General features: G+C 31.4%; 57 protein-coding genes (2 of these 57 only partly in view). 50 read left to right on the top strand and 7 right to left on the bottom strand.

Annotated elements, in window-relative coordinates:
* Positions 1–71, top strand: the 3' portion of a protein-coding gene (locus BDW25_RS02485) for a hypothetical protein (protein WP_133944757.1). It extends 598 nt beyond the left edge of the window; only the last 71 of its 669 coding nucleotides appear in the window; its start codon lies beyond the left edge, outside the window; the stop codon is at positions 69–71.
* A 698-nt stretch (positions 72–769) separates the two neighbouring features.
* Here the strand turns inward: BDW25_RS02485 and BDW25_RS02480 are convergent.
* The 5 genes from BDW25_RS02480 to BDW25_RS02460 form a co-directional block, all read right to left on the bottom strand.
* Positions 770–1,816 (bottom strand): tyrosine-type recombinase/integrase, encoded by a 1,047-nt coding sequence (locus BDW25_RS02480; RefSeq protein ID WP_133944755.1) that lies wholly within the window; start codon positions 1,814–1,816, stop codon positions 770–772.
* Between the two features lie 60 nt (positions 1,817–1,876).
* On the bottom strand, positions 1,877–2,593 hold the full coding sequence (locus BDW25_RS02475) for a hypothetical protein (RefSeq protein ID WP_002449991.1): 717 nt from the start codon (positions 2,591–2,593) through the stop codon (positions 1,877–1,879).
* A 58-nt stretch (positions 2,594–2,651) separates the two neighbouring features.
* On the bottom strand, positions 2,652–3,053 hold the full coding sequence (locus tag BDW25_RS02470; RefSeq protein ID WP_002449993.1) for a sporulation protein: 402 nt from the start codon (positions 3,051–3,053) through the stop codon (positions 2,652–2,654).
* Between the two features lie 136 nt (positions 3,054–3,189).
* Complete coding sequence (locus tag BDW25_RS02465; RefSeq protein WP_002449998.1) at positions 3,190–3,741, bottom strand: Ltp family lipoprotein; 552 nt, start codon at positions 3,739–3,741, stop codon at positions 3,190–3,192.
* A 250-nt stretch (positions 3,742–3,991) separates the two neighbouring features.
* Positions 3,992–4,984 carry a thermonuclease family protein gene (locus BDW25_RS02460; RefSeq protein ID WP_133944753.1) on the bottom strand — a complete coding sequence of 331 codons (993 nt, stop codon included), beginning with the start codon at positions 4,982–4,984 and terminating at the stop codon, positions 3,992–3,994.
* A gap of 665 nt (positions 4,985–5,649) precedes the next feature.
* On the opposite strand from BDW25_RS02460, the gene BDW25_RS02455 reads away from it, so the two are divergent.
* The 38 genes from BDW25_RS02455 to BDW25_RS02270 all read left to right on the top strand — a co-directional run bounded on the left by BDW25_RS02455 (position 5,650) and on the right by BDW25_RS02270 (position 42,895).
* Positions 5,650–5,784, top strand: a complete 135-nt coding sequence (locus tag BDW25_RS02455) for a beta-class phenol-soluble modulin (protein ID WP_002449997.1) — start codon at positions 5,650–5,652, stop codon at positions 5,782–5,784.
* Between the two features lie 40 nt (positions 5,785–5,824).
* Complete coding sequence (locus BDW25_RS02450) at positions 5,825–5,959, top strand: beta-class phenol-soluble modulin (RefSeq protein ID WP_002488705.1); 135 nt, start codon at positions 5,825–5,827, stop codon at positions 5,957–5,959.
* A gap of 42 nt (positions 5,960–6,001) precedes the next feature.
* The gene (locus BDW25_RS02445; protein ID WP_002488682.1) at positions 6,002–6,136 is read left to right on the top strand and encodes a beta-class phenol-soluble modulin; all 135 of its coding nucleotides are present in this window, start codon (positions 6,002–6,004) and stop codon (positions 6,134–6,136) included.
* A 34-nt stretch (positions 6,137–6,170) separates the two neighbouring features.
* Positions 6,171–6,305, top strand: a complete 135-nt coding sequence (locus tag BDW25_RS02440) for a beta-class phenol-soluble modulin (RefSeq protein WP_002488705.1) — start codon at positions 6,171–6,173, stop codon at positions 6,303–6,305.
* 42 nt (positions 6,306–6,347) lie between these two features.
* Entirely contained in the window at positions 6,348–6,482 is a 135-nt protein-coding gene (locus tag BDW25_RS02435; RefSeq protein ID WP_002488710.1) for a beta-class phenol-soluble modulin, read from the top strand.
* A 125-nt stretch (positions 6,483–6,607) separates the two neighbouring features.
* Complete coding sequence (locus BDW25_RS02430; RefSeq protein ID WP_002448764.1) at positions 6,608–7,297, top strand: YjjG family noncanonical pyrimidine nucleotidase; 690 nt, start codon at positions 6,608–6,610, stop codon at positions 7,295–7,297.
* 374 nt (positions 7,298–7,671) lie between these two features.
* Positions 7,672–9,285: a bacillithiol biosynthesis cysteine-adding enzyme BshC gene (gene bshC, locus BDW25_RS02425; protein ID WP_002448845.1), complete on the top strand. Its 1,614-nt coding sequence runs from the start codon at positions 7,672–7,674 to the stop codon at positions 9,283–9,285.
* Positions 9,286–9,427: 142 nt separating this feature from the next.
* Positions 9,428–9,859 (top strand): division/cell wall cluster transcriptional repressor MraZ, encoded by a 432-nt coding sequence (mraZ, locus tag BDW25_RS02420; protein WP_002455463.1) that lies wholly within the window; start codon positions 9,428–9,430, stop codon positions 9,857–9,859.
* A gap of 14 nt (positions 9,860–9,873) precedes the next feature.
* Positions 9,874–10,809: a 16S rRNA (cytosine(1402)-N(4))-methyltransferase RsmH gene (gene rsmH / locus BDW25_RS02415; RefSeq protein WP_002448750.1), complete on the top strand. Its 936-nt coding sequence runs from the start codon at positions 9,874–9,876 to the stop codon at positions 10,807–10,809.
* Between the two features lie 13 nt (positions 10,810–10,822).
* Positions 10,823–11,224, top strand: coding sequence for a cell division protein FtsL (gene ftsL, locus BDW25_RS02410; RefSeq protein ID WP_002448811.1), 402 nt, complete (start codon positions 10,823–10,825; stop codon positions 11,222–11,224).
* Complete coding sequence (locus tag BDW25_RS02405; protein WP_002448727.1) at positions 11,205–13,451, top strand: penicillin-binding protein; 2,247 nt, start codon at positions 11,205–11,207, stop codon at positions 13,449–13,451. Before ftsL ends, BDW25_RS02405 begins: the two co-directional genes overlap by 20 nt.
* 174 nt (positions 13,452–13,625) lie before the next feature.
* The gene (gene mraY, locus BDW25_RS02400; protein WP_002448868.1) at positions 13,626–14,591 is read left to right on the top strand and encodes a phospho-N-acetylmuramoyl-pentapeptide-transferase; all 966 of its coding nucleotides are present in this window, start codon (positions 13,626–13,628) and stop codon (positions 14,589–14,591) included.
* 1 nt (position 14,592) lies between these two features.
* Positions 14,593–15,939 carry a UDP-N-acetylmuramoyl-L-alanine--D-glutamate ligase gene (gene murD, locus BDW25_RS02395; protein ID WP_002448780.1) on the top strand — a complete coding sequence of 449 codons (1,347 nt, stop codon included), beginning with the start codon at positions 14,593–14,595 and terminating at the stop codon, positions 15,937–15,939.
* Positions 15,940–15,957: 18 nt separating this feature from the next.
* Positions 15,958–17,103 carry a cell division protein FtsQ/DivIB gene (locus tag BDW25_RS02390; protein WP_002455461.1) on the top strand — a complete coding sequence of 382 codons (1,146 nt, stop codon included), beginning with the start codon at positions 15,958–15,960 and terminating at the stop codon, positions 17,101–17,103.
* 103 nt (positions 17,104–17,206) lie between these two features.
* Positions 17,207–18,640 carry a cell division protein FtsA gene (gene ftsA / locus BDW25_RS02385; protein ID WP_002448732.1) on the top strand — a complete coding sequence of 478 codons (1,434 nt, stop codon included), beginning with the start codon at positions 17,207–17,209 and terminating at the stop codon, positions 18,638–18,640.
* Between the two features lie 29 nt (positions 18,641–18,669).
* Positions 18,670–19,848 (top strand): cell division protein FtsZ, encoded by a 1,179-nt coding sequence (gene ftsZ / locus BDW25_RS02380; protein WP_002448818.1) that lies wholly within the window; start codon positions 18,670–18,672, stop codon positions 19,846–19,848.
* Between the two features lie 190 nt (positions 19,849–20,038).
* Complete coding sequence (pgeF, locus tag BDW25_RS02375; RefSeq protein ID WP_002448754.1) at positions 20,039–20,833, top strand: peptidoglycan editing factor PgeF; 795 nt, start codon at positions 20,039–20,041, stop codon at positions 20,831–20,833.
* A gap of 62 nt (positions 20,834–20,895) precedes the next feature.
* Complete coding sequence (locus tag BDW25_RS02370) at positions 20,896–21,570, top strand: YggS family pyridoxal phosphate-dependent enzyme (protein ID WP_002455459.1); 675 nt, start codon at positions 20,896–20,898, stop codon at positions 21,568–21,570.
* Positions 21,571–21,575: 5 nt separating this feature from the next.
* Entirely contained in the window at positions 21,576–22,166 is a 591-nt protein-coding gene (locus BDW25_RS02365) for a cell division protein SepF (protein ID WP_133944751.1), read from the top strand.
* Positions 22,167–22,188: 22 nt separating this feature from the next.
* The gene (locus BDW25_RS02360) at positions 22,189–22,485 is read left to right on the top strand and encodes a YggT family protein (protein ID WP_002448805.1); all 297 of its coding nucleotides are present in this window, start codon (positions 22,189–22,191) and stop codon (positions 22,483–22,485) included.
* A 75-nt stretch (positions 22,486–22,560) separates the two neighbouring features.
* Positions 22,561–23,334: a YlmH family RNA-binding protein gene (locus tag BDW25_RS02355; RefSeq protein ID WP_049418215.1), complete on the top strand. Its 774-nt coding sequence runs from the start codon at positions 22,561–22,563 to the stop codon at positions 23,332–23,334.
* 63 nt (positions 23,335–23,397) lie between these two features.
* Positions 23,398–24,078, top strand: a complete 681-nt coding sequence (locus BDW25_RS02350; RefSeq protein ID WP_002448772.1) for a DivIVA domain-containing protein — start codon at positions 23,398–23,400, stop codon at positions 24,076–24,078.
* A gap of 219 nt (positions 24,079–24,297) precedes the next feature.
* Positions 24,298–27,048, top strand: a complete 2,751-nt coding sequence (gene ileS / locus BDW25_RS02345; protein ID WP_133944749.1) for an isoleucine--tRNA ligase — start codon at positions 24,298–24,300, stop codon at positions 27,046–27,048.
* A 203-nt stretch (positions 27,049–27,251) separates the two neighbouring features.
* Positions 27,252–28,769, top strand: coding sequence for an NAD-dependent epimerase/dehydratase family protein (locus BDW25_RS02340; protein WP_064206887.1), 1,518 nt, complete (start codon positions 27,252–27,254; stop codon positions 28,767–28,769).
* Positions 28,770–28,960: 191 nt separating this feature from the next.
* Entirely contained in the window at positions 28,961–29,755 is a 795-nt protein-coding gene (locus BDW25_RS02335; RefSeq protein ID WP_133944747.1) for a VOC family protein, read from the top strand.
* Between the two features lie 4 nt (positions 29,756–29,759).
* Entirely contained in the window at positions 29,760–30,236 is a 477-nt protein-coding gene (locus BDW25_RS02330; protein WP_133944744.1) for a CHAP domain-containing protein, read from the top strand.
* An 84-nt stretch (positions 30,237–30,320) separates the two neighbouring features.
* Positions 30,321–30,797, top strand: coding sequence for a signal peptidase II (gene lspA, locus BDW25_RS02325; protein WP_002448847.1), 477 nt, complete (start codon positions 30,321–30,323; stop codon positions 30,795–30,797).
* Positions 30,798–30,808: 11 nt separating this feature from the next.
* Entirely contained in the window at positions 30,809–31,726 is a 918-nt protein-coding gene (locus BDW25_RS02320; protein WP_002448828.1) for an RluA family pseudouridine synthase, read from the top strand.
* A gap of 267 nt (positions 31,727–31,993) precedes the next feature.
* Entirely contained in the window at positions 31,994–32,521 is a 528-nt protein-coding gene (gene pyrR, locus BDW25_RS02315) for a bifunctional pyr operon transcriptional regulator/uracil phosphoribosyltransferase PyrR (protein ID WP_002455451.1), read from the top strand.
* A gap of 224 nt (positions 32,522–32,745) precedes the next feature.
* A complete protein-coding gene (locus BDW25_RS02310; RefSeq protein ID WP_002448743.1) occupies positions 32,746–34,059 on the top strand; it encodes a uracil-xanthine permease family protein in 1,314 nt (437 codons plus the stop codon).
* A 25-nt stretch (positions 34,060–34,084) separates the two neighbouring features.
* Complete coding sequence (locus tag BDW25_RS02305) at positions 34,085–34,978, top strand: aspartate carbamoyltransferase catalytic subunit (RefSeq protein WP_071859466.1); 894 nt, start codon at positions 34,085–34,087, stop codon at positions 34,976–34,978.
* A gap of 2 nt (positions 34,979–34,980) precedes the next feature.
* The gene (locus BDW25_RS02300; RefSeq protein WP_071859465.1) at positions 34,981–36,255 is read left to right on the top strand and encodes a dihydroorotase; all 1,275 of its coding nucleotides are present in this window, start codon (positions 34,981–34,983) and stop codon (positions 36,253–36,255) included.
* Between the two features lies 1 nt (position 36,256).
* Positions 36,257–37,363: a carbamoyl phosphate synthase small subunit gene (locus BDW25_RS02295; RefSeq protein WP_002455448.1), complete on the top strand. Its 1,107-nt coding sequence runs from the start codon at positions 36,257–36,259 to the stop codon at positions 37,361–37,363.
* A complete protein-coding gene (gene carB, locus BDW25_RS02290) occupies positions 37,356–40,529 on the top strand; it encodes a carbamoyl-phosphate synthase large subunit (RefSeq protein WP_002488664.1) in 3,174 nt (1,057 codons plus the stop codon). Before BDW25_RS02295 ends, carB begins: the two co-directional genes overlap by 8 nt.
* A 100-nt stretch (positions 40,530–40,629) precedes the next feature.
* On the top strand, positions 40,630–41,322 hold the full coding sequence (pyrF, locus tag BDW25_RS02285) for an orotidine-5'-phosphate decarboxylase (protein WP_002448794.1): 693 nt from the start codon (positions 40,630–40,632) through the stop codon (positions 41,320–41,322).
* A 1-nt stretch (position 41,323) separates the two neighbouring features.
* On the top strand, positions 41,324–41,932 hold the full coding sequence (gene pyrE, locus BDW25_RS02280) for an orotate phosphoribosyltransferase (protein WP_002448722.1): 609 nt from the start codon (positions 41,324–41,326) through the stop codon (positions 41,930–41,932).
* Positions 41,933–41,946: 14 nt separating this feature from the next.
* The gene (locus BDW25_RS02275; RefSeq protein WP_002455445.1) at positions 41,947–42,171 is read left to right on the top strand and encodes a hypothetical protein; all 225 of its coding nucleotides are present in this window, start codon (positions 41,947–41,949) and stop codon (positions 42,169–42,171) included.
* Positions 42,172–42,490: 319 nt separating this feature from the next.
* Entirely contained in the window at positions 42,491–42,895 is a 405-nt protein-coding gene (locus BDW25_RS02270) for a VOC family protein (RefSeq protein WP_002448810.1), read from the top strand.
* 61 nt (positions 42,896–42,956) lie between these two features.
* Here the strand turns inward: BDW25_RS02270 and BDW25_RS02265 are convergent, their stop codons facing one another.
* Complete coding sequence (locus BDW25_RS02265; RefSeq protein WP_133944742.1) at positions 42,957–44,660, bottom strand: Rqc2 family fibronectin-binding protein; 1,704 nt, start codon at positions 44,658–44,660, stop codon at positions 42,957–42,959.
* A 159-nt stretch (positions 44,661–44,819) separates the two neighbouring features.
* On the opposite strand from BDW25_RS02265, the gene gmk reads away from it, so the two are divergent.
* The 4 genes from gmk to priA all read left to right on the top strand — a co-directional run bounded on the left by gmk (position 44,820) and on the right by priA (position 49,529).
* Positions 44,820–45,443: a guanylate kinase gene (gmk, locus tag BDW25_RS02260; RefSeq protein ID WP_002448723.1), complete on the top strand. Its 624-nt coding sequence runs from the start codon at positions 44,820–44,822 to the stop codon at positions 45,441–45,443.
* Complete coding sequence (gene rpoZ, locus BDW25_RS02255) at positions 45,443–45,655, top strand: DNA-directed RNA polymerase subunit omega (RefSeq protein ID WP_002448867.1); 213 nt, start codon at positions 45,443–45,445, stop codon at positions 45,653–45,655. The genes gmk and rpoZ overlap by 1 nt, the downstream gene beginning before the upstream one ends.
* Positions 45,656–45,912: 257 nt before the next feature.
* Entirely contained in the window at positions 45,913–47,121 is a 1,209-nt protein-coding gene (gene coaBC / locus BDW25_RS02250) for a bifunctional phosphopantothenoylcysteine decarboxylase/phosphopantothenate--cysteine ligase CoaBC (protein WP_002448784.1), read from the top strand.
* A complete protein-coding gene (priA, locus tag BDW25_RS02245) occupies positions 47,121–49,529 on the top strand; it encodes a primosomal protein N' (protein WP_002448816.1) in 2,409 nt (802 codons plus the stop codon). The genes coaBC and priA overlap by 1 nt, the downstream gene beginning before the upstream one ends.
* Positions 49,530–49,588: 59 nt before the next feature.
* On the opposite strand, the gene BDW25_RS02240 is transcribed toward priA, so the two are convergent.
* A complete protein-coding gene (locus BDW25_RS02240) occupies positions 49,589–49,792 on the bottom strand; it encodes a TM2 domain-containing protein (protein WP_002448731.1) in 204 nt (67 codons plus the stop codon).
* A 175-nt stretch (positions 49,793–49,967) separates the two neighbouring features.
* On the opposite strand from BDW25_RS02240, the gene BDW25_RS02235 reads away from it, so the two are divergent.
* The 7 genes from BDW25_RS02235 to rsgA form a co-directional block, all read left to right on the top strand.
* Positions 49,968–50,456 (top strand): peptide deformylase, encoded by a 489-nt coding sequence (locus BDW25_RS02235; RefSeq protein ID WP_002448820.1) that lies wholly within the window; start codon positions 49,968–49,970, stop codon positions 50,454–50,456.
* Positions 50,449–51,381: a methionyl-tRNA formyltransferase gene (gene fmt / locus BDW25_RS02230; RefSeq protein WP_002455442.1), complete on the top strand. Its 933-nt coding sequence runs from the start codon at positions 50,449–50,451 to the stop codon at positions 51,379–51,381. Before BDW25_RS02235 ends, fmt begins: the two co-directional genes overlap by 8 nt.
* On the top strand, positions 51,378–52,685 hold the full coding sequence (rsmB, locus tag BDW25_RS02225) for a 16S rRNA (cytosine(967)-C(5))-methyltransferase RsmB (RefSeq protein WP_002448831.1): 1,308 nt from the start codon (positions 51,378–51,380) through the stop codon (positions 52,683–52,685). The genes fmt and rsmB overlap by 4 nt, the downstream gene beginning before the upstream one ends.
* Before the next feature lies 1 nt (position 52,686).
* Entirely contained in the window at positions 52,687–53,781 is a 1,095-nt protein-coding gene (rlmN, locus tag BDW25_RS02220) for a dual-specificity RNA methyltransferase RlmN (RefSeq protein WP_002448746.1), read from the top strand.
* Positions 53,782–53,786: 5 nt separating this feature from the next.
* Entirely contained in the window at positions 53,787–54,530 is a 744-nt protein-coding gene (locus tag BDW25_RS02215) for a Stp1/IreP family PP2C-type Ser/Thr phosphatase (protein WP_002448792.1), read from the top strand.
* Positions 54,527–56,551 (top strand): Stk1 family PASTA domain-containing Ser/Thr kinase, encoded by a 2,025-nt coding sequence (gene pknB / locus BDW25_RS02210; protein WP_065581236.1) that lies wholly within the window; start codon positions 54,527–54,529, stop codon positions 56,549–56,551. The genes BDW25_RS02215 and pknB overlap by 4 nt, the downstream gene beginning before the upstream one ends.
* Before the next feature lie 297 nt (positions 56,552–56,848).
* On the top strand, positions 56,849–57,671 hold the 5' portion of the coding sequence (rsgA, locus tag BDW25_RS02205; RefSeq protein ID WP_002448849.1) for a ribosome small subunit-dependent GTPase A. 53 nt of this gene lie beyond the right edge of the window; only the first 823 of its 876 coding nucleotides appear in the window; it begins with the start codon at positions 56,849–56,851; its stop codon lies off the right edge, out of view.

Raw genomic sequence — 57,671 nt, 5'->3', positions numbered from 1 at the left:
AAAAAATTGAAGACATAATTAAAGGTATTCCTAAATATGATGAAACTGATTTAGAAAAAGAGTTAGAATAATATATTTTTAAGAATACAATATGCGAGCACTTTAAATATTTATTTAAAACATTACTCATAAGTGGCATTTTTATATACTTTAAGACGCTGAGAAAGGCTCTGTGTTGCAGCGAGAATTGAAAAGAGGGATAACTATATCACAAAATGTTTAGTATAGTGACTGTATATAACTAAAATATTCAAATACAGAAAAAATATTTAAAAATTAAAAATGATGAAGATTTTTGACTAACATCAGATATAAATCAGTTAATCCAAGACAAAATATACATAACAAACTTTTGTTGGCGTGTACGTATTAAAAATGACAAATATATTGATACTGAAGAAGTTAAATATTCATATCCACATTCTGAAAGAGTAACAACTGTTAAAGTAGATAACCTACATGATTTAAAAATTTCTGACGGTGCAAATTATGTATTGATTGGTAAATCAACTGTGGTAATTAAGGGCAATGAAATTCAGTATGTACAAATTTTTGAAGTGTAATGAAAATATATAATCTTATTTGGGGAAAATTTGGGGAAAATAATTTGAAATTGTATTAAAAGCTATGAAAAGGAATTAGGTAAAAATACTGATATTATAGGTTTTTAAAAGATTATCAAATGCTATAAAAGGTTAATAATTCCCTCCCAGGACGCTATAACCCGTTGATATATCAACGTTTACAGCGAGCAAGTGTCAGATAAGTGTCAAGAAAATATTTCTCTGACCTTTTGGCCTTGCTCTTTTTTATGTTCATCAAGAAGATGTGTATAAACATCTAACGTGATAGCAATACTTGCGTGACCTAATCTTTTGCTAATGTATTCAATTGGAATACCTTTACTAATTAAGTAACTTGCATGTGTATGTCTTAATGAATAAGGTGTGACATCTTCATTGATGTTATATTTCTTTTTAGCTTTATTAAACACTTTAGAAATTGCTGCATGAGATAAGCTAAATAATTTATTATCAATTCTGTGTGGATGTGTCTCTATTGCTTTGTATATATGCTTTAAATCATTTTTAGAAACTTCGACAAATCTATCAGCATTTTCTGTTTTAGTTCCTGTCAAGTGAATTAGGCCTTTAGTTATTAGTAAGTCATCATAGGTCATTCTGTTTACTTCTGAAAATCTAGCACCTGTAATCAACAGTATATATAACATAATCGTACTTTTATCTGTTCTTAATTTAAAATGCTCTCTTAACTCTTCATACTGTTTAATCGTTAAAAATTTTACATCTTCTTTTTTAGCTTGTTTTGTTCCTTTTGCTTTAACGTTATATGTTGGATCTTTTTTGATATAACCATCATACACTGCATCTTTAATACCACTAGATAAATAAAGATTAACTTTTCTAACTGTTTCTGAAGTTCTACCCTGTGCGTAATTAGATATAAATTTTTGATACTCACTTCGAGTGATATCTTTAATTTTAATATCTTCACCGAAATGCTTTAAAAATAAATCAAGCGAGTGTTCATACCAATATTGCTGTTTTGATGATAATTCATATTTTCCGTTCAACTTGAGCCATTCTTTATAATAATCTTTAAACAATCTATTACTATCTACTTGTTTACCATCTTCTAAATCTCTAATAAGTTGTTGTGCAGCATTCGTCGCTTCTGCTTTTGTTTTAAATCCTGATTTACGTTTCTTACCTGACTTAAAAGAAGGGTGCTTTACATCATATTGCCATGATGTAGAAGTCTTATTTTTTCGTTTTGTTACTGTAAATGAAGCCATTTTTATCACTTCTCCTTAAAAAAATAATAAGGGTAGGCGAACTACCCTGAAAATATTAAGTTAATGTGCATCAGCATATGCTTGTGCTTCAGCCATTTCTGCATCTGTGAAATCTCTAGGTGATTTACCCGTTTCCTCTTTAATTTGCATAAGTGAACGTGGATATGATGAATCTGATGATTGAACATCATTCGTGTAATCTGTATCATCAGTATCTTCATCAGGTTCAAAGTCTTCTTCATATGGTCGATCATATACTGATTTTTCTTGACCACTCTCAACTCTTAAAGAACTTTCATAAGCTGCACTAGCAGGCCCTTCCATAACGTTACCTTGAGGAATGACACCATTAGCTACTGCATTGTTATAAGCTTGGATTTTAGCTGTTTCACTATAATTTCCGTAGATAACTGACTCAAGAGTACCTCTATCTTTAATGTTTGTTACATCAACATTTTGTGTGTTTTGAGATTTTTCACTTGATGAGTTATATTGGATATTTTGTTCATTATCACTTTGATTATTTTGTTTCTCGTTATTCTTTTCTTCTACGTTTGAAGTATTTTGTTCTTCAGTAGAGTTATCTTCATTTTCTTGAGATTTCTTTTCTTCTTTAGACTTTTTATCCTCTTTGGATTTATTTTCTTTTTTATCTTCTGATTTCTTTTCAGTTTTACTTTCCGACTTAGTATCAGAATTTTCGTTAGATGTGTCATCATTACCACATGCGCCAAGAATTAAAGCACTGCCAAAAATTAAAGCTAAGAATTTTTTCATTATATATCTCCCCTTTGGTTTATTTTTAATAATAAGATTTTATAAAAACATGAATTTCTTATTTGAAAACAATTTTATCTTCATCATAAGCATCAACTGAATAACCTACATATGCATGTGTTTTTAATATTAAATGTTTTGGTTCACTTTTAAATTCATATTCATAAATATTAAATTTGAATTCTTCTGTTATTGTGTGGTGTTCTTTTAATTCAACATTTGTGTGTAGTGTAAATGTTTGTAATTCATTTTCTAAAACAGGAAATTGACTCTTTTTATCAGGATTTTCATATCTTTCTACTAAAGTTAATGAAATTTTGTTAATAGTTTGAGCAGAATTACCACCCTCTATTCTTACAATTCCTTCCAAAGTATCATTACTATGAATACTTCTATTTTTTACTAAAGTTTCAACCTTCACAGAGTTTATTCCAATAGAAGCAAGAAGATTTTCAAACATAGAACCAAATCCTTTCTGATTAAATATTTTAATTAAACAATTACCATAACACTAATCAATTCTGTGCAACTTATAAACCCTTAATGGCTCAAATGTGATAGAGTAAAACAAAAGGGTACCAAGTACCCTCATCATTCTACTTATCTAAGTTGTCTACTGCATATTGCGCTTCTTCTTCTGTGAATTTATCGCCAGAATTTGAAATTAATTGATCGTAAATTGCATCTTTAGACATATTCATATCTTCTTGATAAGATTTTGCACTTTCTAATGCATTTTTCTTATAATCAGCTTTCAAGTGGTCAACCGCATATTGTGCATCTTCTTCTGAGAATTGGTCTCCAGCACTAGAAGTTAATTGTTCATAAATTCCTTGTTTAGACATATGCATTCCGTCCGCATAATTTTTAGCTGAATTTAATGCTGCTGTCTGTTCTTTGGAAGCATTTTTGTCTTCTTTAACTTCTGAATTACCATCATTCATTTGTTTATCTACTTCGTTGACAAAGGCTCCAGTACATGATGTAAGACCAATGATTAATAGGATTAATAAAACTAAACAACCACCGCAACCCCAAAGCCAACCTTTTTTACGTTTTTTCTTTTTCTCTTCTTCTTGTTGTTTTTGATATTCTTGAAACTGTCTAAATTGTCTTTCTTCTTGTTCATTATTAAATTTTTCTTCCATGACTTATCTCCTATATGTAGATTAGGCTTTTATATTAATTTGTATTCTAAGGTGCATCGTCCACTTATTTATAGCACCACCACCTTTAATATGTAATATTCATATATCTTTATATTCAAATACTCGGAATGACTAAAATTGAATAACATAATTAGCGTAACTAGTTTCAATAACCAAATTTATATACACTACAATTTCCTATAATGATTATTTTATGTTGAGAATTATCTTACTAAAAAATATAGAAAGATTAATTAACTTCACATGCGTAATTATCCCCATCTCTATCAAATTTTGATGTATAGGCAGGGTGATTTGAAGGAACGCCATTAGGGTGAACTTTTCTTAATGCAGTGCAATTAGGGAAAGTTTCAACGTTGCTAGTTGATTGTTCAGTATCGTTAGATTGACTATCATTTGATAAAGAGTTATCGACTTGATTTTCGATAGCGTTGTTTTCATTGTTGTTTGATGTATTCATTTCTTTATTATCCTCATTATTCTCTTTAAATGCTGAATCTAGGCTCCATATACCCATTTTTTCAGCTTTTGCTTGTTCTTGAGATGATTCTAGAGTTTCTAAATATCTTGTATTTGGTGGATAAACATAAGCGACTTTTGCTAAACCTTCTTTGACTAAAATATTATTTAGCATTTCCCCGTCAACATATATATATGCTAATTTTCGATTATATTTATCTTCTTTTTGACCAATGTCAAACTCTATTTCTATATTTTTAGCATTATTTAATAATTCAGCTGTTCTATCAGATGCTTCTTGACCAAATGGTTGCTTACCAACTCTTGGATGTTTAGTTTCAGGTGTATCTATAAGTAAAAATCTATATGTCTCGGTTTTACCTTTATAGATAAACTTAGCAGTATCACCATCAACAGTAGAACTTAATTTTACTGGTATCTTATTCGTTGTACCTATGTCGGATTCATCATTATCTTTATCTTTTTCTTCAGATTTTTTAATACTATTATTTTGTGATACAGATTGTTCATTCTCATTATATTTTTTCTTACTTTCTTTTGAAGTATTATTTTTATTTGTATCTTCAGTTTTTTTAGACTTATTTTTTTCTTCACTTATTTTATCTGTATTATCGTTGTTATTATCATCTGAAAATATAGCAGAACAGCCACCAATCAATAATAAAATTAAAAAGATGATACCAAAACAGCCTAGGCAGCTTAAACAGCCATTAGTTTCTTTTTTATTTTGATTTACTTCCATTATGAGTACTCCTCAATTAGTTAAATTATTAAAATGACATTACTATTAAGTTATGTGTTTTAGTATTCATTAAACACTATTATTAGGAATAAAAGTGTTTAATTATAGATTTTGAATATCAGAAGGTAGATATTTATTTGTTGAATAAGTAAATAAATGATCATGTTAAAATGGTAAATAAAATATATAAGTTAAATTAATTATATTTAACATTTAAAAAAGAATATATAAATATACGTTTTAACTTTTATTGTTTGCTTTTTCCTAATTCAATTGATGCATCCTCATATTCATATTTTACGTAATAATTACTTTTAACATCACCACCTTATCACCATTTAATTAAATTATTAGAATAAATATAATAAAAATATATACTTTTGTATTATATCATATATTTATATATTAAATATTTTTAAATATTTTATTTTGATAACCTAAAAAACTTTGACGAGATAGACATATTTGAATTCCTAACTGTAAATATAAATTTTTAAATTGCACAGTTTTGATGATTTAAGCATAAGTTACGGAAAATGTCACAAGTATCTAAAGAAACCCTTTATAGTAAAGATAACAAAACGATAGTTAAACAAAACAAAGCAAGCAATACAGTAACCTATCGTTTTAGAATTTTACCAATTAATTTCTAAGGAGTGTATGAAATGGAAGGTTTATTTAACGCAATTAAAGATACAGTAACTGCAGGTATTAATGGTGATTGGACAAAATTAGGTACAAGTATTGTTAGTATCGTAGAAAACGGTGTAGGTTTAGTGAGTAAATATTTAGGTTTCTAATTTAAAGATAATTATAAATAGTACAAAGGAGATAACAAACATGGATAAATTATTCGACGCAATCAAAAATACAGTAGACGCAGGAATTAACCAAGATTGGACAAAATTAGGTACAAGCATTGTTGACATCGTATCAAGTGGCGTAAGCATTCTAGGTAAATACTTAGGATTCTAATGTAATAATATTTAAAAATAAAAACAGAATGGAGAAATTCAAATGACTAAATTAGTAGAAGCAATTAAAAATACAGTAGACGCAGCACAAAACCAAGATTGGACAAAATTAGGTACAAGCATTGTTGACATCGTATCAAGTGGTGTAGGTATCTTAAGTAAAGTATTCGGATTTTAATTAATTATTAATTACGTATAAAGGAGTTATTAATATGGATAAATTATTCGACGCAATCAAAAATACAGTAGACGCAGGAATTAACCAAGACTGGACAAAATTAGGTACAAGCATTGTTGACATCGTATCAAGTGGCGTAAGCATTCTAGGTAAATACTTAGGATTCTAACGTAATAATATTTAAAAATAAAAACAGAATGGGGAAATTCAAATGACTAAATTAGCAGAAGCAATTGCAAATACTGTAACAGCAGCACAAAATCAAGACTGGACAAAATTAGGTACAAGTATTGTTGACATTGTATCAAGTGGTGCAAGTGTATTAGGTAAAGTATTTGGTTTCTAATACTTAATAGCAAGTATTCAACACTTAAGGATTAATCCTTAAGTGTTTTTATTTTTTAGCATTATTTAATGAATCATGATAAATCTGCTAAAATAATATACATACTATAATTTAGGAGTATAAAAATGAAATACGATACTATTTTACTTGATTTTGATGATACAATTGTGGACTTTTTTGATGCAGAAGATCGAGCATTTCATCAAATGGCACATCATTTCGGTCATTATCCAACTGAAGAAGATTTTCAATATTTTAAGAAAGTAAATCAAAATCATTGGGAAGCATTTCAAAAAAATGAACTATCTAAAGAAGAAGTATTAACACATCGTTTTATTAATTATTTTAAAGAGTATGGTATAGACGTAGATGGTAAAAAAGCCGATGTTTTATTTAGAGACGAACTAGCTAAAGCACCATTAAAATTCTTCAACTCTACTTTAGAAACAATTGATCGATTAAGCCAAGAATGTGAATTGTTTATTGTGACTAATGGTGTTACAGATACCCAAAAACGTCGTATTGCTCAATTAGAGTTTAAAGACATCTTATCTGGAGTATATATATCAGAAGAAACAGGATATCAAAAACCTATGAGTGAATTTTTTGATTATATCTTTGAGAGAATTGGTGAAGAAAAAAGAAAGACTTCAATAATAGTAGGAGATTCTCTTACATCAGATATACTAGGTGGAAAAAATGCCGGTATTACAACATGTTGGTTTAATTATCGTAATAAAGAAAATAACAGTGATATTGTACCAGATTATGAAATACAATCTTTATATGAATTGGTTAATTTAGTTGAAGAATAATTAATAAGAGACCTGAGCTAAATGGCTCAGGCTTATTTATGCAAATAGCGTTTATAGCTTAATTGTTTAGAGATCATACAAATATATTGACTCCTTATGCAAGTCTTCATTATCAATTTCTCTAAATGCCTCAAATAATTCAACAGTTTTTTAATTTTATTTCAAGATGTTGAACTTTAGTCATGTTCTCATCATCATTTAAATTCTTTATATATATTGTATCGTCATTAATATACGATTTTCATTTAATAACATATTAATTACTTATAATCTGATAAAATGGATGTGAATTTCAATAGTTAAGCCGTAAAATTGTCATCTAGGGATATAATCTTTATACTGAATAAGTAATGTTATATTGAAGGAGTAAGGGAATGAACTGTAAAGTAACTAATTTTCAAGAAAAAGATTCATTTATTACTAAATTAGAAAACAGTGATGAAACATTATTGAAATTTTATCAATATAATCCAGTCAAACCATCTAGTTTTGATCAAAGAATGGATCGTCCTAATAATGGTAGAGAGCAGCAACTTGCTCAAGTGATTAAATCATATATGTCAGATTTGAATATAACAGAAATTCAACAGACTCATCTTACTGCACTCAGTGAAGGAGCTAAAGTGGTAATTGGTGGCCAGCAAGCTGGTCTTTTTGGTGGACCTTTATATACGTTTCATAAAATTCTTTCAATTGTTAATTTAAGTCGTGAATTAACTGAAACATATCAACAAACTGTTGTACCTGTTTTTTGGATTGCAGGTGAAGATCATGACTTTGAAGAAGTAAATCATACGTATGCTTATAATGCAAAAGATGCTCATTTACATAAAGTAAAATATCATACAATGACACCGCCTGAAACAAGCGTTTCTCGCTATATTCTAGAAAAGGAACAGATGATTGAAGCACTTAATCAATTTTTTAAAGAATTAAAAGAAACGAAACATACTAACGCACTTTATCAAGTATGTTTAGAGATTATAGAAAAGTACAATAATTGGACTGATATTTTTAAAGGGTTACTTCAAGAAGTATTTAAAGATTACGGTGTACTATTTATTGATGCTCAATATGAAAAAATTCGTGAATTGGAGAAGCCATTATTAAAAAATATTATTCAAAAACATAATGAAATTAACCAAGCGTTTAGAAAAACACAAAAATTAACTACACAATCAGGTTTAAACAAAATGATTGAAACAGATACCAATGTCCATCTGTTCCTTCATGAAGATAGTATGCGTCAACTAATTACTAAAAAAGATGATGTGTTCAAATTGAGTAAATCAGATATTACATATAATAAAGATGAATTGTTAAAATTAGTTGAAAAAGAACCAACTCGTTTTTCTAATAATGTTGTAACTAGACCAGTAATGGAAGAATGGCTATTTAATACGGTAGCTTTTATTGGAGGACCAAGTGAAATTAAATACTGGGCTGAATTGAATGAAGTATTTAAAATTTTAGATGTTGAAATGCCTATTGTTTTACCAAGAATGAAAATCACTTATTTACCAATTAGAATAGAAAAACTAATTAATCAGTATAAGTTAAATGCTAAAAATGTTATTATGAATGGTATAGAAACGGATAGAGAAAAATTCGTTCGTAGCAAAGCCTCAGATACATTTATTAAAAAAGTAGAATCTTTAAAAGAGAATCATGCCAAAATATACGAATCACTTCGTAAAGAGGTTAATGATAATCATGATAATATCAATTTAGTAAAGAAAAATTATGACATTCATAATAAACAATTTGAATATTTATTAAATCGCTATTTACTTAACATTGAAAGAGATAACGATATAAGTATGAAACATTTTAGAGAGATTGAACATGTATTGCATCCAATGGGTGGCCTACAAGAAAGAATTTGGAATCCACTTCAAATGATGAATGAATTTGGGATAGATGTGTTTAGTCCCTCCACTTATCCTCCACTTAAATATACATTTAACCAAATAGTTATAAAACCTTAATTTATGAGGAAAAGACCCATATTATTTTAATAGATAATATGGGTCTTTTTATGTCAAATTAAAGAATTTTAAGATATTTTACATAATTAGTGGAGGATAGTGGTGAGATGTGGTAAATTATTAATAAGGTGAGGTGGTAATAATGTTCATGGGAGAATACGAGCATCAATTAGATGCTAAAGGACGTATGATAATTCCATCTAAGTTTAGATATGACTTAAATGAACGTTTTATTATCACACGAGGCCTTGATAAATGTTTGTTTGGCTACACGCTTGAAGAATGGCAACAGATAGAAGAGAAAATGAAAACCTTACCTATGACAAAAAAAGACGCACGTAAGTTTATGCGTATGTTCTTCTCTGGAGCTATCGAAGTAGAGCTAGATAAGCAAGGGCGTATTAACATTCCTCAAAATTTGAGGAAATACGCAAATTTAACAAAAGAATGTACGGTAATAGGTGTCTCAAATCGTATAGAGATTTGGGATAGAGAAACTTGGAATGAATTTTACGAAGAATCAGAAGAAAGTTTTGAAGATATTGCCGAAGATTTGATAGATTTTGATTTTTAATGGAGGAATTTATAGTGTTTCATCATGTAAGCGTTATGCTAAAAGAAACAATAGATGAATTAGACATCAAAGAGGATGGCATATATGTAGATTGTACGCTTGGTGGAGCCGGTCATGCACTCTATTTATTAAATCAATTAAACGATGACGGTAGGTTGATTGCAATCGATCAAGATACTACTGCCTTAGAAAATGCTAAAGAAGTACTAAGAGATCACTTACACAAGGTCACGTTTGTACATAATAACTTTAGAGAATTAACTGATATTTTGAAAAATTTAGGAATTGAAAAAGTAGATGGTATTTACTACGACTTAGGTGTTTCAAGTCCACAGCTTGATATACCTGAAAGAGGATTTAGTTATCATCATGATGCAAAGTTAGATATGCGTATGGATCAAACGCAAGAATTAACTGCATATGATGTTGTTAATGATTGGCCTTATGAGGCATTGGTTAAAATCTTTTATCGTTATGGAGAAGAAAAATTTTCTAAACAAATAGCGAGAAGAATAGAAGCACATCGTGAACAACAACCTATTGAAACAACATTAGAGCTTGTAGACATTATTAAAGAAGGTATTCCAGCTAAAGCTCGAAGAAAAGGTGGTCATCCTGCTAAACGCATTTTCCAAGCGATAAGAATAGCAGTGAACGATGAACTATCTGCGTTTGAAGATTCAATTGAACAAGCCATTGAGCATGTTAAAGTAAAAGGTAGGATTTCAGTCATTACTTTCCATTCTCTGGAAGATAGATTGTGCAAGCAAATTTTCCAAGAATACGAAAAAGGACCTGATGTGCCTAGAGGGTTACCAATTATTCCTGAAGCTTATACACCTAAGTTAAAACGAGTAAATCGTAAACCAATTACTGCTACAGAAGAGGATTTAGACGAAAATAATAGAGCACGTAGTGCAAAATTACGTGTTGCTGAAATATTAAAATAAGGAGTAATTGAGGATGGCTGTAGAAAAAATTTACGAACCATATGAACACATTCAGCACACTAGCATACCGAAAGAACAACCAAAGACACAAACTGAGACGAAAACAGTAACTAAAAAGGTTGTTGTTCAACTTACGCGATTTGAGAAATTTTTATACATAACGCTTGTCACAGCAATTGCTGTTCTAGCAATCTATATGCTATCTTTAAAAATGGATGCGTACGATACAAATGATAAAATTGCCGAGCTAGATCAAAAGATTGAACAACAATCTAATGAAAATAATGCAATTCAATCTGAAATTAAGAAAAATTCTTCTTATGAGCGCATTTACGATCAGGCTAAAAAACAAGGTATGAGCCTAAAGAACGATAATGTAAAGGTAGTGCGTACTAATGGCGAAGCGAAAAATTAAAATTAGAAAAAATAAATTAGGAGCAGTCCTCCTTGTTGGATTATTCGGACTGCTCTTTTTTGTATTGGTTTTAAGATATTCATATATCATGATAACTGGACATTCAGATGGACAAAATTTAGTGATGCGCGCTAATGAAAAATATCTCGTAAAAACGCAAGAACAGCCTGAAAGAGGGAAAATATACGATAGAAACGGTAAAATTTTAGCCGAAGATGTTCAACGATATAAATTAGTTGCTATTATTGATAAAAATGCTGGAGAAGTTGGTGATACACCAAGGTATGTTAAAGATAAAAAGAAAACAGCAAAACAATTATCAAAAATTATTGATATGAAACCTGATGAAATTGAAAAACGTCTTAATCAAAAGAAAGCCTTTCAAGTTGAATTTGGACAGAAAGGGACAAATTTAACATATCAAGATAAAGTTAAACTCGATAAAATGGACTTACCAGGAATCACCTTATATCCAGAAACTGAACGATTCTATCCTAACGGTAATTTTGCTTCTCATTTAATTGGTATGGCTCAAAAAAATCCTGATACTGGGGAATTAAATGGTGCATTAGGTGTAGAAAAGATTTTTAATAGTTATCTAAATGGACAGAAAGGCTCGCTATCTTATATACATGACATTTGGGGTTATATTGCACCAAACAGTAAAAATGAAAAAGCGCCAAAACGTGGTGATGATGTTCATTTAACCATTGATTCAAATATACAAGTATTTGTCGAAGAGGCTCTTGATGATATGGTGAAACGATATGAACCAAAAGATTTATTTGCAGTGGTTATGGATGCTAAAACAGGAGAAATTCTTGCATATAGTCAACGTCCAACATTCAACCCCGAAACGGGTAAAGACTTTGGAAAAAAATGGGCTAATGATTTATATCAAAATGCATATGAGCCTGGGTCAACATTTAAATCATATGGATTAGCAGCCGCCATTCAAGAAGGTAAATTTAATCCTAAAGAAAAATATGAATCTGGTCATCGTGATATTATGGGTTCAAGAATTTCTGACTGGAATAAAACCGGTTGGGGAGAAATACCAATGTCATTAGGTTTCACATATTCATCTAATACATTGATGATGCATCTTCAAGATTTAGTTGGTGCTGATAAAATGAAATCTTGGTACGAGCGCTTTGGTTTTGGTAAATCTACAAATGGTATGTTTGACGGAGAATTAAAAGGAAATATTGCTTGGTCAAATGAATTACAACAAAAAACATCAGCATTCGGTCAATCGACCACAGTGACGCCTGTACAAATGATACAAGCACAATCAGCTTTCTTTAATAAAGGAAATATGTTAAAACCTTGGTTTGTTCAAAGTATAGATAATCCAATTTCAAAGAAAACATTCTATAAAGGTGAAAAGAATATAGTTGGAAAACCTATTACTTCAGAAACTGCGGATAAAGTTGAAACAGAATTAGATAAAGTAGTAAATAGTGATAAAAGTCATGCTTCCAATTATCGTATTGATGGTTATGATATTGAAGGGAAAACAGGTACTGCTCAGGTCGTTAATGAAAATGGTAGTGGATACGTTAAAGGAGCAAATCCCTACTTTGTAAGCTTTATGGGAGATGCGCCAAAAAAACATCCAAGAGTTATTGTTTATGCCGGTATGAGTCTTGCTCAGAAAAATGATCAAGAAGCATATGAATTAGGGGTAAGTAAAGCTTTTAAACCTATCATGGAAAATACACTTAAGTATTTAAATGTAGGCTCTAAAAAAGATGAGACTCAATCAGCACAGTATAGTAAAGTGCCAAATGTTGTAGGGCAATCAAGTCAAAAAGCACAAGATAGTCTTAAAGGAAAAGATTTACAACCTGTCATTATTGGTAATGGTAATACAATAAAAGCTCAATCTACTAGAGCTAATACAAAATTATTACCGAATAGTAAAGTGTTAGCAGTGACAGATGGCGATATTACTATGCCAAATATGAAAGGTTGGACAACAGACGATGTCCTAGCCTTCCAAGAATTAACTGGAATCAATGTTACGACTAAAGGCAGTGGATACGTAACAAATCAATCTGTAGCGAGTGGGTCAACACTCAAAAGTAATAAGAAAATTGAAATAGAATTATCTACTGATGATCCTAATGATAATACATCTTTAACTGATTCGAGTGGATCTGATTCAAATAACACTTCAGATAATTCAACTGATACAACGTCTAATGATAAAAACGATTCATAAGAACAAATGACGTCATTTTAAATGATTATAAATAAGGTGTCATATATTATGGATACCTTATTTATAATCTCAATTTCTTACATAATATATATAAAATTAGTTTGAAAATTGATAAGATTATAAAGGAAATAAAGTGAAAAACGAATAAATTTAAAATACATAAAGGAGATTACCATGCTTTTTATATTTGCGATTATCGCATTACTTATCACATTTATTTTAGTTCCTGTACTTATACCGACACTTAAACGAATGAAATTTGGTCAAAGTATCCGCGAAGAAGGTCCTCAAAGCCATATGAAAAAAACGGGTACACCAACCATGGGTGGTTTAACGTTTTTAATTAGTATTATTATTACATCTATGATTGCTATATTTTTCACAGATCATTCTAATCCCATTATTCTATTACTCTTTGTCACAATAGGATTTGGACTCATTGGCTTTATTGATGATTACATTATTGTAGTTAAAAAAAATAACCAAGGACTTACAAGTAAGCAGAAATTTTTAGCTCAAATTGCAATAGCAATTATATTTTTCATTCTAAGTGATGTTTTTCATTTAATAGAATTTTCAACAAGTATAAATATTCCATTTACTAATTTTGGAATTCCATTGTCGTTTGCGTACGTTATTTTTATTGTTTTTTGGCAAGTTGGGTTTTCAAACGCAGTTAATTTAACTGATGGATTGGATGGATTAGCAACTGGCTTATCAATTATTGGATTCACTATGTATGCAATTATGAGTTTCATGTTAAATGCCCCTGCAATTGGTACTTTTTGTATTATTATGATTTTTGCATTACTCGGTTTCTTACCGTATAACTTAAATCCAGCCAAAGTATTTATGGGAGATACAGGAAGCTTAGCATTAGGAGGTATTTTTGCTACAATTTCAATCATGTTAAACCAAGAATTTTCATTACTTTTTATAGGTTTAGTATTTGTTATCGAAACATTATCAGTAATGTTGCAAGTATCATCTTATAAATTAACTAAAAAAAGAATCTTTAAAATGACACCAATTCATCACCATTTTGAACTTAGCGGATGGAGTGAATGGAAAGTTGTTTCAGTATTTTGGCTTGTGGGGTTAATTTCAGGATTAATTGGATTATGGATAGGAGTGCATTAGAATGCTAAATTATACAGGATTAGAGAATAAAGATGTTCTTGTAGTTGGATTAGCAAAAAGTGGTTATGAAGCTGCTAAGTTATTAGTTAAATTAGGTGCAAATGTAACTGTAAATGATGGGAAAGATTTATCTAAAGATCCCCATGCAAAAGACTTAGAAACATTAGGGGTGAAAATTGTTGATGGTGGTCATCCATTATCATTACTTGATAGCAACCCAATTATTGTTAAAAACCCAGGTATACCTTATACAGTTTCAATTATTGATGAAGCATATCAACGAGGTCTTAAAATTTTAACTGAAGTAGAATTAAGTTATTTAATTTCTGAAGCTCCAATTATCGCCGTAACTGGTACAAATGGTAAAACAACAACAACTTCTCTCATTGGAGATATGTTTAAAAAAAGTAGATTAACTGGAAGACTTTCAGGAAATATTGGGTATGTTGCTTCTAAAGTAGCTCAAGAAACGTCACCTGATGAATATCTAATCACTGAATTATCTTCATTCCAATTACTTGGCATTGAACATTACAGACCTCACATTGCCATCATTACAAATATCTATTCTGCTCATTTAGATTATCATGAGTCATTAGAAAATTATCAAAATGCGAAGCGACGTATTTACAAAAATCAAACAGAAGATGATTATTTGATTTGTAATTATCATCAACGTCATTTAATTGAAACTGAAAATTTAAAAGCTAAAACATTATATTTTTCTACTCAACAAGAAGTAGATGGCATCTATATTAAAGATAATTATATCGTTTATAATAATGTTAACCTTATTAATATTGATGACTTAGTTTTACCGGGAGAACATAACTTAGAAAATATTTTAGCTGCTGTTTTAGCTGCAATACTTGCAGGCGTGCCAATTAAGGCTATCGTAGATAGTTTAACAACATTCTCAGGTATTGAACATCGATTACAATATATTGGAACGAATCGAACAAATAAATACTATAATGACTCTAAAGCAACCAATACATTAGCAACACAGTTTGCTTTAAATTCATTTAAACAACCTATTATCTGGTTATGTGGTGGTTTAGATCGAGGTAATGGATTTGATGAATTAATTCCTTACATGAAACATGTTAGAGTAATGGTAGTTTTCGGTGAAACTCAAGATAAATTCGCTAAATTAGGTAATAGTCAAGGTAAAGAAGTAATCAAAGCAGTTGATATAGAAGATGCAGTAAAAAAAGTTCAAGATGTCATTGAACCTAATGATGTTGTTTTACTTTCACCAGCATGTGCAAGTTGGGATCAATATAAAACATTTGAAGAACGTGGCGAAAGATTTATTGAAAGTTTCCGTGCATACCTACCATCTTAATTAAAGGATGTGAAGTAATTGGATGATACAAGGGGCAATAGAAATAAAAAGATTCGTTCTATCAAGCGTTCATTTGATAAAGACAAAACTGAATTAGAAAATGATAAAAATAAAAAAATTAAAGATGATGTTAAATCAAAAGATAGACTCCAAAAAGAAAAGAATCTTTCAAATGATAGAAGGTCAAATAAATCTTTAAATTCTTCGAAAAATAAAGGTGAAAATTTAAAGAAAGAAGTAAAAACAAGGTTAAGAGAAAAACGCAATAAATTTCAAAATGATAAATATAGTCACTTAACGGTAGCTGAAAAACGAGAACAACAAAAGATAGATAAAAGAAAGCGACAAAAACGTATTCAATATATTATTGTTACTACTTTAATACTTTTAATTATATTATTTCTACTATATATGTTTACACCATTAAGTAGAATTTCTCATGTTAATATTAGTGGTAATCATAATGTAAGTGATAGTCAAGTTGAAAAAGAATTAAATATCAAAAAAGGATCACGCATTTATACTTTTAGTAAAAGCAAAGCTATCAATAATTTAAAGAAAAATTCATTAATCAAAGATGTTCAGATTAATAAACAGTTGCCTAATACTTTAAATGTTAAAATTATTGAAAATAATTTAGTAGGTATTGTAAAAGATAAAAATAAATATGTGCCAATAATTGAAGGAAATAAAAAATTAGACAATTATAATGGTGATATTGCGAATAGTGCACCTGTGTTAGAAGATTTTAAAGGTGACAATTTAAATAGTATCACGAAAGCATTATCTAAAATGTCTAATGAAACGAGAGATATGATTTCAGAAATAAAATATGCACCTTTACAGAATCAACAAAATCGAGTCCTTTTATATATGAAAGATGGCATGCAAGTAGTAGGAGACATCAATACTCTAGCTAACAAAATCGAGTATTATCCTCAAATGTCTCAATCTCTTGCAAAAGATAGTTCAGGTCAATTAAAAACACAAGGATATATTGATTTATCTGTAGGAGCATCATTTATTCCATATAATGAAAATAGCAGTATTAATTCTAAGTCCGATCAAAATGTTCGTCAAAAAACACAGCAAGAAACAGAAGCAAAAAATGAATTACAAAGTGCATTAAATAAAATAAGCGAACAATCGGATACAAATAATTAAAAAATTTCGATAATAATATGTGTTTATAGTTCACAAGCTAAACGACGTATTGTAAACTAAATATAGTGTATTTTAATAGTATTTTGTCAGGAGGTGCCTATCTATGGAGGAACATTACTATGTAAGCATAGATATTGGTTCATCAAGTGTTAAAACAATAGTAGGCGAAAAATTTCACAATGGTATTAATGTGATAGGTACAGGGCAAACCTACACTAGCGGTATTAAGAATGGATTGATTGATGATTTTGATATTGCGAAACAAGCAATTAAAGATACAATTAAAAAAGCTTCTATCGCATCAGGTGTGGATATAAAAGAAGTTTTCTTAAAATTACCTATCATTGGTACTGAAGTGTACGATGAAGAAAACGAAATTGATTTTTACGAAGATACAGAAATTAGTGGATCACATATTGAAACAGTATTGGAAGGTATACGTCAAAAAAATGATGTACCTGATACAGAAGTTATTGATGTGTTTCCGATTAGATTCATTGTAGATGGAGATAACGAGGTTTCGGATCCTAAAGAACTCATTGCAAGACACTCGTTAAAAGTAGAAGCAGGTGTTATTGCAATTCACAAGTCAATTCTAATTAATATGATTAAATGTGTAGAATCTTGTGGAGTAGATGTATTGGACGTCTATTCAGATGCTTATAACTATGGCTCTATTTTATCTGCAACTGAAAAAGAATTAGGTGCATGTGTAATTGATATTGGTGAAGATCTCACTCAAATCGCCTTTTATGAACGCGGTGAACTTGTAGATGCCGATTCAATTGAATTAGCTGGACGTGATATTACAGATGATATCGCAGAAGAATTAAACACTACATATGAAACAGCTGAAAAAATTAAACATCAATATGGACATGCTTATACACAATCAGCGTCTGATCAAGACGTTTTCAGTGTTGATCAGGTAGATAGTGACGAATTAGTAGAGTATACTCAAAAAGATTTAAGTGCAGTTATTGAAAGAACAGTGCAAGATATCTTTGATGAAGTATTTGATGTGTTGGTAGATTTAGGATTAACTAAAGTAAATGGTGGATTCATTGTTACAGGTGGTTCTTCAAACTTATTGGGCGTTAAAGAATTACTAAGTACAATGGTTAATGAAAAAATAAGAATCCATACACCTTCTCAAATGGGAATTAGAAAACCTGAATTTACTTCAGCGATTTCTACAATATCTAGTAGTATCACATTTGATGAATTATTAGATTATGTTACAATAAATTATCAAGATAATGATGAATTTGAAGAAGAAGTCATTGAAAATGACGAACACAATCATACTTCAAAATCAGGTGGCTTTGACTGGTTTAAACGTAAATCTAATAAAAACGAAGACCCTGACGAAAATCATCAGCCAGAAGTACGTGAAAAAGCGGAGAAACATGATGATTATGAAACGTATGACGAAAACAACCATCAAGATGGAACACATCATTATGATGATGAACATGAAAAATCTGATAAAGAAGAAAGCAAATTTAAAAAGCTTATGAAATCTCTATTTGAATAATTGGCCATTAAGACTAGGAGGAAAAATAAATGTTAGAATTTGAACAAGGATTTAATCATTTGGCGACATTAAAAGTTATCGGTGTAGGTGGCGGCGGTAACAACGCTGTTAACCGCATGATTGATCATGGAATGAACAATGTTGAATTTATTGCTATTAACACTGATGGGCAAGCTTTAAACTTATCTAAAGCAGAATCTAAAATACAAATCGGTGAAAAATTAACACGTGGTTTAGGTGCAGGTGCAAATCCAGAAATTGGAAAAAAAGCTGCTGAAGAATCACGTGAACAAATTGAAGATGCTATTCAAGGCGCTGATATGGTATTCGTTACTGCTGGTATGGGCGGCGGTACTGGTACAGGTGCTGCACCAGTAGTTGCTAAAATTGCTAAAGAAATGGGAGCATTAACAGTGGGTGTTGTAACTCGTCCATTTGGCTTTGAAGGACGTAAACGTTCTACACAAGCAGCAGCAGGTGTTGAAGCTATGAAAGCGGCAGTTGATACATTAATCGTTATCCCTAACGATCGTTTATTAGATATTGTTGATAAATCAACTCCTATGATGGAAGCATTTAAAGAAGCAGATAATGTTTTACGTCAAGGTGTTCAAGGTATCTCTGATTTAATCGCTGTATCAGGTGAAGTGAACTTAGACTTTGCTGACGTTAAGACAATTATGTCTAACCAAGGTTCTGCATTAATGGGTATTGGTGTATCTTCAGGCGAAAATAGAGCAGTGGAAGCTGCTAAAAAAGCTATTTCATCTCCATTACTTGAAACATCAATTGTTGGTGCTCAAGGTGTGTTAATGAACATTACAGGTGGCGAATCTTTATCTTTATTCGAAGCTCAAGAAGCAGCTGATATTGTACAAGATGCAGCAGATGAAGATGTAAATATGATTTTCGGTACTGTAATTAATCCAGAATTACAAGATGAAATTGTTGTAACAGTAATCGCAACTGGATTTGAAGACAAACCAACATCTCAAGGACGTAAAGCGTCAAGTACTGGTTTTGGTTCAAGTGCAACTTCTAGTCCATCAACTCAAAGTGCACCAAAAGAAGACTCATTCACACATAGTACATCTAATTCACGTCCTTCTGATGGTCTAAGCGAAAGAAGTCATACTACTAAAGATGATGATATTCCTAGCTTTATTCGTAATAGAGAAGAAAGACGTTCTAGAAGAACTAGACGCTAATATTAAAGCATAAATATAAAATAAGGAGCAGTGATTTCTGAGGAGAATGCTGCTCTTTTTATTTTGTTTAATTTAAAAAGAAATATGTTATATAATACATTTATATACATCTTTTAATCGAAATGCAGATAAAATATAAAACAATAGTCTAGATATGATTATTCTTAAAAGTGAGGGTGGTTTTCACAACGTGGAAAAATTTATAAAACAGCCACATTATTTGAGTTATACATCACAATATGATCAGTTAACACTTGGTTTTACTACACGTGAAGATGGAAAAAGTCCATATCCAAGAGATGCATTTAATATGGCACGTTATATTGATGATGAACCTAGTCATGTGACGCATCATCAAGAGATATTAGCTAATGCTATCAACTTTCCTACACAACAATGGGTTTTTCCTATTCAAACACACGAAAATAATATCGCTCACATTACTAAAGCACATTGTGGCGCTAATATTAAGGCATTAGGTAATGAATTATATGGAATTGATGGTATGTACACTTATGATTCAGATATATTATTAACGATGTGTTATGCTGATTGTGTACCTGTATATTTTTATAGTGAAAAACATCATTTTATCGCTCTAGCTCATGCGGGGTGGAGAGGAACATATGGTCAAATAGTAGTAGAAATGCTTAAATATGTAGAATTTGACTATCAAGATTTAAATGTAGTCATAGGTCCAGCGACTTCTTCAACCTATGAAATAAATGATGATATTAAAAATAAATTTGAAACATTGCCTATTAATTCTGACAAATATATTGAAACACGAGATACTGATCGACATGGTATTGATTTAAAATTAGCTAACGCTTTATTATTAAAAAATAGTGGCGTACCAGCTGAAAATATTAATATTACAAAATACACTACATCAGAAGACTTATCGCTTTTTTTCTCTTATCGTGTTGAAAAAGGTAAAACTGGCAGGATGCTAGCATTTATAGGTCAAAAAGGAGAAGTGTAGTGTAATGCAGTTATATCACTATAATCCTTTATGTCATTACAAAGTTAAGAGGTTGATATATAATGAAAGTGACAGAAAATTTAGAAAAAATACAAGCGGAAATTAATCATCATCTTGAAAAAAGTGTGATTAAGACCGCTCCAAACGTGATTGCAGTAACAAAATATGTTACAATAGACCGAGCAAAAGAAGCGTATGATGCTGGTTTAAGACACTTTGGAGAAAATAGAGTAGAAGGTTTTCTAGAAAAAAAACAAGCCTTACCTAAAGATGTTACAATGCATTTTATCGGTTCACTGCAGTCTAGAAAAGTAAAAGATGTGATTAATGACATCGATTATTTACATGCACTAGATCGTTTGAGTTTAGCAAAAGAAATTAATAAAAGAGCAACTCACACTATTTCATGCTTTATCCAAGTGAATGTTTCTGGTGAAGAAACTAAACATGGTATTGCGCTTAGTGAAGTTAATGATTTTATTGAACAAATTAAAGCATTCGACAATATTAAAATTGTTGGATTAATGACAATGGCGCCTTATACCGATGATAAGGACTACATACATCAGTTATTTAAACAATTGAGATTAAAACGAGATGAAATTAAAAACCTTAAATTGAATTATGCACCATGTGAATATTTATCTATGGGAATGAGTAATGATTATACTATTGCTGTAGAAGAAGGTGCTACATTTATAAGAATAGGGACTAAACTTGTTGGAGAAGAGGAGTGAGCCCCGTGGCTATCAAGGATTTATTTAATAATTTTTTCCTAATGGAAGATGAAGAAGAAGTCGAAAGCCCTGCTGAAAGACAACAGCGTGTAACACAAAATGAAGAAAATCAAAATCGTAATATGCAACAGCAACCTATTGAAAGAACACAGAATAATCAAAATCACTTAAAAACTGTACCTCAAAAGAAAGTATCAAAAAATTACAATACTGAAGAAAGGAATTATCGTATGGGAAATACATCAAATAAGTCTAATTCAAAAAATGTTGTTACTATGAATCAATCAGCTGGTACAGGTTATAGTAATTACGAAAATTCAAAAATGTGCTTATTTGAACCTCGTGTATTTTCAGATACTCAAGACATTGCAGATGAACTTAAAAATCGTCGTGCGACATTAATTAACTTACAACGTATTGATAAAGTATCAGCGAAACGTATTATTGACTTCTTAAGCGGAACAGTTTATGCCATTGGCGGAGATATACAACGTGTAGGTGCTGATATCTTCCTTTGTACACCTGATAATGTTGAGGTGGCAGGTAGTATTACCGATCACCTTGAACAGATGAATACACAACAACATTACGAATAATTTAAGGAGTAGAATATAATATATGGATGTTGGTATATTAGCTAGTATATTTAACTTTATAATATTACTAGTTCAAATTTATTATTGGGGAATGATTATTTATTTCTTTACTTCATGGGTTCCAACAATTAGAGAATCTAAATTTGGATCATTTTTAAGTAAGATATATGAACCTTTCTTAGAGCCATTTAGAAAGATTATTCCACCCATTGGTATGATTGATATTTCATCAATTGTAGCATTATTTGTACTTGTATTATTTCAATATGGATTGCAAAGTATTTTTGATATGATATTAAATTATTTAATACTAAAATAATTTTATAATAAGTTAGTAGAGCCTGTGATATGCATAATGTCTCAGGCTCTTTAACACTTAAAAGAGGAGGCGTTAATCATCGATATTTATCAGCACTTTAGAAATGAAGAACAACCACTTATTAATCAATTATTAGATAAATGTGAACAAGTTAATCAACAATATGCACCTGTATTGACTTCATTTTTAGATCCTAGAGAACAATATATATTAGAAGTCATCGTCGGTAGTTTTGAAGATATGAAAGTGAGCTATTTCGGTGGTCAATCGGCAGAAAGAAAGAGAGCAATTATTGCGCCTAGTTATTTTGAACCTACTGAAGGTGATTTTGAAGAAGTATTAATCCAAATTAATTATCCTGAGAAATTTGTGTCTATTCAACATCAACATGTACTTGGAACTTTAATGTCTTTAGGTATAGAAAGAGAACAAGTAGGAGATATACTTGTTGGTGATACGATTCAGTTTGTTTTGACAAAGCAATTGGAATCATATATTATGATGGAATTAACAAAGATTAAAGGTGCTACAGTCAAACTTGATTCTATTCCATTTAAAGATATGATACAATCAAAAGAGAATTGGAATATTCATCATAGTACAGTCAGTGCTTTAAGATTAGATGTCGTTTTAAAAGAAATGATTCGAAAATCTAGATCAATTGCTAAACAATTAATTGAAAAAAAACGGGTAAAAGTGAATCATACTTTAATCGATTCTCCCGATTTTCAACTTCAAAACAATGATTTGCTCTCTATTCAAGGATTTGGACGTGCTCGAATTATTGATATAGGTGGCAAAACTAAAAAAGAAAAAGTTCATATAACGTATCAAACACTATTTAAGTAAATGATATTGATTGATAAATAATAAAAACACCTTTATGATGGTTTGTTTTAAGGAGGATAACAGATGGCTTTTACACCTAATGAAATAAGAAATAAGGAATTTACAAGAGTGAAAAATGGTTTGGAGCCTGCTGAAGTTAGCGACTTTTTAACTCAATTAAGTAATGAGATTGAAAGACTTAAAGAAGAAAAAAAACAACTTGAAAAAGTGCTTGAAGAGAGAGATACTAATATTAAATCTTATCAAGATGTTCATCAATCAGTAAGTGATGCGCTTATTCAAGCTCAACAAGCTGGAGAACAAACAAAAATTGCTGCCACAAAAGAATCAGAAGCAATTATCTCTAAAGCAAAAGCGCAAGCTGATGTGATTGTAAATGATGCTATTGAAAAAGCACGTCATTTATCTTTCCAAACTGAAGATATGAAACGTCAATCTAAAATATTTAGATCAAGATTTCGTATGCTTGTAGAAGCACAGCTGGATTTATTGAAAAATGATGATTGGGATTACTTATTAAATTATGATTTTGATGCAGAACAAGTGACACAAGAAAACATACAGCATTTAAATCCACAAGATGTAAATCCAAATGCGAATAGTGAAACTCCAACGAGTGAAACAACTGAGACAGTATCAAATGAGGAAAATCAGTCAATCAATTCTAATGAAACAACTAATACAAATAAGTCTACTTCTGAAAATAAGGATGTTTCAAGTAGCGAATCATCATCAAATAAATAGTTAATAAAATGTCAGACACGTAAAAAATAATAAACTTTTCACAGCGAGTTAGGACACGGTGCAAGCCTAATATAAGTCTATTTTTTATATCACTGGCAAATTAAAATTTTATAATATTAAGAAGAGAACTCTAAGTTGAGTTAAGAAGGGTGGTACCGCGGGTTTCCCGTCCCTATTAATTGAACTTAGAGTTCTTTTTATATTTAAGGAGTGGAAAATATGAATTACAAAGAAACTTTATTAATGCCTAAAACTGACTTTCCAATGCGAGGAGGTTTACCTAATAAAGAGCCAAAAATTCAAGAGCAATGGGAAGCAAATAATCATTATCAAAAAGCTTTAGAGAAAAATGAAGGAAATCAATCATTTATTTTGCATGATGGCCCACCTTATGCAAATGGTAATCTTCACATGGGACATGCATTAAATAAAATTATTAAAGATATTATTGTACGTTATAAAACGATGCAAGGATTTTACTCACCTTACGTTCCAGGATGGGACACACATGGTTTACCAATTGAACAAGCATTGACTAAAAAAGGCGTTGATCGCAAAAAAATGTCAATTGCTGAGTTTAGAGAAAAATGTAAAGAATTTGCTTTAGAACAAGTTGAACTTCAAAAACAAGATTTTAAACGTTTAGGTGTACGTGGGGACTTTAATAATCCATATATTACTCTTAAACCTGAATATGAAGCAGCTCAAATTCGTTTGTTTGGCGAAATGGCTGATAAAGGTTTAATTTATAAAGGTAAAAAACCGGTATATTGGTCACCATCAAGTGAATCTTCACTTGCTGAAGCTGAAATTGAATATCATGATAAACGTTCAGCATCTATTTATGTAGCCTTTGATGTTAAAGATTCAAAAGGTACTATCGATGAGGATGCTCAATTTATTATCTGGACAACTACACCTTGGACATTACCTTCTAACGTAGCAATTACAGTTCATCCAGACTTGAAATATGGTCAATATAATGTAAATGGTAAGAAATATGTGATTGCTGAAGCTTTAGCTGAAAGCGTTTCTGAAGCATTAGGTTGGGATAAAGATACTATTCAATTGGAAAAAGAATTTACAGGGAAAGAGTTAGAGTATGTTGAAACACAACATCCTTTCATAGATCGAGTATCCTTAGTCATTAATGGTGGTCATGTAACAACTGATGCTGGTACTGGTTGTGTACACACTGCCCCTGGTCACGGGGAAGATGACTATGTTGTAGGTCAAAAATACGATTTACCTGTTATCAGTCCTTTGGATGATAAAGGTGTCTTCACCGAGGAAGGCGGACAATTTGAAGGTATGTTCTATGATAAAGCAAATAAAGCTGTAACAGACCTTTTAACTGATAAAGGTGCCTTATTAAAGTTAGACTTTATTACGCATAGTTATCCGCATGATTGGCGTACTAAAAAACCAGTTATTTTCCGTGCAACACCTCAATGGTTTGCTTCAATTAATAAAGTGAGAGAAGATATCTTAGATGCGATTGAAGAAACTGATTTTAAAGTAGATTGGGGTAAAACACGTATTTATAATATGATTCGTGATCGTGGTGAATGGGTGATTTCTCGTCAACGTGTATGGGGTGTACCATTGCCTGTATTTTACGCTGAAAATGGCGATATTATTATGACAAAAGAAACAGTCAATCATGTAGCTGATTTATTTGAAGAATATGGCTCAAATGTTTGGTTTGAAAGAGAAGCTAAAGATTTATTACCTGAAGGATTCACACATCCTGGAAGCCCTAATGGAGAATTTACTAAAGAAACAGATATTATGGATGTTTGGTTTGACTCTGGTTCATCTCATAGAGGCGTGTTAGAAACTCGTCCAGAATTGCATTTCCCAGCCGATTTATATTTTGAAGGTAGTGACCAATATCGTGGTTGGTTTAACTCTTCAATTACTACAGCAGTTGCGACTAGAGAACAAGCGCCTTATAAATTCTTATTGTCACATGGTTTCGTAATGGATGGCGAAGGTAAAAAAATGAGTAAATCTTTAGGTAACGTTATCGTACCTAATCAAGTAGTAAAACAAAAAGGTGCAGATATTGCACGATTATGGGTAAGTAGTACAGACTACTTAGCAGATGTACGTATTTCAGATGAAATTTTAAAACAAACGTCTGATGTTTATAGAAAAATCAGAAATACTTTAAGATTTATGTTAGGTAATATTAACGACTTTAATCCTGAAACAGACAGTGTACCTGAACATGAATTATTAGAAGTAGATCGCTACTTATTGAATCGCTTACGTGAATTCACTGCTAGTACTATTAATCACTATGATAACTTTGATTACTTAAATATTTATCAAGAAGTTCAAAACTTTATCAATGTTGAATTAAGTAACTTCTATTTAGATTATGGTAAAGATATTCTGTATATTGAACAAAAAGACGCACATAAACGTCGTAGCATGCAAACAGTGTTGTATCAAATTTTAGTAGATATGACCAAATTACTCGCTCCTATTTTAGTACACACTGCCGAAGAAGTATGGTCTCATACACCACATGTTAAAGAAGAAAGTGTTCATTTAGCAGATATGCCAAAAGTTGTGGACGTTGATCAAGAGTTATTAGATAAATGGAATCAATTTATGTCATTACGTGATGATGTAAACCGTGCATTAGAAGCAGCACGTAATGAAAAAGTTATCGGTAAATCTCTTGAAGCTAAAGTAGTGATTGGAAACAATGATCACTTTAAAGCTGCAGAATTTTTACAACAATTTAATGACTTACAACAATTATTTATCGTCTCTCAAGTTGAAGTGACTGAAAAAGTAGACAATGGAAATGAATATCAACATGGTGACATTCGTATTGACCATGCTTCAGGTGAAAAATGTGAAAGATGTTGGAATTATAGTGAAGCATTAGGATCTGTTGGTGAACTTGATCATTTATGTCCACGTTGTCAAGAAGTCGTAAAAACTTTAGTTTAATTCAATAAAGATAGAACGCTTGTAACCTAATTAAGGATTACGAGCGTTTTTTTTAAAGTATATAAATATTAAATAATAATAGTTTGAAAATATAGCTGAATAGAGTTTCAAGTTTAGATGAAGAGGAACTAGGTTATAACACATAATAAGTGATGGAATATTTCTCGTATGTTTATGATAGATATAGGAAGAGGGATAAAATTATGGGCAAGATTTTACTAACTGGGGCTTCTGGATATATCGGTAGTCATTTAAAAGATAAATTAAAAGATAATCATGAGATTATCGCAATATCAAGAAATGCTCAAAATAAAAAAAATGAAAGAAATGTAACTTGGAAATCAGCGGATTTATTTGATTTAGATGCTATAACTGAGGTAATGGAAGGTATAGATACTGCGATATATCTTGTTCATTCAATGATGCCAAGTGCTAAACTTACACAAGCGAATTTCGAAGATATGGATGCACTACTAGCTGATAATTTTGGACGTGCAGCAAAAAAGCAAGGTGTTAAACATATTATATTTATGAGTGGTATTATCCCAAATGATACTCAGTTATCACCTCACTTAAAAAGTCGGTTAGAATGTGAAAAAATATTAGGATATTATGACATCCCTGTAAGCACATTACGTGCTGGTCTAATTATAGGTTCAAAAGGTAGCTCATATCCTATTTTAAAAAGAATGATAGAGCGTTTGCCAGCAATGATTCTACCGAACTGGGCTCACAATATGATTGCGCCAGTATCTATTGATGATGTTATTGATAAATTAGCTATGTTAGTTGAACGTTCTCCACAAGAAAATGAAGCATTTGATATTACAGGACCTAAGGTAATGAATTATCAAGAATTATTTGAACGTACAGCGGCTATTCTTGATAAACGTTTACCTATGTTGAATTTACCAATTATTCCTATTTGGTTAAGTCGATTTTGGGTTAGACTGATTTCGCAAGTACCTAAAGAAATGGTATACCCACTTATGGATAGTTTAGTGCATGATATGATTCCACAGCCTGAGCGTATAAAACCTGAAATATCATTAGGGAAAATGAATTATGAAGAAAGTGTAAGAAAAGCACTGAAAGAAGAACAAGATGAACAACAAACAATAACTACAAAACAGTCTAAACCTAAATCAAAGCAAGATAAGAAAAATGAAGTGAAAGATGTTAGAGCAATAACGCGTTTTAAAATTCCTGAAAGTTATTCAATGCGTGATGTAACAAGAGAATATGCAGAATTTATAAATGATATTACGCTTCATTTAATAGATGGTACCATTAATGAGCATGAATTTAATATTCAATTACCATTAATAAAGAAATTCATTTTAAAAATGACACGACATAATCATGATTCTACGAGTGAAATGATTGTATATAAAATTGTTGGTGGAGATTTAGCAATGGCTAAAGACGGCGGTAATGCGCGATTTGAATTTAGGCGTATATTAGATACTAATGAAGGTATTGTAGCATTACATGAATATGAACCAACATTACCATGGGGAGTTTATAAGTTTACTCAAGCCAATGCACATAAGTTTGTGATGGATGTGTTTAAACACCATATGAATCATTTAGCTAATGAAGAAGAAGATAAACAAGATCCTGTTAATAAAATTTTTACTAATCTTGCTATGACTACTGGTGCAATGATTGGCGCATTTGTTGGTGCAAGAATATACAATAAATTTTTAGCTAAAAAATAGTATACTTTATGTATTTAAAAGTTTTCGATGGAAGAGCCATGAAGTTCTTTCTATCGAAAGCTTTTTTTAGCCTAAATAGTTGAATATTACGCATTAAGACTGATAAAATTTTAATTATTTTATTATAGAATAATCATTAATCGTAGCTATTTTAAATTGAAAGAGAGATTTTAAAATTTAGGAGGTACCCTATGTTTCATGATAATGATGCACATTTTATTAATGGTATCACTTTAAATGTAAGAGATTTACGTACTTTACAACCGTTCTATGAAGAATTATTAGGATTTAAAAAGGTGGAAGAGACATTAACGGCTGTCAAATATCAAATTGGAGATCGTCACCATTATATTACTTTAAGAGAGATAAAATCTGGACGAAATCCTTTATCTCAAGAAGCTGGTTTATTTTATATAGGAGTTCAATTATCCAATACACACCATCTGGCAGATCTAATCGAAAAGTTAAATGACTATGAGTTACCAATTAATGGTGGAGAACAAAACGTATGTATATTTATTTTTGTCGAAGATCCAGAAGGTCATATGTTTAAGTTTTATGTTGATAAATCGATTTCTGATTGGAAACAAGAAAGTGAATGGATTAGACTCGATATTAAGCCACTCGATGTTTCTTCATTATTACCATATGCATCAACCATCGGATGGCAAGGTTTACCTAATGATAGTAAAATTGGGAATATTAGTTTAAAAACCATTCGATTAAATGAAGTAAGAGAGTATTATCTAAACTATTTTGGACTAGTACCTTCTGCATATTTAGATGATGAATCTTTTTATTTAGCTTCTGAACAATATTATTGTCATCTTTCAATGAATCAATGGAATTCAAAAATAAAGCGAATAGATAATGAACATACTTATGGTCTATCTATCGTTGACTTTCATTATCCAGAAACACATCATATCAATATTAAAGGCCCAGATGGTATCCAATTTAGATTTAATTTTATAAAGGTAGAGTGATGAAATGAAAAAATGGATTTTTTTAATGGTATTTGTATGCATGATATTTACGGGCGGTGCAATTTTTGATGGTCTAGACAATCAAGATATGACTGAACCTACAACTCATTTTTGGGAAAAAAATCCTATGAAATATAACACATACGCTAAAGGTCAATGTACTTACTATGTATTTGATCGAGTAAAAGAAGATCATCATTTAATAAGTAACCAATGGGGTGACGCTAAATATTGGGCTAATAAGGCTAAGAAACAAGGATATACAGTCAATGAAAATCCAACTAAGGGTTCTATTTTACATTATCCAAAAGGAAAACATGGACATGTTGCTTATGTAGAACAAGTCAATAATGATGGCTCTTTAATAGTCTCTGATATGAATTTCAGAAAACCTTACGAAATTACAACACGTTTTGTAGATGTTTATCAAGTCGATCAATTTAATTATATTCATCCTAAAAGTAACACAAATATGACATAGAAGATTGTAGCTTTTTTTATGCTAAGTAGTAGGCTATAATGTAGAGTGTTGTCAAAGAGTTGAGGGCTGAATGGAGGCACATGAATGAAAAAGAAATATTATATTGGTTTATCTTTAATAGTAGCCATCGTGATTTTAATTATAGACCAATTAACTAAAAAAATAATTACAGCAACAATGAACATTGGTGATTCTTATGAAGTGATTCCTCATTTTTTAAATATTACCTCACATAGAAATAATGGTGCAGCATGGGGGATTTTAAGTGGTAAAATGGGATTTTTCTATATTATTACTCTTATTATTTTAGCTGTACTTATTATATTTTATATTAAAGAAACTAAATATAATGCGTTTATGCAAGTTGCAATTAGCTTATTATTTGCAGGTGCATTAGGTAACTTTATCGATCGTTTATTCAATGGTGAAGTTGTTGATTTCATTGATACAAATATTTTTGGATATGATTTTCCAATTTTTAATATCGCAGATTCAAGCTTAACAATTGGTGTTATTTTTGTCATTATTGCATTGGTTAAGGATGCAACCAAAAAAGAATAGGAGGGCACGTAGTGGAAACGTATAAATATAAAATAGAAGATGAAGCACTCGTAGGTCAGCGTATTGATAAATTATTATCTGATTTCAATAGTGAGTGGTCTAGAAGTCAACTTCAAGATTGGATTAAAAATGATTTAGTCACTGTTAATGGTAAAATAATCAAATCAAATTATAAAGTTAAATTAAATGATGAGATTCAAGTAACTGAAAAAGAAGTGGTTGAAGCCGATATTTTACCGGAGAACCTCAATTTAGATATTTATTATGAAGATAAAGATGTAGCCATTGTTTATAAACCTAAAGGTATGGTTGTACACCCTTCACCAGGTCATTATACAGGTACATTAGTTAATGGATTAATGTATCAAATTAAAGATTTATCAGGTATCAATGGAGAGATACGTCCTGGTATTGTTCATCGTATTGATAAAGATACGTCTGGGTTACTTATGGTAGCTAAAAATGATGTAGCACATCGTGGTCTAGTAGAACAACTTATGGATAAAACAGTAAAGCGTAAGTATACAGCTTTAGTACATGGTAATATTCCTCATGATTATGGAACAATTGATGCTCCAATAGGCAGAAACAAAAAAGACCGTCAATCTATGGATGTTGTTGATGATGGAAAAGAAGCAGTGACTCATTTTAATGTATTAGAGCATTTTAATGACTATACATTGATTGAATGTCAATTAGAAACAGGGCGTACTCATCAAATTCGTGTTCATATGAAATATATTGGGTTCCCACTTGTTGGAGATCCTAAATATGGTCCTAGAAAAACATTAGATATTGGTGGACAAGCGTTACATGCTGGAGTTATTGGTTTTAAACATCCTGTCACTCATGAATATATTGAACGTCATGCTGAGTTACCTCAAGCGTTTCAATCGCTATTAGAAGATATTCGATTAAGAGAATCATAAAATTAGAGAATAAAGTCGTAAATTAAAAGAAAGCATATTGACTTATGAACTAAAAAGATTTAAGCTAATAACAGTTAAAATTAAACAAAACAGTGTCTTTTAAAAAGAGTCCAGAGAGGCTCAAAAGACAGGGTGACTAATGATATAAATATGATTAACTTCAATTGTTCGATTACTATCAGACTAATCATATAAAATATTTTTATATACATTAAACCTCATGTCTTTATAAAAGGCATGAGGTTTTTTCTTTTAAGAGGTGTAATCATGTCAGAACGTATTATTATGGACAAAGCGGCTATACAACGTACTGTTACACGTATAGCACATGAAATTCTAGAATATAATAAAGGAACTGAACAACTTGTTCTTTTAGGTATTAAGACAAGAGGCGAATTTTTAGCACGTCGTATTCAAGAAAAAATTAAACAAATTGAACATCATGTAGTTCCAACAGGTACGATTGACATTACTCATTTTAGAGATGATATTGAAAACTCGAAAAAGCCTATCACTAAAGATGCCATTGAAATTGATCAAGATGTTACAGATAAGATAGTGATTATTATTGATGATGTACTTTATACTGGACGAACAGTTAGAGCATCTTTAGATGCAATTTTATTACATTCTCGACCTATAAAGATTGGCCTCGCTGCCCTTGTGGATCGTGGCCATCGTGAACTGCCAATTAGAGCAGACTTTGTTGGAAAGAATATACCTACTGCAAAAGATGAAGCAGTATCTGTTTATCTTGAAGAAATAGATGATAGAAATGCAGTAATAATTGAATAACTAACCTTTTAAACCAGTACGAGAGACTGAAAAAGGTGAAGTATGTAATGGTGAGCGTGTAATGTATTTATTAAATGGATAGATGATATGTCTCACTTAAATTAAATACTTTTCCTATGTCATGTTATAAAAAACTTAAAGAAGCTTTTTATAATATTTCATTAATTTATTTTAGTCTCTTTACCATAGTGTAAAGAGACTTTTTTAGAAAGGAAGAACATTTCATGGAAAATGAGCAAATGTTTGAACGTACTGTCAAACCAGTACTAGATGTAAAAGATAAACCAAAACCAGCACAATGGGCGTTTTTAAGCTTACAACATCTATTTGCAATGTTTGGGTCAACTGTCCTTGTTCCATTTTTAACAGGGTTACCTATTTCTGCTGCATTATTAGCATCGGGTATAGGAACATTACTATACATATTAATTACTAAAGCAAAAATACCTGCCTATTTAGGTTCAAGCTTTGCATTTATTACTCCAATTATTACGGGGTTAAGTACGCACAGTTTAGGAGATATGCTTGTCGCATTATTTGCTAGTGGCGTAATGTATATCATTATTGGTATTTTCATAAAATTAAGTGGTACCGGTTGGTTGATGCATCTTTTACCACCAGTTGTTGTTGGTCCAGTTATTATGGTCATTGGATTAAGTCTCGCACCAACAGCAGTAAACATGGCAATGTATGAGAATTCAGGAGATATGAAGGGTTACAATTTAAGCTATTTATTAGTCGCATTAGTAACCTTACTAGTAACTATTATTGTTCAAGGATTTTTTAAAGGTTTCCTTTCACTTATTCCTGTGTTAATAGGAATTATTGTAGGTTATATTGTGTCAATTTTTGTAGGCATTGTTAATTTCAAACCAATTGCTAAAGCCAGTTGGCTAGATTTTCCAGATATATATTTACCATTTAAAGATTATGTTCCATCGATACATATCGGACTTATTTTAGTCATGTTGCCTATAGTATTTGTAACAGTCAGTGAACATATTGGTCATCAAATGGTGATTAATAAAATTGTAGGACGTAATTTCTTTGAAAATCCTGGTTTACATCGTTCAATTATAGGTGATGGCGTTTCAACAATGTTTGCTAGTATTATTGGAGGACCGCCTAGTACAACTTATGGTGAAAATATTGGTGTGCTCGCAATTACAAAAATATATAGTATTTATGTCATTGGTGGTGCAGCAGTGATTGCAATTATCTTATCATTTATAGGTAAGTTCTCAGCATTAATTTCATCAATTCCTACACCAGTGATGGGTGGTGTATCTATCTTATTATTCGGTATTATTGCAGCAAGTGGACTTAGAATGTTGGTAGAAAGTCGTGTTGATTTTGCTAGTAATCGTAATTTAGTTATTGCGTCAGTAGTACTAGTAGTCGGTATTGGAAATTTACTTATCAATTTAAAAAGTCTTGGTGTGAACCTACAAATTGAAGGCATGGCTTTAGCAGCATTATCAGGAATCATATTAAATCTTATTTTGCCAAAAGAAAAAGAAGAATCAGACATTAAATAAAAGAGGATCTTTTAGGAGGCACGTCATGGAACATTTATTTTCAATGGAATATTTAACAAACGATGATATTTTTAATCTTATTCAAACAGCGAGTCGTTTTAAATCAGGAAAAGAAACTGTCCCTCAGTATGAAGGGAAATATGTATCTAACTTATTCTTTGAAAATTCAACACGCACAAAATGCAGTTTTGAAGTAGCTGAACTTAATCTTGGATTGAAACAAGTTAACTTTGAAACAAGTACTTCTTCAGTACAAAAAGGGGAATCGCTTTATGACACTTGTAAAACGTTAGAGAGTATTGGCGTCAATTTATTAGTTATTAGACATCCTCAAAATGCATATTACGAAGAACTAGAAAATTTAAATATTCCGATTGCAAATGCTGGAGATGGTAGTGGTCAGCATCCTACTCAAAGCTTATTGGATATAATGACGATTTATGAAGAATATGAAACATTTGAAGGATTAAATATTTTAATATGTGGAGATATTAAAAATTCTCGTGTAGCGAGAAGTAATTATACAAGTTTAACCTCGCTTGGTGCTAAAGTGATGTTCTCAAGTCCAAATGAATGGGTAGATGAAACATTAGATGCTCCTTATGTAAATATTGATGATGTGATTAATAAAGTTGATATTATTATGCTTTTAAGAGTTCAACATGAAAGACATGGTATTACTGATGAAGCAAACTTTAAAGCTGATCATTATCATGAACAATATGGGTTAACTAAAGAAAGGTATCGTCGTTTAAAAGATGATGCGATAGTGATGCATCCTGCTCCAGTAAATCGTGGCGTAGAAATCGATAGTGAACTAGTTGAAGCACCTAAGTCAAGAATCTTTAAACAAATGGAAAATGGAATGTATTTAAGAATGGCTGTAATAGATAAACTTTTATCAAGAAAAGGAGAATAATTATGAAACTTATAAAAAATGCTAAAATTTTAGACAATGGTGAACTTAAATCAACGTCAATTTTAATTGATGGACAATATATCAAGGAAATGAATGAAAATATTAATATTGATGAAGGTACTGAAGTCATTGATGCAAATGGTCAATTTGTAGCACCAGGTCTAGTAGATGTGCATGTACATTTAAGAGAACCAGGTGGGGAACATAAAGAAACAATTGAAACTGGAACAAAAGCAGCTGCACGTGGAGGATTTACAACAGTATGTCCAATGCCTAATACACGTCCTGTACCTGATACAGTAGAACACATGGATCAGTTGCAATCATTAATTAAAGAAAATGCACAAGTCCGTGTCTTGCCTTATGCATCAATTACCATTCGTCAAGCTGGTAAAGAGCATGTTGATTTTGAAGCACTTGCAAAAGAGGGTGCATTTGCATTTACAGATGATGGTGTGGGTGTTCAGGAATCAGCAATGATGTATGAAGCGATGCAACAAGCAGCAAAATTAAATAAAGCAGTTGTTGCTCATTGTGAAGATAATAGCTTAATTTATGGTGGTGCAATGCATCAAGGTAAACGTAGTGAAGAATTAGGTATTCCTGGCATTCCAAATATTTGTGAATCTGTACAAATTGCACGAGACGTTTTATTAGCTGAAGCAGCTAATTGTCACTATCACGTGTGCCACGTTTCAACAAAAGAAAGTGTAAGAGCAATTCGTGATGCTAAAGCAGCAGGCATTCATGTTACAGCTGAAGTGACACCACATCATCTGTTATTAACTGAAGATGATGTTCCAGGCGATAATGCCATTTTTAAAATGAATCCACCATTAAGAAGTAAAGAAGATAGAGATGCATTATTAGAAGGATTACTAGATGGTACCATTGATTGTATTGCTACAGATCACGCGCCTCATGCCAAAGAAGAAAAAGCTCAGCCAATGACAAAAGCACCATTTGGTATTGTAGGAAGTGAAACGGCCTTCCCATTATTATATACTCATTTTGTTAAAAAAGGAGACTGGTCATTACAACAACTTGTTGATTACTTAACAATTAAGCCAGCACAAATATTTGATTTACCTTATGGAAAATTAGAAGAAGGCAGCTATGCAGATTTAACAATTATCAATTTAGATGAAGAAAGAGAAATTCGTGGTGAAGATTTCTTATCTAAAGCAGATAATACACCATTTATAGGATATAAAGTATATGGTAACCCTGTTTTAACAATGGTTGAGGGTGAAGTTAAATTTAAGGAGGACAAGTAAAATGTTTGAACGTAGATATCTCGTATTTGAAGATGGTTCATATTATGAAGGATATAAATTAGGGTCAGATCAATTATCAATCGGTGAAATTGTATTTAATACAGCGATGACTGGATATCAAGAAACGATTTCTGATCCATCATATACTGGTCAAATTGTTACATTTACTTATCCTTTAATTGGAAATTATGGTATTAATAGAGACGATTTTGAATCACTTACACCTACATTAAATGGGGTAGTAGTTAAGGAAGCAAGTACGCATCCAAGTAATTTTAGAAAACAAAAAACATTACATGAAGTGCTTGTTCAATATCATATTCCTGGTATTTCAGGGGTAGATACGCGTAGTATTACTAGAAAAATTAGAAAATATGGTGTATTAAAAGCAGGATTTACCGACAATAAAGAGGAAATTGAATCGCTTGCAGCTAACTTAAAAACTGCAGAGTTACCTCGTGATGAGGTGACTACTGTGTCAACAAAAACACCGTATGTATCAACAGGTTCAGATTTAAGCGTCGTGTTATTAGACTTTGGTAAAAAGCAAAATATTGTTAGAGAACTTAATTCAAGAGGATGTAATGTTACTGTAGTACCTTATGATACTTCAGCAGAGGAAATATTAGCAATGTCACCAGATGGTGTCATGCTTTCAAATGGACCTGGAGATCCAGAAGAAGTTGATGTTGCTTTAGATATGATTAAAGGTGTTTTAGGAAATATACCATTCTTTGGTATTTGTCTTGGTCATCAGTTATTTGCATTATCTCAAGGCGCCAAAGCATTTAAGATGAAGTTCGGACATCGTGGTGCGAATCATCCTGTAAAAGATTTACGCACAGGTAAAGTAGATATCACAAGTCAAAATCACGGTTATGCTATTGATAAAGATTCTTTAAAAAATACAGATTTAGAAGTGACACATATTGCTTTAAATGATGGTACGGTTGAAGGATTAAGACATAAAACATTACCAGCCTTTTCAGTGCAATATCATCCAGAGGCAAGACCAGGCCCAAGTGACTCAAATTACTTATTTGATGAGTTCTTAGATATGATGAGAGATTTTAAAGATAATAAAAAGGAGAGTAAAACGAATGCCTAAACGTGACGATATTAAAACGATTTTAGTAATTGGTTCAGGTCCTATTATTATTGGACAAGCTGCAGAATTTGACTATGCTGGAACACAAGCGTGTCTTGCTTTAAAAGAAGAAGGATACCGTGTTATTTTAGTGAACTCAAATCCTGCAACCATTATGACTGATAAAGAAATTGCAGATAAAGTATATATTGAACCTTTAACTCATGACTTTATTGCACGTATCATTCGTAAAGAACAACCTGATGCATTATTACCTACATTAGGTGGACAAACAGGTTTGAATATGGCAATACAATTACATGATAGCGGTGTATTAAAAGCAAATAATGTAGAGTTATTAGGTACAAAATTAGAATCTATACAACAAGCAGAAGATAGAGAATTATTCCGATCATTGATGAATGATTTAGATGTTCCAGTACCTGAAAGTGATATAGTAAATACTGTGGAACAAGCATTTGCATTCAAAGAACAAGTGGGATATCCATTAATTGTACGCCCTGCCTTTACAATGGGAGGTACTGGTGGTGGTATCTGTCATAATGATGAAGAATTAAAAGAAGTTGTAAGTAATGGATTACATTATAGTCCAGCGACTCAATGTTTAATTGAAAAATCAATAGCAGGATATAAAGAAATTGAATATGAAGTTATGCGTGATAAAAATGACAATGCCATTGTAGTATGTAATATGGAAAATATTGACCCAGTAGGTATCCATACTGGAGATTCAGTGGTTGTAGCTCCTAGTCAGACACTATCAGATGTTGAATACCAAATGTTACGTGATGTATCGCTTAAAGTGATTCGTGCTTTAGGTATTGAAGGTGGTTGTAATGTACAGCTGGCTTTAGATCCATATTCCTTAAATTATTACATCATTGAAGTTAATCCACGTGTGTCTCGTTCATCTGCACTAGCATCAAAAGCAACAGGCTATCCAATTGCTAAATTGGCGGCTAAAATTGCGGTTGGTTTAACATTAGATGAGATGCTAAATCCTATAACTGGAACATCTTATGCTGCTTTTGAACCAACACTTGATTATGTCATTTCAAAAATTCCACGTTTTCCATTTGATAAATTCGAAAAAGGGGAACGTGAATTAGGAACGCAAATGAAGGCTACTGGTGAAGTGATGGCTATTGGTCGTACATATGAAGAATCATTATTAAAAGCGATTCGTTCATTAGAATATGGTGTTCATCATCTTGGTTTACCAAATGGTGAAAATTATGACTTAGATTACATTAAAGAACGTATCAGTCATCAAGATGATGAGCGTTTATTCTTTATTGGTGAAGCGATTCGACGTGGCACATCATTACAAGAAATTCATGACATGACTAAAATTGATTATTTCTTCTTAAATAAATTCCTTAATATTATTCATATTGAACATGAACTTAAAGCGCATCCAGGAGACTTAGAATATCTTAAATATGCAAAAGATTATGGTTTCAGTGATAAAGTGATTGCTCATCGCTTTGATATGACAGAAGAAGAAGTATATCAATTACGTCAAGATAATGATATTAAACCTGTATATAAAATGGTAGACACGTGTGCAGCAGAATTTGAATCATCTACACCATATTATTACGGAACATATGAAACAGAAAATGAATCTGTAGTTACAGATAAAGAGAAAATTTTAGTATTAGGTTCTGGACCAATACGTATCGGACAAGGTGTAGAGTTTGATTATGCGACAGTACATGCCGTTTGGGCAATTCAAAATGCCGGATATGAAGCGATTATTGTTAATAATAATCCAGAGACAGTATCAACAGACTTTTCAATTTCAGATAAATTATATTTTGAACCGCTAACTGAAGAAGATGTAATGAATATTATTAATTTAGAGCAACCTAAAGGTGTAGTAGTTCAATTTGGCGGTCAAACAGCAATCAATTTAGCTGATAAATTAGCTAAACATGGTGTGAAAATCTTAGGAACATCACTAGAAGATTTAAATCGTGCAGAAGATAGAAAAGAATTTGAAGCACTTTTAAGAAAAATTGATGTTCCACAACCTAAAGGTAAAACAGCAACTTCTCCTAAAGAAGCATTAGAAAATGCACGTGAAATTGGTTATCCAGTAGTTGTAAGACCTTCTTATGTATTAGGTGGTCGTGCCATGGAGATTGTAAATAGTGATGCAGAATTAGAAAATTATATGGAGCAAGCTGTTAAAGCAAGTCCAGAACATCCAGTATTAGTGGATAGATATTTAACAGGTAAAGAAATAGAAGTCGATGCAATTTCTGATGGTGAAACAGTTATTATTCCTGGTATTATGGAGCATATTGAACGTGCAGGTGTTCATAGCGGTGATTCAATTGCAGTGTATCCACCACAAACATTGAGCGATGAAGAAATAAAAACACTCGAAGATTATACAATTAAATTAGCTAAAGGATTAAACATTGTAGGACTCATCAATATTCAATTCGTTATTGCACATGATGGTGTGTATGTATTAGAAGTTAACCCACGTGCAAGTCGTACAGTGCCTTTCTTAAGTAAAATTACTGATATTCAAATGGCACAACTTGCCATGCAAGCGATAATGGGCACAAAGCTTAAAGATTTAGGCTATCAACAAGGTATTCAACCATATTCAGAGGGTGTGTTTGTTAAAGCACCGGTATTTAGTTTTAATAAATTAAAAAATGTTGACATTACACTTGGACCTGAAATGAAATCTACCGGTGAAGTGATGGGTAAAGATTTAACACTTGAAAAAGCTTTATATAAAGGTTTAACAGGTAGTGGGGTAGAAGTAAAAGATCATGGTACAGTATTAATGACAGTAAGCGATAAAGATAAAGAAGAAATCGTTGATATTGCTCACCGTTTAAATGAAGTAGGTTATAAAATCTTAGCTACACAAGGTACTGCACAAAAATTAGAAGCGCACAATATCCCTGTTGAAGTTGTGGGTAAAATCGGTGGAGAAGATGATTTATTAACACGTATTCAAAATGGGGATGTACAAATTGTTATTAACACAATGACAAAAGGTAAAGAAGTTGAAAGAGATGGCTTCCAAATTCGACGTACTACTGTAGAAAACGGAGTGCCATGTTTAACTTCATTAGATACTGCAAGTGCATTAACAAATGTCATTGAAAGTATGACATTTTCAATGAGAAATATGTAATGCCATAATTATAAGCGACTTATGTGTTAACTTGCTTTATGTTTAAGCACAAGTCGCTTCTTTTTAAAATAAAAGTGAGTTATTTAAAGGAGTTTAATGAATGAGAGATTTACCAATTATAGCGTTAGATTTTGATTCTGAGAATCATGTTCTTGATTTTTTAGATCAATTTGATGAACCACTTTTTGTAAAAGTAGGAATGGAATTATATTATCAAACTGGACCAGCTTTAATTAAGAAAATAAAAGAACGTGGACATGATATATTTTTAGACCTTAAGTTACACGATATTCCTAATACAGTTCAAAAAGCTATGGAGGGTTTAGGTAAGTTAAATGTTGATTTAGTTAACGTGCATGCTGCTGGTGGAACTGAAATGATGAAACATGCTGTAAAAGGGTTACGTAAATATAATGAAACTACTAAAATAATAGCAGTGACTCAATTAACATCAACGACTGAAGAAATGCTTCATCAAGAACAAAATATCCAAACGTCTATTGAAGAAGCAGTGTTGAATTATGCAAAATTAGCGCAAGAGTCAGGATTAGATGGCGTAGTATGTTCGCCATTAGAAGCTAAATTACTGACAAAGTCCCTGGGTTCTGAATTTTTAAAAGTGACGCCTGGTATCAGACCTAAAGGTGCAGCGGTGAATGATCAAAAACGTATTACAACTCCAGAAGACGCGAAACAATTAGGTTCAACTCACATTGTAGTGGGTCGCCCAATAACTCAAAGTGAGCATCCACAAGAGAGTTATACAAAAATAAAGGAAAGTTGGTTAGGTTAATATGTCAAAACACATAGCAAAATCATTATTAGATATTGAAGCAGTAAGTTTATCACCCAATGACTTATTCACATGGAGTTCAGGCATAAAATCACCTATCTATTGTGATAATCGTATTACATTAGGTTACCCTAAAGTACGTCAAGACATTCGTGATGGATTAAGTGAACTTATTACAGAACATTTTGGTAATGTAGAGGTTATTTCAGGAACAGCCACTGCTGGTATTCCACATGCTGCTTATATTTCTGAAAAACTAAACTTACCAATGAACTATGTACGATCTAAAAGTAAAAGTCATGGTAAACAAAATCAAATTGAAGGCGCACAAAGTAAAAATAAAAAAGTCGTTGTCGTTGAAGATTTAATTTCAACAGGGGGGTCATCAATTACTGCAGTGGAAGCTTTAAAAGAAGCAGGGGCTGAAGTCGTAGGTGTAGTTGCAATCTTTACTTATGGTCTAGCTAAAGCAGACGACATGTTCAAACAAGCGAATCTACCATTCTATACGCTAAGTAATTATAATGAACTTATTGAAGTAGCTAAAGAAGAAGGCAAAATTTCAGAAAATGATATTCAAACATTAGTAGATTGGCGCGATAATCTCTAAGTATCGCTTAAAGGGTGATAAAGTTGGCTAAAGACAAAGATAATAATGCATTTTATAATCATTTAAAACATGTGAATCAATTTTTATACAGTGAAAAAGAATTTAAACAAACAGCACATGTATTAACTATTAAAGAAAGTATTAAACATATGCATCACGCACAAATGGAATCTTTTGAGCATACAAGTGACTTCTTTAAAAAAGCCAAAGCACGTTTACGTCAAAAAGATAAAATCTAAATATAGAAAAAAGATACATATAAATAATGAATCAACATGTTTATATGTATCTTTTTATATCAATCTATAATTAACTTAACGTATAAAGATTTTAATTAACACCCATCCGATTAATAAAACGATGACCATTGCTAATAGTGGTAGAATATAATGCATCATATTAAGTGCCTCCTATTATACTTTTATTTAATTTTAACTGTTTATGGAAAGTTTTCAAAATTAAAGCTACTTTTAATTCAAAGTTCTTAATAGCTAACTTTTTATTATTTTTAAAAATAGTTTAAAATAGACATTAATTATAAATTATAGGAGGATTACAATGGAAATACCTAAAGTGACACCATTTTTAATGTTTAATAATCAGGCTGAAGAAGCAGTCAATTTATATACGAGCTTATTTAAAAACAGTGAGATTTTAACAATGGTAAAATACGGAGAAGACGGTCCTGGAGAACCTGGGACAGTTCAACATTCTATTTTCACATTAAATGGTCAAGTCTTCATGGCGATAGATGCCGATAATGGTGAAGAATTACCAATGAATCCTTCCATCTCTTTATATGTCACTGTTGAAGATGTTATGGAAATGGAACGTTTATTTAATGGTCTAAAAAAAGAAGGCGCTATACTTATGCCTAAAACTCCTATGCCACCATTTCGTGAGTTTGCATGGGTGCAAGATAAATTTGGAGTAAGTTTCCAACTTGCATTACCAGAAAAATAGACGCTATGATATATAAAATCCGTAGATGACTTGAAAAAAGCATCTACGGATTTTTATTTTTTTAATTTTTATCCTGCTTCATGTGCTGGATTTGGTCATAATCAGGTGTTGCATATAACGTTTTTTGATTATCATATGTGACAAATCCTGGTTTAGCGCCAGAAGGTTTATGGACATTTTTAATTTCTGTATAGTCTACCGGTATCTGACCAGAATTTCCAGCTTTAGAGAAATAGCCCGCAAGCATTGCTGCCTCTTTTATCGTAGTCTCACTCGGTGCATCATTTAAAATGACAACATGCGAACCTGGAATATCTTTAGTGTGGAACCATAGATGTGATTTTTGAGCTTTACGATTTGTTAAATAATCATTTTGCTTATTATTTTTACCTACTAAAATCGTGTCACCATCTGAAGATATATATGTTTGTAAATGGATTTTATCTTGTTTTTTCTTTTTAGTATTTTTACGTTGTTTCATAAATCCTAGTTCTGCTAATTCATCACGAATGTCATCAATTTCATCAACTGTAATATGTTCTAATTGCTGTTCAATATTGGCAAAATAGTCAATATTTTCACGTGTAAGAGCAATTTGAAGATCGAGTTCTTTTTCTCGTGTCTTCATTCGGTTATATTGCTTATAGTAGTATTGAGCATTCACAGATGGTGATTTAGTAGGGTCTAATGGAATCGTTATTTCTTCATTAGTATAATAATTTAGAACGTTTATAGACGCGTCACCTTGTTGAATACGATAAATATTAGCAGTAATGAGTTCACCGTATAATTGTTGTGTATCTTTATCTTTAGCACTTTCGTATTCGTCTATAAGTTTACTTAACTTGTGTTGATATTTTTGTAATTGTTGTTGTACGAAGCGTACTAAATCATTCGCACGTTGCTTTACACGCTCTCGCTCACCTCTAGCATCATAATAACGATCTAATAAATCATGTAAAGAATCATAGATAACAATATCACCCGAGAATTGTTTTAATTTCATAAAATAGAAATCTTCTTTACCTGTTTCATGATTTTTATGAAATACTGGCACGGGTACTTTTAATGTTTGGTCAATGACTTCTTCAAAAGCTTGAGGAAGCGTATCTTGATTCATAAATGGGTAACGATTTGTAATTTCATTTGTAATTAGAGGACTAAAGCCTTCAAACGCATTGAGTAATTGTTTAGCAATTTTTCCGGCATTAAAGTCAACGAATTTGAGCACCTCATCACTTGAAATATCATATGGATTTCGTTTGTTTTGAGTAGGAGGAGCTTCATATTTGAAACCAGGCATCACTGTACGATACTGATTTGTATTTGGCGTCAAGTGTTTAAAGCCTTCTATAATTTTATATTGATCATCTACTAGTATTAAATTACTATGTTTACCCATAATTTCCAATATCACTGTTCGATATATCGTATCGCCAATTTCATCTTTACTTTCAATGTCAATTTCTACTCTACGATCATTACCTATTTGTCGTATTGATTTAACAATACCTCCCTCTAAATGCTTACGAAAGACACGTGCAAACATTGGTGGGTCAAAGGGATTGTCGTACTTTTTATTGGTGAGATGCATTCTTGAAAAGTTGGGATGAATGGATAATAATAGATGATGGTTTTTACGATTTTGACGAATAATCATAATGATCGTGTCATTTTCAGGTTGATTAATTTTGTGAATTCTACCTGTTACTAAAAATTGTAGTGATTCTATTATCTTTTTTGTGAATAAGCCATCATAAGCCATAATTTTTTTCCACCTTCAGTTTTGTCATTCATTATATTGTAACATGGTAACAATAGAGCGTCATGAGTTAAGTTTATCCTAGTACACTCTATACAATGTAAACAACAATGTGATATCATATTTAAATAATAGAAGAATAGCTTAGAGAGGTCGTAAGGCATGGATAATGAAAAAGGATTACTAATTGTTCTTTCAGGTCCTTCAGGAGTAGGTAAAGGAACTGTTCGTAAAGAGATATTTGACGATCCAACTACATCATATAAATACTCAATCTCGATGACTACGCGTCAAATGCGAGAAGGAGAAGTTAACGGTGTAGATTACTTTTTTAAAACGAAAGAAGAATTTGAAGCATTAATTCAAGAAGACCAATTTATTGAATATGCCGAATATGTAGGAAATTACTATGGGACACCCGTACAATATGTTAAAGATACAATGGCTGAAGGTCATGATGTATTTTTAGAAATTGAAGTTGAAGGTGCGAAACAAGTAAGAAAAAAATTTCCTGACGCATTATTTATCTTTCTTGCACCGCCAAGCTTAGATCATTTGAAAGAACGTCTTATTGGTCGCGGTACAGAAACAGATGAAAAGATTCAAAGCAGAGTAAATGAAGCACGTAAAGAAGTAGAAATGATGAATCTTTACGATTATGTCGTTGTTAATGATGAAGTTCATTTAGCTAAAGAAAGAATTCAATCAATTGTAGAAGCCGAGCACTTAAAAAGAGAACGCGTTGAAGCGATATATAGAAAAATGTTATTGGAGGCAAAAAAATAATGTTAAACCCACCGTTAAATCAATTACAATCACAAATTAATTCAAAATATTTAATTGCAACAACAGCTGCTAAACGTGCACGTGAATTAGACGAAAAGCCTGAAACTGCATTACTAAATGGTTATCATTCAGCAAAACCTGTAGGTGAAGCACTAGAAGAAATCGCAAGCGGAAAAATTTCACCTGTTGTACCTGAAGAATTTCAAGCATAAATAAAATTATTTCGTTATCAGTTAAGATGTTGTTCTGAAATATAAGTTATCATGTGTTTCAGACTTTTAAACATTTTTGCAATCTCTGATTCAATTGAAAATATACTTATATAAGCGTTTTTAGAATCAGTTAATCTTGCGGGAGTAGAACAGTGAATTAAAAATCTGTTCTACTCCCGTGTTTTTAGTTTTTCATCTTAGTTGTGTATAATAAATTTAAAAGTGAAGACTATAAATATAACTAAAGGAGTCGAATCATGAAGAACATTCTATTAGTTGTTACAGGAGGCATTGCTGCTTATAAAGCAATTGATTTAACTAGTAAACTTACTCAAGCGAATTATGATGTAAGAGTAATGCTCACGAATCATGCACAAGAATTTGTTACACCTTTAGCCTTTCAAGCCATTAGTAGAAACCCTGTATATACCAATACATTTATTGAAGAAAATCCTGAAGAAATTCAACATGTAGCATTAGGTGATTGGGCAGACTGCATCGTTGTTGCACCTGCTACTGCTAATACTATTGCCAAATTAAGTGTAGGCATTGCTGATGATATCGTCACATCAACGCTACTTGCTACAGAAATCCCTAAATTTATTGCTCCAGCTATGAATGTTCATATGTATGAAAATAAACGTACGCAACATAATATTTCTGTGTTAAAAGACGATGGATATCGTTTTATTGAACCTGGAGATGGTTTTTTAGCATGTGGGTACATTGCAAAGGGACGTATGGAGGAGCCTCTTCAAATTGTCAAAATAATCAATGATTATTTTAAAAATAAGAATAAACTATCACATAGATCTCATACTTCTTTTGAAGGGAAACATGCTTTAGTTACTGCAGGCCCTACAATTGAAGTGATTGATCCAGTAAGGTTTGTATCTAATCGTTCCTCTGGAAAAATGGGGTATGCAATTGCAGAAGCTTTAGCTAAAAGAGGTGCAAAGGTGACGCTTGTGGCAGGACCAACGCAACTTGATAATCCAGAGAATGTAGAAGTCATTCATGTAGAAAGTGCAGAAGAAATGTTTAATGCAGTTATAAGTCGATATGAAGAACAAGATATTGTTGTTAAAGCAGCAGCCGTCTCAGATTATACGCCGGCCGATGTATTGAATCATAAAATGAAAAAACAAGATGGCAATCTTTCTGTCACTTTTAAACGAACAAAAGACATTTTGAAATATTTAGGTGAACATAAAACGCATCAATACTTGGTCGGATTTGCAGCTGAAACCCAAAATATTAATGCTTATGCACAAGATAAATTAAAACGTAAAAATGCTGATGTCATTATTTCGAATAATGTAGGAGATCAAACCATTGGATTTCAATCTGATGATAATGAACTCACTATGCACTTTAAAGATGGACAACGTATTAATATAAAAAAAGGAAAGAAAGTGCAACTTGCACAACAAATTTTAGATGAACTGGAAACTAGGTGGCAATAATGATTGCGAAGGTCATTGTAGATATTCCTTCTAAGAGTGTTGATTTTAAATTCGATTATCTCATACCTGACCATTTAAAAGATTTTATAAAAGTGGGTGTAAGAGTTGTTGTACCGTTTGGTCCACGCACAATTCAAGGATATGTTATGGATATACAACAACAACCAAGTGAAGATGTCAATATAGATAGATTGAAAGCAATTAAAGAAATTCGAGATATTCGACCAGAATTAACACCTGAACTTATTCAATTAAGTGAATGGTTGAGTCATTATCATATTTCAAAACGTATTTCTGTGTTAGAAGCAATGCTTCCAAGTGCGATTAAAGCAAAATATACTAAAGTATTTAAAATAGTCCGTCACAATGATATTGAAGATGATATATTAAAATACTTTGATAACAACGGATATTATAAGTATAAAGATGCGCAAAAAAATAATCATTTAAATCTATTAAATCGTTTACTGGAACAACACTTAATAGAAGAAGAAACAATATTATCTCAACATACAAAAAGAAAAACACAGCGTGCAGTACGAGTTGTTGAAGGATACAATCCAGATGATATATTAGCTTTACTAGAAAAGAAATTAAAACAATATGATGTGTATGCTTATCTTTTAGAAGAACATCATAGAAATGTATTTTTAAAAGAACTTGAAGATATGGGATTTTCTAAATCAAGTATAGATGGTCTCGTTAAAAAAGGTTTCCTTGAAAAATATGATGCAGAAATTGAACGAGATCCTTTTGCAAATCGTATCTTTGAAAAAGAAGAAAAACGAACGTTAACCTCTGCTCAAAATGATGCATTTCAACAAATTAAAGAAAAAATAGATCACAATGCACAACGTACATTTTTATTACACGGCGTCACAGGTTCAGGAAAAACTGAAGTTTACTTGCAAGCCATTGAAGAAGTATTAAAAAAAGATAAACAAGCCATGATGCTTGTTCCAGAAATTGCGTTGACACCACAAATGGTTTTACGCTTTAAGCGACGTTTTGGTGATGATGTAGCTGTCCTACATTCAGGTTTGTCAAATGGTGAACGATATGATGAATGGCAAAAAATTAGAGATGGCAGAGCACGTGTAAGTGTAGGTGCTAGATCAAGTATCTTTGCACCATTTAAAAACTTAGGCATTATTATTATTGATGAAGAACATGAATCAACATATAAACAAGAAGATTATCCACGTTATCATGCTAGAGACATAGCAGAATGGCGAAGTCAATTTCATCAATGCCCATTAATATTAGGAAGTGCGACACCAAGTCTTGAATCTTATGCACGGGCAGAAAAAAATGTATATCAATTACTTACTTTACCTGAAAGAGTGAATCAACAAGCTTTACCTTCAATAGATATCATTGATATGAGAGCAGAACTAAGTTCAGGTAATCGTTCCATGTTCTCTGAAGAATTAAGACAAGCGATTCAAGATAGACTGAATAAAAATGAACAAATCGTTTTATTTTTAAATCGACGGGGTTATGCTTCGTTTATGTTATGTCGAGATTGTGGATATGTCCCACAATGTCCACATTGCGATATTTCGTTAACTTATCATAAGACGACAGACCAACTAAAATGCCACTATTGCGGCTATCAAGACTTGCCTCCTAACCTGTGTCCTAATTGTGAAAGCCCACATATCAGACAGGTTGGAACAGGTACACAAAGGGTAGAAGAAATTTTACAACAAGAATTTGAAGAGGCACGTATTATTCGTATGGATGTAGATACGACGTCAAGAAAAGGTGCACATGAAAAGCTATTGACTGATTTTGAAAATGGAAAAGGCGATATTTTATTAGGCACACAAATGATTGCAAAAGGTTTAGATTATCCAAATATAACATTAGTTGGTGTGCTTAATGCCGACACAATGTTAAATTTGCCCGACTTTAGAGCGAGTGAAAGAACGTATCAGTTACTTACACAAGTTTCAGGTCGTGCTGGTCGTCATGAAAAACCCGGTAAAGTGATTATTCAAACATATAATCCAACTCATTATGCAATAGAAGATGTTCAAAAAAATGATTATTTAACGTTTTATCATAAAGAAATGCAATTTAGAAAATTAGGTAAATATCCACCTTATTATTATTTAATTAATTTTACTATTGCGCATAAAAATATGAAAAAAGTAATGGAAGCTGCTAAACATGTACATCAAATTTTACTGCAACATCTTTCAGAAAGAGCCCTCGTACTTGGACCTTCTCCAGCGGCAATTGCTAGAATTAATAACGAACATCGTTTTCAAATATTGGTTAAATACAAGCGAGAGCCAGAATTAATTCATGCATTACAGTACTTAGATGATTATTATCATGAAGCATATATTAAAGATAAATTATCATTAAAGATTGATATCAATCCTCAAATATTAATGTAAAAAAAGAGTTGCACCATTTGCGTTTAGCTGCGTGGTGTAACTCTTTTTGTATTTACAGGTTACATTGTTACGTTTCCATTTTCATCTGCTGGTCTTAGTAATGTCAGAATCGCACTGATGATTGCAATAATATGAGGAATTCCTGTCCAACAAAATAATAAATGAAGAAGACCAGACATCATTTTACCAGCATAAAATTTGTGTACGCCAAAGCCACCTAAAAAGACAGCTAGGATAATGTAAATCACTTTATTGACTTCCATTCTTTATACCTCCTTAGTCTATTTAATATATTAATGTCTTCATGATTATTTTAGATATGAAAAAAATTAAAAGCAATTAAAGTTATCTAAGAAGAGTGAAGGTAAGACTAAGGTCGCATTTTAATTTGAATTACGTTATAATAATATGATGAATTTTTTTCGGGAGGCGTTCTAAGTGGCAATAAAGAAATTAGTTCCATCGACTCATCCTGTTTTATTTAAAAAAGCAAAAAAGATAACAACTTTTGATGAAAATTTAAAACGTTTATTATTAGATATTGAAGACACTTTATATTCTGAAGAAGCATCAGCTTTATCAGCGCCACAAATTGGTGTAAGTCAACGTGTTGCTATGATTGACATGGAAGCAGAAGGACTTTTGCAATTAATCAATCCTAAAATCAAAACAGAATCTAATGAGAAAATCATTGACTTAGAAGGTTCGGTTAATCTTCCTAATGTATTTGGTGAGGTAGAACGTAGTAAAATGATAACTGTAGAAGCAAATGATTTAGAAGGTCACGAGATTGAATTAACTGCTTATGATGATGTAGCTAGGATGATACTACACATCATTGATCAATTAGATGGTATTCCATTTACCGAACGTGCTATAAAAATATTGACTGAAAAAGAAGTGGAGGCATATTTTGACAATGAGTAAGATAATTTTTATGGGAACACCAGATTTTTCAACAAAAGTACTAGAGATGTTAATCGCTGAACATGAAGTCATCGCAGTAGTTACTCAACCAGACAGACCAGTAGGACGTAAGCGTGTATTAACGCCTCCTCCTGTAAAGAAAGTGGCAGAAACATACCACATTCCAGTATATCAACCTGAAAAGTTAAAAGATTCTAATGAGTTAAATGAACTTATGGATTTAAATCCTGATTTAATTGTAACGGCAGCATTTGGACAATTATTACCTGAAAGTCTATTAAAGCTCCCTAAGTTAGGTGCTGTAAATGTACATGCCTCATTATTACCAAAATATCGCGGTGGAGCACCTATTCACCAAGCCATTATAGATGGGGAAGTACAAACGGGTATTACAATCATGTATATGGTGAAAAAGTTAGATGCAGGTAATATTATTTCTCAAAAGGCCATCGACATTGAAGATGATGATAATGTAGGATCAATGCACGATAAATTAAGCTTTTTAGGTGCAGATTTATTAAAAGAAACATTACCTTTTATTATAGATGGTTCAAATGAAAGTATTCCACAAGATGATTCAAAAGCAACGTTTGCGTCTAATATTAGCAGAGAAGACGAACGTATCGATTGGACTAAAAGTGCTAAAGAGATACACAATCATATTCGCGGATTATCACCATGGCCAGTGGCTTATACAACTATGAATAATAAAAATTTAAAACTATATCAAGCTCATATTGAAAAAGGAAAAAACGGAGAACCAGGTGAAATTATAGAAATCACTAAGACTGCAATTATTGTAGGAACTGGCTCTTTGGATGCTATTGCATTAACAGATATTCAATTATCTGGGAAAAAACGAATGCTTGCTGCTCAATATTTAAGTGGTGTACAAGATTCATTAGTGGGGACTAAATTAGTATGACACAATCAGTAAGAGACCTTGCATTTCAGTCTATTCAAGATATTTTAAACGATAATGCTTATAGCAATTTAAAAATTAACGAAGTCATTAACCAATATAATATTGCAACTGTCGATAAAGCATTGTTTACAGAATTAGTTTATGGAACAATAAAGCGTAAAATGACTTTAGATTTTTATTTAAAACCCTTTGTTAAGACTAGAATTAAAGGTTGGGTACGTCAATTATTATGGATGAGTTTATATCAATATGTCTTCCTAGATAAAATACCTAATCACGCAATTATAAATGAAGCAGTTAATATTGCTAAACGTCGTGGTGGCCAGCATAATGGGAACATTGTTAATGCTATACTTCGTCATATATTTAAAAGTGACTTACCGACATTGGAAACAATTAAGAATGAAAAGCAACGCATGACGATTGAGTATAGTATACCAAGATGGATTATTGAGCATTGGATTACACATTACGGAATAGAAACGACACATAAGATTGCAAAATCATTTCTAGTACAATCTGCAAGTACAGTAAGAGTGAATACAAGTCGTACGGATGTTGAAACAATAAGTAAGGCGCTTTTACAAGAAGGCTATCATGTGGATATCGATCAACTCATTCCATATTGTTTACATCTTACAGGTAAACCAGTGATTGAATCTCGAGCTTTTAAAGATGGACTTATTTCCATCCAAGATAAAAGTTCAATGTTAGTAGGGTATTTAATGGATGTTCAAAAAGACGATACCATACTAGATGCATGCAGTGCTCCTGGCGGTAAGGCTTGTCATATGGCAGAATTACTAGCATCCACTGGCCATGTAGATGCTACAGATATTCATAAGCATAAAATTGGTTTAATTAAAGAAAATATCAAAAAGTTAAAATTAAAGAATGTGTCCACTTTCGACCATGATGCAACAAAACCATATTCAGAACTATATGACAAAATTTTAGTAGATGCACCTTGTAGTGGATTAGGTGTATTAAAACATAAGCCTGAAATTAAATATGTACAATCTAAGGATAGTATTAATGATCTTGTAGAAATTCAATTAAGTATATTAGATAATGTTAAACATAACTTGAAACCAGGCGGTTCACTTATTTATTCAACCTGCACAATTGAACAAATGGAAAATGAAAATGTAATTTATACATTTTTAAAGGAAAATAAAGATTTTGAATTTGAATTAATAACGCATCCTATTACTGGTGAAAAAGTAAAAACACTACAAATTTTGCCACAAGACTTTAATTCAGATGGCTTTTTCATTACTAAAATAAAAAGAAAGGAAAGTTAAGATGATAACTGCTGAAAAAAAGAAAAAAAATAAATTTTTACCAAATTTTGAAAAACAATCAATATATTCGTTAAGATATGATGAAATGCAAAATTGGTTAGTTGAGCACGGACAACAAAAATTTAGAGCTAAACAAATTTTTGAATGGTTATATCAAAAGCGTGTAGACACTATTGATGAGATGACTAATTTATCTAAAGACTTAAGACAATTGTTAAAAGATAACTTTGTTATGACAACGTTAACTACCGTAGTTAAACAAGAAAGTAAAGATGGAACAATTAAGTTTTTATTTGAATTACAAGATGGTTATACTATTGAAACGGTATTAATGAGACACGATTACGGTAATTCTGTATGTGTAACGACTCAAGTTGGCTGTCGAATTGGTTGTACATTTTGTGCTTCAACTTTAGGTGGTTTAAAGCGTAACTTAGAGGCTGGCGAGATTGTATCTCAAGTACTTACAGTTCAAAAAGCACTTGATGCTACTAATGAACGTGTATCACAAATTGTTATTATGGGAATTGGTGAACCCTTCGAAAATTATGATGAAATGATGGACTTTTTAAAAATAGTCAATGATGATAATAGTTTAAACATTGGAGCGCGACATATTACAGTATCAACGTCAGGAATTATCCCACGTATTTATGACTTTGCTGATGAACAAATTCAAATTAATTTTGCAGTAAGTTTACATGCTGCTAAAGATGAAATTCGTTCAAAATTAATGCCAATTAATAGAGCGTATAATGTTGGAAAATTAATGGAAGCAATTAAATATTATCAAGAAAAAACGAATCGTCGAATTACATTTGAATATGGATTGTTTGGAGGCGTAAATGATCAACTTGAACATGCAAGAGATTTAGCACATTTAATTAAAGATTTAAACTGTCATGTGAATCTTATACCAGTCAATCATGTTCCTGAACGTAATTATGTTAAAACACCCAAAGATGATATTTTTAAATTTGAAAAAGAATTGAAACGTTTAGGCATCAATGCAACAATTAGAAGAGAACAAGGTTCAGATATAGATGCAGCATGTGGACAATTAAGAGCTAAGGAACGACAAGTAGAAACGAGGTAATCATCATGCTTAACGCACAGTTTTTCACAGATACTGGACAACATCGAGAAAAGAACGAAGACGCGGGAGGTATATTTTATAACCAAACACATCAACAATTGTTAGTGTTGTGTGATGGAATGGGTGGTCATAAAGCAGGTGAAGTTGCAAGTCAATTTGTTACTAATCAATTACAAGACTATTTTGAAAAAGAAAATTTTATTGAATTAGACCGAGCTGAATCATGGTTAAGTCAAACATTAAAAGATATTAATCTCGAATTATTTGAATATGCTACAACGAATGAAGAATATCGTGGTATGGGCACAACGTGTGTATGTGCCCTCATATTTGATAATAAAATTGTAGTAGCAAATATTGGTGATTCTAGAGCATACGTGATTAATTCAAGAGAAATTGAACAGATTACCTATGATCATTCATTTGTTAATCATTTGCTTATGACAGGACAAATTACTGAAGAAGAAGCGTTTAATCATCCTCAACGTAATATAATTACTAAAGTAATGGGTACCGATCGCCGAGTAAGTCCTGATATTTTTACAAAACGCATCAGTTACTATAATTATATATTACTTAATTCTGATGGACTGTCAGATTATGTAAGAAATCACGAAATAGAAACGTTAATGAATCAGTCTACATCATTAAATGAACTTGGAGAAGCACTGATACAAGCTGCCTTAGATCATCAATCTAAAGATAATGTGAGTGTACTATTAGCTGAAATTGAGGGTAATAATGTATGAATGGCAAGCTAATTAATGATCGCTATCAACTCTTAGATAAACTTGGTGGCGGAGGAATGAGTATGGTTTATCTTGCTGAAGACACTATACTTGAACGTAAAGTGGCTATTAAAGCAATTTCTATTCCCCAAAGCGAAAAAGATGAAACTATGAAACGTTTTTACAGAGAGGTAAATAGTGCTACACAAATTGTTCATGAAAATATCGTGGAAGTATATGATGTTGAAGAAGATGATGATAATTTCTATCTTATTATGGAATATATTGATGGGCCGACACTATCTGAGTATATACATAGTCATGGTCCATTGAATATAGAAACAGCTATTGATTTTATTAAGCAAATTTTAAATGGAGTAAAACAAGCGCATGAGCAACGTATTATACATAGAGATATTAAACCTCAAAATGTGCTAATTAATAAAGATAAAATTTTAAAAATTTTTGATTTCGGCATCGCAAAAGCGTTAAGTGAGACATCAATGACTCAAACAAATCATGTGCTTGGAACGGTTCAATATTTATCTCCAGAACAAGCTAAAGGAGATAAAACGAATGAAACAACCGATATCTATTCAATTGGTATAGTGTTGTATGAAATGTTAGTTGGTGAACCACCTTTTAGTGGAGAGACAGCTGTAAGTATTGCTATTAAACATATTCAAGAAACGGTTCCTAATATTACTGAAAAATATCCAAATATTCCACAATCTTTAAGTAATGTGGTACTTAAGGCGACTGAAAAAAATCCTAAAGATCGTTATCAAACGATAGAAGAAATGTATAATGATTTGAGTAGTGTGCTTGTTACAAGCAGATTAAATGAAGAAAAGCATACGCGTATAAGTGATACCACCCAAACAGTACCCATTGATAAAAAAGAAATAAAAAATAAACTCGAAGAAGAAACTCATAAAAAAGATATAGCGCAAACGATGCAAATTCCTATTATCAATCATCATAAATTTCAAGCAAGTGAAAATAATGTATACACACCTAAACGTAAAAAACGTTCTAAAAAGAAAAAGTTCGCTATTATTTTTATTTTAGCGCTTTTATTATTAAGTTTGATTGGGTTTATCGCTTGGGGCATGCTTAGTGATAAATATACAGAAATGCCTGATTTAACGGGTAAAACTGAAAAAGAAGCAGAAAAAGTATTAAAAGCTTCGCATTTAGAAATAGGACATATATCTAGAGAATATAATGATGACTATCCCGAAAATAAAATTATTAACTCCAATCCTAAAGCAGGAGAACGTGTTAACCAACAAGAAAAAGTAGATGTTGTGTTATCAAAAGGCCCAGAAAAGATAAATATGCCTAATGTGATCGGGATTAAAAAAGAAGAGGCTATAAAAAAACTTAAAGATCATAAATTAAATCATGTGACAATTAATCAAGAATATAATAGTCAAATGCCAAAAGGATATATTTTCAAGCAAAATATTAACCCTAATGAATCGGTGAAACTTAACGATCATCATATTGTACTGACTGAATCGTTAGGTGTAAAAAAAGTTTACGTCAAAGACTATGAAAATAAAAATTATCAAAATGCTAAAAAAGAATTAGAGTCGATGGGTCTAAACGTACAAGTTAAGACGACTAATAGTGATACTAAAGATAAGGATATCATTATTTCACAATCTCCAAAGCAGACTGAAGTAAATGAAGGAAGTACAGTAGAATTTATGGTTTCTAAGGGTAAAGATAAAAAAGAAGATTCAAAAAAGGACTCAGATTCTTCTGATGATAAGAAAGATAATCATACGACAAGCGTAAAAAATTATACGGAAACTTATCATATTCCGTATACTGGAAATGATGGAGAAAGTCAAAAGGTAAAGATTTATATTAGAGATAAAAATAATAGTGGTACACAGGTAAGTCAAACATACAATATTCACAAAGATAAGATCATTACTATTCCATTAAAAATTGAACAAGGTGATTCTGCTGGATATACGATTGAAGTAGATGACAATGTTATTGCAGATAAAGATATTGACTATGAATAAATTTCAAATATCAGAACAAGAGTAAGATAGTAATGATAAGTTATGCATCGTTTACTGTTTATACATTAACATGTATTTTATGATATAAATGATGTCAATTTTAAAAGGCAATTTCTATTGAAATAATATAGAAATTGTCTTTTTAACAACTATAATTTTATTATGTAAAGTTAACTTTTTTGAGCGATTTTAATGTCTTTCTATCCTTATCTTTATGATGATGGTATAGAATATATATTATTAATTCTATGTTTGCTATAATAATATAAATATAAATACTTAATTTGAGGTGTTAATTTGGAAACAGGACGTATTGTTAAATTAATTAGTGGAGTATATCAAGTAGATGTAGGTGGAAAAAAATATAATACTAAACCTCGTGGTCTTTTTAGAAAGAAAAAATTTTCTCCTGTAGTAGGAGATATCGTTGACTTTGATATTCAAAATGAAGATGAAGGTTATATTCACCACGTACATGAACGCCACAATGCATTAAAGCGTCCTCCAGTAAGTAATATTGATGGTCTGGTTATTGTAATGAGTGCGGTTGAACCTAATTTTTCAACACAATTGTTAGATAGATTTTTAGTGATTGCACATTCTTACAACTTATCTCCTAGTATATTAGTCACTAAAAAAGATATTGCTAGTGAAACGCAAATCAGTCATATCGAAACATTACTAAATACATATAAGGAAATAGGATATTCTGTTCAATTTGTAGGTAAAGAAACTGATAAAGTTGATATTGTGAATACCTGGCCTAATGGTCTAATTGTGCTAAGTGGACAATCTGGTGTTGGAAAATCAACATTTATAAATACGTTTAAACCAGAACTAAATCTTGAAACCAATGATATTTCTAAATCACTTAATCGAGGTAAACATACGACAAGACATGTAGAACTATTTGAAAGAGAAAATGGTTTTATAGCAGATACACCTGGTTTTAGTGCACTTGATTTTGATCATATTGAAAAAGATGATGTAAAGTATTACTTTAAAGAAATTAATGCTTTTGGAAATGATTGTAAATTTAGAAATTGTAATCATATTAAAGAACCTAAATGCAATGTTAAACATCAATTAGAAAACAATAATTTAGCGCAATTTCGCTATG

The sequence above is a fragment of the Staphylococcus sp. AtDRG32 genome (genome assembly GCF_004365845.1).
Taxonomy (GTDB): Bacteria; Bacillota; Bacilli; order Staphylococcales; family Staphylococcaceae; genus Staphylococcus; species Staphylococcus hominis.
This window is presented reverse-complemented; position numbering and strand designations above follow the sequence as displayed.

Coding starts and splice junctions, on each gene's coding strand:
- BDW25_RS02480 (WP_133944755.1), bottom strand. CDS start 1,816: ATGGCTTCATTTACAGTAACAAAACGAAAAAATAAGACTTCTACATCA.
- BDW25_RS02475 (WP_002449991.1), bottom strand. CDS start 2,593: ATGAAAAAATTCTTAGCTTTAATTTTTGGCAGTGCTTTAATTCTTGGC.
- BDW25_RS02470 (WP_002449993.1), bottom strand. CDS start 3,053: ATGTTTGAAAATCTTCTTGCTTCTATTGGAATAAACTCTGTGAAGGTT.
- BDW25_RS02465 (WP_002449998.1), bottom strand. CDS start 3,741: ATGGAAGAAAAATTTAATAATGAACAAGAAGAAAGACAATTTAGACAG.
- BDW25_RS02460 (WP_133944753.1), bottom strand. CDS start 4,984: ATGGAAGTAAATCAAAATAAAAAAGAAACTAATGGCTGTTTAAGCTGC.
- BDW25_RS02455 (WP_002449997.1), top strand. CDS start 5,650: ATGGAAGGTTTATTTAACGCAATTAAAGATACAGTAACTGCAGGTATT.
- BDW25_RS02450 (WP_002488705.1), top strand. CDS start 5,825: ATGGATAAATTATTCGACGCAATCAAAAATACAGTAGACGCAGGAATT.
- BDW25_RS02445 (WP_002488682.1), top strand. CDS start 6,002: ATGACTAAATTAGTAGAAGCAATTAAAAATACAGTAGACGCAGCACAA.
- BDW25_RS02440 (WP_002488705.1), top strand. CDS start 6,171: ATGGATAAATTATTCGACGCAATCAAAAATACAGTAGACGCAGGAATT.
- BDW25_RS02435 (WP_002488710.1), top strand. CDS start 6,348: ATGACTAAATTAGCAGAAGCAATTGCAAATACTGTAACAGCAGCACAA.
- BDW25_RS02430 (WP_002448764.1), top strand. CDS start 6,608: ATGAAATACGATACTATTTTACTTGATTTTGATGATACAATTGTGGAC.
- bshC (WP_002448845.1), top strand. CDS start 7,672: ATGAACTGTAAAGTAACTAATTTTCAAGAAAAAGATTCATTTATTACT.
- mraZ (WP_002455463.1), top strand. CDS start 9,428: ATGTTCATGGGAGAATACGAGCATCAATTAGATGCTAAAGGACGTATG.
- ftsL (WP_002448811.1), top strand. CDS start 10,823: ATGGCTGTAGAAAAAATTTACGAACCATATGAACACATTCAGCACACT.
- BDW25_RS02405 (WP_002448727.1), top strand. CDS start 11,205: ATGGCGAAGCGAAAAATTAAAATTAGAAAAAATAAATTAGGAGCAGTC.
- mraY (WP_002448868.1), top strand. CDS start 13,626: ATGCTTTTTATATTTGCGATTATCGCATTACTTATCACATTTATTTTA.
- murD (WP_002448780.1), top strand. CDS start 14,593: ATGCTAAATTATACAGGATTAGAGAATAAAGATGTTCTTGTAGTTGGA.
- ftsA (WP_002448732.1), top strand. CDS start 17,207: ATGGAGGAACATTACTATGTAAGCATAGATATTGGTTCATCAAGTGTT.
- ftsZ (WP_002448818.1), top strand. CDS start 18,670: ATGTTAGAATTTGAACAAGGATTTAATCATTTGGCGACATTAAAAGTT.
- BDW25_RS02370 (WP_002455459.1), top strand. CDS start 20,896: ATGAAAGTGACAGAAAATTTAGAAAAAATACAAGCGGAAATTAATCAT.
- BDW25_RS02360 (WP_002448805.1), top strand. CDS start 22,189: ATGGATGTTGGTATATTAGCTAGTATATTTAACTTTATAATATTACTA.
- BDW25_RS02350 (WP_002448772.1), top strand. CDS start 23,398: ATGGCTTTTACACCTAATGAAATAAGAAATAAGGAATTTACAAGAGTG.
- ileS (WP_133944749.1), top strand. CDS start 24,298: ATGAATTACAAAGAAACTTTATTAATGCCTAAAACTGACTTTCCAATG.
- BDW25_RS02340 (WP_064206887.1), top strand. CDS start 27,252: ATGGGCAAGATTTTACTAACTGGGGCTTCTGGATATATCGGTAGTCAT.
- BDW25_RS02335 (WP_133944747.1), top strand. CDS start 28,961: ATGTTTCATGATAATGATGCACATTTTATTAATGGTATCACTTTAAAT.
- BDW25_RS02330 (WP_133944744.1), top strand. CDS start 29,760: ATGAAAAAATGGATTTTTTTAATGGTATTTGTATGCATGATATTTACG.
- lspA (WP_002448847.1), top strand. CDS start 30,321: ATGAAAAAGAAATATTATATTGGTTTATCTTTAATAGTAGCCATCGTG.
- pyrR (WP_002455451.1), top strand. CDS start 31,994: ATGTCAGAACGTATTATTATGGACAAAGCGGCTATACAACGTACTGTT.
- BDW25_RS02310 (WP_002448743.1), top strand. CDS start 32,746: ATGGAAAATGAGCAAATGTTTGAACGTACTGTCAAACCAGTACTAGAT.
- BDW25_RS02305 (WP_071859466.1), top strand. CDS start 34,085: ATGGAACATTTATTTTCAATGGAATATTTAACAAACGATGATATTTTT.
- BDW25_RS02300 (WP_071859465.1), top strand. CDS start 34,981: ATGAAACTTATAAAAAATGCTAAAATTTTAGACAATGGTGAACTTAAA.
- BDW25_RS02295 (WP_002455448.1), top strand. CDS start 36,257: ATGTTTGAACGTAGATATCTCGTATTTGAAGATGGTTCATATTATGAA.
- carB (WP_002488664.1), top strand. CDS start 37,356: ATGCCTAAACGTGACGATATTAAAACGATTTTAGTAATTGGTTCAGGT.
- pyrF (WP_002448794.1), top strand. CDS start 40,630: ATGAGAGATTTACCAATTATAGCGTTAGATTTTGATTCTGAGAATCAT.
- pyrE (WP_002448722.1), top strand. CDS start 41,324: ATGTCAAAACACATAGCAAAATCATTATTAGATATTGAAGCAGTAAGT.
- BDW25_RS02270 (WP_002448810.1), top strand. CDS start 42,491: ATGGAAATACCTAAAGTGACACCATTTTTAATGTTTAATAATCAGGCT.
- BDW25_RS02265 (WP_133944742.1), bottom strand. CDS start 44,660: ATGGCTTATGATGGCTTATTCACAAAAAAGATAATAGAATCACTACAA.
- gmk (WP_002448723.1), top strand. CDS start 44,820: ATGGATAATGAAAAAGGATTACTAATTGTTCTTTCAGGTCCTTCAGGA.
- rpoZ (WP_002448867.1), top strand. CDS start 45,443: ATGTTAAACCCACCGTTAAATCAATTACAATCACAAATTAATTCAAAA.
- coaBC (WP_002448784.1), top strand. CDS start 45,913: ATGAAGAACATTCTATTAGTTGTTACAGGAGGCATTGCTGCTTATAAA.
- priA (WP_002448816.1), top strand. CDS start 47,121: ATGATTGCGAAGGTCATTGTAGATATTCCTTCTAAGAGTGTTGATTTT.
- BDW25_RS02240 (WP_002448731.1), bottom strand. CDS start 49,792: ATGGAAGTCAATAAAGTGATTTACATTATCCTAGCTGTCTTTTTAGGT.
- fmt (WP_002455442.1), top strand. CDS start 50,449: ATGAGTAAGATAATTTTTATGGGAACACCAGATTTTTCAACAAAAGTA.
- rsmB (WP_002448831.1), top strand. CDS start 51,378: ATGACACAATCAGTAAGAGACCTTGCATTTCAGTCTATTCAAGATATT.
- rlmN (WP_002448746.1), top strand. CDS start 52,687: ATGATAACTGCTGAAAAAAAGAAAAAAAATAAATTTTTACCAAATTTT.
- BDW25_RS02215 (WP_002448792.1), top strand. CDS start 53,787: ATGCTTAACGCACAGTTTTTCACAGATACTGGACAACATCGAGAAAAG.
- pknB (WP_065581236.1), top strand. CDS start 54,527: ATGAATGGCAAGCTAATTAATGATCGCTATCAACTCTTAGATAAACTT.